This window comes from Streptomyces sp. NPDC027962 (assembly GCF_055566095.1).
This window is the reverse complement of sequence record NZ_JBVHTA010000034.1, coordinates 1-56,656: the sequence shown is the minus strand read 5'-3', so window position 1 is coordinate 56,656 and position 56,656 is coordinate 1. Positions and strand designations below refer to the sequence as shown.

Here is a 56,656-nt window from a genome sequence, read left to right as displayed (position 1 = left end):
ACAGCGACGGGACGCTCCGGCACCAGGAGACATCCCTCTATCGCGCCCCGTCCGGCGCGCTGGTCTTCGCGTCGGGCACGTTCGCCTGGTCCCCGGCCCTCGACCGGCCCGGCCATGTGGACGCCCGCATCCAGCGGGCGACGGCGAATCTCCTGGACCGCATCTGCAAGCGGAACTGAGCTGCACCCGAAGCGGGACCGAGCTCCACCGGGCCCGGGCACCCCTGGCCGGGTGGGCCCCGGCCGGATACGGGACAATCGGAGCTGTTGTTCACAGCCACGGGGAGGAACCGTGTCCGGATTCGTCGAAAAGCCCGAGCCGCTGCAGGTGCCGGGCCTGGTGCATCTGCACACCGGCAAGGTGCGCGAGCTGTACCAGAACGAGGCGGGCGACCTCGTGATGGTCGCCAGCGACCGCATCTCGGCGTTCGACTGGGTGCTGCCCACCGAGATCCCCGACAAGGGCAGGGTCCTGACCCGGCTCTCACTGTGGTGGTTCGAGCGGCTCGAGGACCTGATCGGCAACCATGTCGTCTCCACCGAGCTGCCCGAGGGCGCCCCTGCCGACTGGGAAGGCCGCACCATGGTCTGCAAGTCGCTGCGCATGGTGCCCGTCGAGTGCGTCGCCCGTGGCTACCTCACCGGCTCCGGCCTCGTCGAGTACCGGCGGACCCGCACGGTCTGCGGTCTGGGGCTCCCCGAGGGCCTCGAGGACGGCTCCGAGCTGCCTGCCCCGATCTTCACCCCGGCCACCAAGGCGGCTGTCGGCGACCACGACGAGAACGTCAGCTACGAGGAGGTGGCCCGCCAGGTCGGCGCGGAGACCGCCGCCCATCTGCGCCGGACCACGCTCGCCGTCTACTCCCGGGCCCGCGACATCGCCCGTGAGCGCGGCATCATCCTCGCCGACACCAAGTTCGAGTTCGGCTTCGACGGCGACGAGCTGATTCTGGCCGACGAGGTGCTCACCCCCGACTCGTCCCGCTTCTGGCCGGCCGAGACCTGGGAACCGGGCCGTGCCCAGCCGTCGTACGACAAGCAGTTCGTCCGCGACTGGCTGACCTCCCCGGCCTCGGGCTGGGACCGGCACAGCGAGCAGCCGCCGCCCGCGCTGCCGCGAGAGATCGTCGAGGCGACCCGTGCCAAGTACCTCGAGGCCTACGAGCTGCTGACGGGAACGCCCTGGTCCTGAGCACGAGGAAGCCCCCGGCGAGATCGCCGGGGGCTTCGCACTGAGCGGACGACGAGATTCGAACTCGCGACCCTCACCTTGGCAAGGTGATGCTCTACCAACTGAGCCACGTCCGCATGCGCCGTAGCGCGGAGACCACTATACCCAACCTCGGCGGCGTGCGAGCCGTACCGCCGTGTGTCGGTTCTCGGCGCCCAGCTTGGCGGCGGCCGACGAGAGGCAGTTCCGTACCGCCCCCTGGGACAGTGACGCCCTCTCCGCGATCTCCGCGATGGGCGCCCCGTCCGCCGCGAGCCCGCGCGCTTCGGCCTCCCGCGCGGTCAGCGGCGAATCGCCGGCCGGGATGACGTCGGCCGCCAACTCGGGGTCCACGCAGCGGTTTCCCAGGTGCACGGTACGGATGATCTCCGCGAGCCGCTGGGCGCTGACGGTCTTCGGCACAAAGCCCCGCACCCCCGCGACAAGGCTCGCTTCAGGTGTCCGGGGAGCCCGAGGCCGGTCACGATCACGGTGCGGCAGTCAGGCAGTTCCTCCCTCAGGGCTGTGGTCACCGTCACACCGTCGGCGCCCGGCATCTGCAGATCCAGCACGGCCACGTCCGGCCGGTGCGTCCGCGCCATGGCCAGGGCCTCCGGGCTGGTGGAGGCCTCCGCGACCACGACGAGGTCGTCCTCGAGCGGCGAGCAGCGCGGCGAGCGCGCGCCCCGGATCAGATGCTCGCCGTCGGCGAGCAGCACACGCACGGGCCCGTCCCGGTCCGGTTCGTACGCCGTCAGCGCGGCACCTGTGCCGTCAGCCGGAACATTCCGCCGCCGACCGGGCCGGCGTCCAGGGTGCCGCCGAGGGTCGCCGGCCGCTCACGGAGCCCGGTGATGCCCGATCCGCCGCCGGCGGGAGCTTCGCCGCCCAGGCCGTCGTTCTCGACGACCAGCACCGCCGCGGCCCCGGCGAGACCGACAGCCGCACCGCGCACGTCCGCGGATCTCCGTGCCGCAGGACATAGGTCGCCGCTTCACGGACGACCCGGCCGAGCGCCGACTGCGCCTGTGCCGTCAGCCCGTCCACCGAATGGGCGCCGGACACGGCACAGTTGATCCCGGCGGCTGCCGGCACGCCATGGGCGCCCTCGAGTTCGACGGCGAGGCCGGCCTCCCGGTTTCCGCGCACCACTTCCCTCAGCGCTCTCTGCGACTCCTGCGTGATGCGCTGTACTTCAAGTTTCTGCGCGACCGCCTCCGGCCGCCCCCGCTGGGCCAACTGCACGGCCGGCTCGCTCTTCAGTGCGACCACGGCCAGATTGCGCCCGAGCACGTCGTGCATGTCCCGGCCGAACCGCAGCCGCTCCTCCGCGACCGCCAGCCGAGCCTGCACGTCCCTCGCCTCCTCCGCCTGCCACATGACCCGTAGGCTCAGCGCCGGGCCGTCCCGTCACCAGCGTCATGCCGCAGGTGATCGACGCCTTCAACAGCAGTCCCGCCGGCTCGGTGCCGCGCATCCCCGCGACCGCGAAGAGCGCGAACAGCACGGCCGTGAAGGCCATGTACTGCAGCGGCAGGACCCGGACCGGCACCAGCAGCGCGTAAAACCGCGCCTGGACATCCGCGCCCGGACATGACGAAGGCCCTGGTCTGACGACCAGGGCCTTCGATTTCTGAGCGGACGACGAGATTCGAACTCGCGACCCTCACCTTGGCAAGGTGATGCTCTACCAACTGAGCCACGTCCGCATTGCTGCCACTCGGCTCTCACCGGGTGGTGCGTCACCACTGTACCTGATCCACATCGGTGGATGGCAAAGCGATGCAGAGCGGGTGACAGGAATTGCACACTGCGCCTTCCCCCTGGAAGGGGGATGTTCTACTACTGAACTACACCCGCACGCTGCTCGAGGTGGGCCTTTCGGCTTGCCCCTCGGCGTGCTCCAGACTCTAGCCGATCACCAGGGGTGCAGTGCAACTCCGTTCGGCGCGGTCGCGGCCGGCCGGACTCAACTGGCCTCGCGGAACGCCTCGTAGACGCGCTTGGGGATGCGTCCGCGGGCCGGTACGTCCATCTTGTTGGACTGCGCCCAGGCCCGTACCGCCGCCGGCGCCGGTTCGATCGAGGTGTGCCGGTAGGCGACGGCCTTCGACTTGTCCCGCTTGCTGCCGTTCGCCCGCTTTCGGCCGGCGGCCATGTACGGAGCCAGGGCCTTGCGCAGTTTCTTTGCATTGGAGAGATTGAGGTCGATCTCGTACGACTTCCCGTCGAGGCCGAACGTGACCGTTTCCGTCGCTTCTCCGCCGTCGATGTCGTCGGAGAGTGTGACCACTACTCGCTGAGCCACGGATATCGGTCCTTTCCCTGCGGTATCACCGGTTCCAGGTGGGTTCTGACGTGCGGCGATACCGGCTATTCGGCCGTCGAGGGGCAATGCTGCTTTCCTCTGTATTCCTTTGTACAGCGGAAGGAGGCGCATTGTGAAGCCCCGCCAATTGTCTGCGCGTGTCCGCCGCAATCGGGACCGGGATTCTTTCTCTGGATTTCCCTGTGTGTTGTCTTGATATCTACCCGCGTAGATTTTTGGGGCGGGTACGCTGAGGGAACCGCCCTCGCAACACACCACCGGGAGTGCCCGTGGCTCGCGTCGTAGTCGACGTCATGCTCAAGCCCGAGATCCTCGACCCCCAGGGACAGGCGGTGCAGCGTGCACTGCCTCGACTGGGATTCGCCGGGATCGCGGACGTCCGTCAGGGAAAGCGCTTCGAACTGGAGGTGGACGGGCCGGTCGACGATGCCGCCCTCGCCCGCATCCATGAGATGGCCGAAACGTTCCTCGCCAACACCGTCATCGAGGACTTCGTCGTGAAGGTGGAGTCGTGACCGCTCGTATCGGAGTCGTCACCTTCCCGGGAACCCTCGACGACCGGGACGCCCTGCGCGCCGCCCGCCTCGCCGGTGCGGAGCCCGTTCCGCTCTGGCACCGCGACAAGGACCTCAAGCAGGTCGACGCGGTCGTCCTCGCCGGAGGCTTCTCGTACGGTGACTATCTGCGCGCCGGTGCCATCTCCCGGTTCTCGCCGGTGATGGAGACGATCATCGAGCAGGCGAAGGCCGGTATGCCGGTCCTCGGGATCTGCAACGGCTTCCAGATCCTCACCGAGGCCCATCTGCTGCCGGGCGCGATGCTGCAGAACAACCATCTGCACTTCATCTGCCGCGAACAGAAGCTGCGGGTGGAGAACGCGGACACCGCCTGGACCGCCGACTACCAGGCCGGTCAGGAGATCTCCGTACCGCTGAAGAACATGGACGGCCGGTACGTCGCCGACGAGCGGGTGCTCGACGAGCTGGAGGCCGAGGGCCGGGTCGCCTTCCGCTACCTGGACGTGAATCCCAACGGCTCGCTGCGCGACATCGCCGGCATCACCAACGCCGCGGGCAACGTGGTCGGTCTCATGCCGCACCCCGAGCACGCAGTGGAGCCGCTGATCGGTACCGGCGGTACCGACGGGCTCGGTTTCTTCACCTCGATCCTGAAGAAGTTGGTCGCAGCATGAGCCTCGACACCGTCAAGCACGCGGGCGAGACCCCGGATGCCGAGCAGCCCTGGAAGGAGCTCGGCCTCAAGGAGGACGAGTACGCCCGCATCCGCGAGATCCTGGGCCGCCGTCCCACCGGCGCCGAGCTCGCGATGTACAGCGTCATGTGGTCGGAGCACTGCTCGTACAAGAGCAGCAAGGTCCACCTGAAGCAGTTCGGCGAGAAGGTCCCCGAGAACGACGCCATGCTCGTCGGCATCGGCGAGAACGCGGGCGTCGTGGACGTCGGCCAGGGCTACGCGGTGACCTTCAAGGTCGAGTCGCACAACCACCCGTCGTACATCGAGCCCTACCAGGGCGCGGCGACCGGCGTCGGCGGCATCGTCCGCGACATCCTCGCGATGGGCGCCCGACCTGTCGCGGTCGTGGACCCGCTGCGCTTCGGCGCGGCAGACCACCCCGACACCAAGCGCGTACTGCCCGGCGTCGTCGCCGGCATCGGCGGTTACGGCAACTGTCTGGGACTGCCGAACATCGGCGGCGAGGTCGTCTTCGACGCCTGCTACCAGGGCAACCCGCTGGTCAACGCCGGCTGCATCGGCGTGATGAAGCACGAGGACATCCACCTCGCGAAGGCGTCCGGCCCCGGCAACAAGGTCATCCTGTACGGCGCCCGCACCGGCGGCGACGGCATCGGCGGCGTCTCGGTCCTGGCGTCCGAGACCTTCGACGACACGAAGCCGACCAAGCGCCCCGCCGTCCAGGTCGGCGACCCGTTCCAGGAGAAGCTCCTGATCGAGTGCACCCTTGAGATCTTCAAGGAGAAGCTCGTCGCGGGCATCCAGGACCTCGGTGGCGCCGGTCTGTCCTGCGCCACCTCCGAGCTGGCGTCCGCCGGTTCCGGAGGTATGCGGGTCGAGCTGGACACCGTGCCGCTGCGCGACGCCACGCTCTCGCCGGAGGAGATCCTCATGAGCGAGTCGCAGGAGCGCATGTGCGCGATTGTCGAGCCGCAGCACGTCGACCGTTTCATGGAGATCTGCGAGAAGTGGGACGTCACCGCGACCGTCATCGGTGAGGTGACGGACGGCGACCACCTGGAGATCTTCTGGCACGGCGAGCTGATCGTGGACGTGCCGCCGGGCACCGTCGCGCACGAGGGCCCGACGTACCACCGTCCCTTCGCGCGCCCTTCGTGGCAGGACGCCCTGCAGGCCGACGACGCGAACAAGCTGGCCCGGCCGGCGAACGCCGACGAGCTGCGTGAGCAGATCCTGAAGCTGGTCGCCTCCCCGAACCAGGCATCCAAGGCGTGGATCACGGACCAGTACGACCGCTTCGTGCAGGGCAACACCGTCCTCGCCCAGCCCGAGGACGCCGGCATGGTCCGGATCGACGAGGAGTCGAACCTGGGCGTGGCCATGGCGACCGACGGCAACGGCCGGTACGCCAAACTCGACCCCTACACGGGTGCGCAGCTCGCGCTGGCGGAGGCGTACCGCAACGTCGCCGCGTCCGGTGCGAAGCCGCTCGCGATCTCGGACTGCCTGAACTTCGGCTCGCCGGAGGACCCGGACGTCATGTGGCAGTTCGCCGAGGCCACCCGTGGTCTCGCGGACGGCTGTCTGCAGCTGGGCACGCCGGTCACCGGCGGCAATGTGTCCCTCTACAACCAGACCGGTGAGATCGCGATCCACCCGACGCCGGTCGTGGCCGTGCTCGGTGTGATCGACGACGTCAACCGCCGTACGCCGATCGCGTTCGCCGAGGAGGGGCAGCTGCTCTACCTGCTCGGTGACACCCGCGAGGAGTTCGGCGGCTCGGCCTGGTCCCAGGTCGTTCACGACCACCTGGGCGGCATGCCGCCGCAGGTCGACCTCGACCGGGAGAAGCTGCTGGCCGAGATTCTGATCTCCGCCTCGCGCGACGGCATGATCGACGCGGCGCACGACCTGTCGGACGGCGGTCTGATCCAGGCGGTGACGGAGTCCTGCCTGCGCGGCGGCAAGGGCGCGCGCCTGGTCGTCCCGGACGGTCTGGACGCGTTCACGTTCCTGCTGAGCGAGTCGGCCGGCCGTGCGGTCGTCGCCGTCCCGCGCAGCGAGGAGCTCCGCTTCACCGACATGTGCGGTGCACGCGGTCTGCCGGCCGCCCGCATCGGTGTCGTCGACGGCGACGCGGTCGAGGTGCAGGGCCAGTTCGGCATCCCGCTGAGCGAGCTGCGCACGGCACATGAGGAGACCATCCCGGCTCTGCTCGTCTGATTCCGCTGCACTCGGCAAGCCCCCGTCCGACCGGGCGGGGGCTTCGCCGTTGCGCGCTTGCATGAGATTACGTAATTACGTAATCTCGTCCTATGGCACTGGAGGAGCGCATCGCCGCGCTGGAGAAGCGGATGGCGGCCCTGGAAGGCGCAGAGCCTGCCCCGACGCCCCTCGGCGAGGGTGACTTGGGCGACTTCTGGGCGCTGGAGGGACTGAAGCAGCAGCTCGCCTCGGCGGGGGAGGCTGCTGGGGACGGCGGGGTGCTGTTCACCGGAGCCGTACGGCTGCCGACCCAGGAGCGGTACGAGTGGCAGTACGGGGCGCTCACGTCGGGTCTCCTCGACGAGGAGAGCGACGACTGGTCGCGGACCGCCGAGTCGCTCGCCGCCCTCGGCCATGCCGTCCGCCTGCGCCTGCTGCGCGAGATCCTCGGCGGCCGCCGCACCGCCGCCGAGCTGGCCGAGCTCGAAGGGCTCGGCACGACCGGCCAGATCTACCACCACCTGCGCCAGCTGACCGGGGCGGGCTGGCTCCAGACCACGGGACGTGGTCGCTACGAGGTGCCCGGCGCCCGTGTCGTCCCGCTGCTCGTGGTGCTGACCGCCGCGTGCCCATGACCGTTCAAACGTGGCCATGACCGTTCCAGAGGGAACCACCGCGACCGTTCAAGGGGGATCGACCATGTCCGTCGACAAAGCACTCAGGACCGTCTACCGGCTGGGCTGGGTGACGTTCTTCGCCCTCGTCACCGTCGAGATATTCGTCGAGCTGCCCTTCGCCTGGTACTGGATCTGGGCCCCCGTGGTGCTCTCCCTCGCGACAGCCGTGCGAGCTTCCGTCCGGACCCGGCTGGCCCAGCGGCAGCATCCGCGCGAAGCCGTCGAGGTCGCGGCTCCTGTCAGGGGCCGCTGGTCGGCGCTGAACAGCCCGGCCGACCGGACCCCGAGCCATGGCACGCACGGCTACGGCCAGACGTACGCCGTCGATCTCGTCGCCGAGCCCGAGGACGGCGCGCGCCCGGGCTTCAAGGCGCTGTGGCCGGTCGTCCGCCGCAATGGGGACTTCCCGGCCTTCGGGGAGCCGCTCCTCGCGGTCGCCGACGCCACGGTCGTCCACGCGGAGGACCGGCAGCGCGACCACCTCAGCCGCAACTCCCTGCCCGCGGTGCTCTACATGCTGCTCGTCGAGGCGTCTTTCCGGGACATCGGCGGCGTCCGCAAGGTGTTCGGCAACCATGTCGTGCTCGACCTCGGCGACGGGGTGTTCGCCGTGTACGCCCACGTCAAGCGCGGCTCGCTCGCGGTCCGCGTGGGCGACCGGGTCCAGGAGGGCCGGCTGATCGCGCGCTGCGGCAACTCCGGCAACTCCTCGGAACCGCACCTCCACTTCCATCTGATGGACGGCCCGGACGCGGACACCGCGGTCGGCATCCCGTTCAGCTGGCGCGGCGTCGGCGTCCCGCGGAACGGCGAGGCGTTCACCGTCGAAAAGCCCGAGGAGCCTGGGGAGCCCGAGGAGCCTGGAGAGCCCGGGAGACCTGACAGGTCCGAGAAGCCGGTGCCGGGCGATCTCACCGCGCCGTAAGGTCTGTCCATGCCACCGGCCAGGAAGCGCCCCCGCAGCTACGACCACGCCACCACCCGCGCCGCCGTCCTCGCCCAGTTCGGTCATGTGCGGCAGGCGGTGGGCACGCTCACCGAGGAGCAGTTCGCCCTGCCGACGAGGCTCGGGGACTGGACCGTGCGGGAGCTGGCCGCCCATGTCGCCATGGTCGCCGGGCTCGTCGCGCGGTATCTGACGCAGCCGGAGCCGGACAAGCAGGACCTCGCGCTGCTCGAGTGGCCGTTCGCCACGGTCACGGCGGCCGGGCAGGTGGACGAGGACACGAGAGCCTTCGCGGAGGGCAGCGGGATCGTCGAGCTGTTCGACCGTACGGCCGCTGGTCTCGAGGAGCTGCTGCCGGCCGCCTCCGCGGAGCGGTTGGTGCCCATGCGGTTCGGGGGCATGCGGCTCGGGGACTTCCTCGTGACCCGCACCGTGGAGATGATCGTCCACACCGACGACCTGAACGACGCGACGGGGCTGGACGTCCCGTACGACCGCCGGGCGCTTGCCGCCTGCACCCGGCTGCTCGCCGACGCCCTCGCGGTCAAGGCGCCGGGGGCGTCGACGGAGGTGCGCGTGCCGCCGTTCGCCGTGGTGCAGTGCGTCGAGGGCCCCCGGCACACCCGCGGGACCCCGCCCAATGTCGTCGAGGCCGACCCGCTGACCTGGATCCGTCTCGCCACCGGCCGCACAGCGTGGCGGGACGCGCTCGCGGCGGCGAAGGTCAGCGCGAGCGGTGAGCGCGCCGATCTCGAGGCGCTGCTGCCGATCCTGGGCTGAGCCGTACGGGCCACGGGACGGAACCGACACCGCGCGCCTTCCGTCCCACCGGTATGCGCTACCAGCTGAGCATTTCTGTCACCGCACTGGCCGTCCTCGCGCTCTCTGCCTGCGGCACACAGTCCGGTGCCGGCTCCGGCGACGGAGGCGCGGGGAGCGGTTCCGTACAGCCCGACCTGCCCGTGAGCGGCGTCCACTGGTCCGTCGACAGCGTCACCGTCGACGGCGAGAAGACCGAGGCCCCGGCGGGCGCGCATGTCGAGATCGACGACAAGGGGCAGGCCGGCGGCAACTACGGGTGCAACCATTTCGGTGCCGACGTCAAGATCGAGGGCGACACGATCACCGTGAGGCCCGCCGAGATGACCGAGATGGCCTGCGAGAAAAAGGTCCAGGGCTTCGAGGACGCCCTGCGCGCGGCCTTCACCGGCAAGCTGAAGGCGAAGCTCTCCGACGGCAGGCTCACCCTGACGACGGAGAAGGGCGACTCCATCGCCCTCACCTCGGAGCGCCCCTCCCCGCTGATCGGCACCAAATGGACGGTGAACAGCCTCCTGTCCGACAAGGTCGCGACATCACTGCCCGCCGGCACGGAGAACAAGGCGCATCTGACCTTCGGCAAGGACGGCTCGGTGAGCGGCAGCCTCGGCTGCAACCGCTTCACCAGCACCGCGGAGGTCTCGGGCGACTCGATCACCCTCGGACGTCTCGCCTCCACCAAGAAGCTGTGCCAAGGCCCCGAGATGGACCTGGAGCGCGAACTGGTCAAGGTCCTCGACGAGGGGACGGTGAAGTACGAGCTGAAGCACCGCTCGCTCACCCTGACCGCGTCGAACGGCAAGGGTCTCGCGGCGGTCGCCGCGGAGCCCTCCGACAAGAAGTGAGCATGTGAACTAGCACACGCACCGCCCAGACGCGCGACCGGCCGGCAACCGAGGCACCCCCTGACGCAGCGTGATCAAGCCGATGCAGGCGGCCCGGGGCCTGAGCCCATGGCCCGGGCGGGATCCGGGCCGTCGTCCCGGAGTGTGGACGCTCCGATGGGACGATCCCGGGGCGTCCGGCGAGGTCGCGCACGCCGCGGCCCGCCTGTGGAATCGGGTCCTCGGCGCGCCCCGCACAGCCCGGAAACCCGGTTGCGCGACGTCCCCAATTCGGACCAGTGGTCGATCTCGCCTACACTCGGTGCCGTGCCACGTGGTGACGGACGACTCAACCACGACCTGCTCCCCGGTGAGAAGGGCCCCCAGGACGCTTGCGGCGTCTTCGGTGTCTGGGCTCCGGGTGAAGAGGTCGCGAAGCTCACTTACTTCGGGCTCTACGCCCTCCAGCATCGAGGCCAGGAATCCGCGGGAATCGCGGTGAGCAACGGCTCCCAGATCCTTGTCTTCAAGGACATGGGGCTGGTCTCCCAGGTCTTCGACGAAACCTCCCTCGGCTCCCTTACCGGCCATATCGCGGTCGGTCACGCCCGCTACTCGACCACCGGCGCCTCGGTGTGGGAGAACGCGCAGCCGACCTTCCGGGCGACCGCCCACGGCTCGATCGCGCTCGGCCACAACGGAAACCTGGTCAACACGGCCCAGCTCGCCGAGATGGTCGCCGCCCTCCCCAAGGAGAACGGCCGGGCCACCCAGGTCGCCGCGACCAACGACACCGACCTGATCACCGCGCTGCTCGCCGGCCAGGTCGACGACGACGGCAAGCCGCTGACCGTCGAAGACGCGGCCGCCAAGGTCCTGCCCGACGTCCGGGGTGCGTTCTCCCTCGTCTTCATGGACGAGGGAACCCTCTACGCCGCCCGTGACCCGCAGGGCATCCGCCCCTTGGTCCTCGGCCGTCTCGAGCGCGGCTGGGTCGTCGCGTCCGAGTCCGCCGCGCTCGACATCTGCGGCGCCAGCTTCGTCCGCGAGATCGAGCCGGGCGAGCTCATCGCCATCGACGAGAACGGCATCCGCACCTCCCGCTTCGCAGAAGCGAAGCCCAAGGGCTGTGTCTTCGAGTATGTCTACCTGGCCCGCCCCGACACCGACATCGCCGGCCGGAACGTGTACCTCTCCCGGGTGGAGATGGGCCGGAAACTGGCCAAGGAAGCCCCGGTCGACGCCGACCTGGTCATAGCGACGCCGGAGTCCGGCACGCCCGCCGCGATCGGTTACGCGGAGGCCAGCGGAATCCCGTACGGCTCCGGTCTGGTGAAGAACGCCTACGTCGGCCGCACCTTCATCCAGCCCTCGCAGACCATCCGCCAGCTGGGTATCCGCCTCAAGCTGAACCCGCTGAAGGAAGTCATCCGGGGCAAGCGGCTGGTCGTGGTGGACGACTCCATCGTCCGCGGCAACACCCAGCGTGCTCTGGTCAAGATGCTCCGCGAGGCCGGCGCCGCCGAGGTCCACATCCGGATCTCGTCCCCGCCGGTGAAGTGGCCCTGCTTCTTCGGCATCGACTTCGCGACCCGTGCCGAGCTCATCGCCAACGGCATGACGATCGAGGAGATCGGCACCTCCCTGGGCGCCGACTCCCTGTCGTACATCTCCATCGACGGCATGATCGAGGCGACCACCATCGCCAAGCCGAACCTGTGCCGCGCCTGCTTCGACGGCGAGTACCCGATGGAGCTGCCCGACCCCGAGCTGCTCGGCAAGCAGCTTCTGGAGACCGAGCTGGCGGGCGGCTCCGACGCCGCCGACGCGCTCCGTCGTCCGTGATCCCCCTGCAGTACGACACGAAAGTCCTCCAGCATGTCTGCTGAATCTTCCGAGCGTGCTCCGCACGCGGGCACCGGTGCCAGCTACGCGGCCGCGGGCGTCGACATCGAGGCGGGCGACCGCGCCGTCGAGCTGATGAAGGAATGGGTGAAGAAGACGCAGCGCGCTGAAGTCGCGGGCCTTGGCGGCCTCGGCGGCTTCGCCGGTCTCTTCGACGCCTCCGCCCTCAAGCGCTACGAGCGCCCGCTGCTCGCCTCCGCCACCGACGGCGTCGGCACGAAGGTCGACATCGCCCGCCAGATGGGTGTGTACGACACGATCGGCCACGACCTGGTCGCCATGGTCATGGACGACATCGTCGTCTGCGGCGCGGAGCCGCTGTTCATGACCGACTACATCTGCGTCGGCAAGGTCCACCCCGAGCGGGTGGCCGGAATCGTCAAGGGCATCGCGGAGGGCTGCGTGCTCGCCGGCACCGCTCTCGTCGGCGGCGAGACCGCAGAGCACCCCGGACTGCTGGGCCCGGACGACTTCGACGTCGCGGGCGCTGGTACCGGTGTGGTCGAGGCGGACCGTCTGCTGGGCCCGGATCGCATCCGTAAGGGTGACGTGATCATCGCGATGGCGTCGTCCGGGCTTCACTCGAACGGGTACTCGCTGGTCCGGCACGTACTGTTCGACCGGGCGAAGATGTCGCTGGAGCAGCAGGTCGACGAGCTCGGCCGGACGCTCGGCGAGGAGCTGCTCGAGCCCACCAAGATCTACTCGCTGGACTGCCTGGCGCTCACCCGGACCACCGAGGTGCACGCCTTCAGCCACATCACGGGCGGCGGCCTCGCCAACAACCTGGCGCGGGTCGTCCCGGACGCGCTGCACGCGGTCGTGGACCGTTCGACCTGGACACCGGGCGCCGTGTTCGATCTTGTCGGCAAGGCCGGCCAGGTCGAGCAGCTCGAGCTGGAGAAGACGCTCAACATGGGTGTCGGCATGATGGCCGTCGTCCCGGAGCAGTCCGTCGACGTCGCGCTGACCACGCTGGCCGACCGTGGGGTCGACGCCTGGGTGGCGGGAACGATCACGGACCGCGGCGACCTGGGCACGGGCGCCGCGCTGACCGGAACGTACGCCGACCAGTAGTGGTCCGGGAGCTGTCGGCGTCAGCTGAACAGCACAGAACCCGGTCCGGGGTCACCCCGGACCGGGTCAGTGTCAGTACAGCGTCAAGCGCCGCGGCGCTGCTGGGACGACGGGCCGGACTCTTCGTCCTCGTCCTCATCGTCGTTGTACAGATCCGCGTACTGTGCGTACGGGTCGTCTTCCTCGTCGTCGTCCTCGAACGGCTCGCCGTTCGGAGGCTGACTCGAAGTCGAAGCGCCCAGCTCGTTGGCCAGACGCGACAGGTCAGTCCCGCCGCTGTTGTACTTCAGCTGGCGGGCGACCTTTGTCTGCTTGGCCTTGGCCCGGCCGCGCCCCATGGCTCGACCCCCTCGGTGACGGGGCTCGACGGCCCCAGAGTCTTGACACGCGTTCATGATTCGGAACGGGCTCTCGGCGGAGAGACCGGTCCGTAGGGCTTCAACCGTACCTGCTTCCGCGGCCATACGGTACGCCGCCCGCATCACGCGCCACTTCACAGGGCCTGCGAGGCGCCCCATCCTCGCTGGTCAACAGCGATTTTAACCTCTTCTTGGCGGTCGACCCGCCGACCGGGGTGAGTCTTGTCTCTCCGGGGCCGGCGGGCCGGGACGGTCACGGTCGGCGACGGCGTGCCTCCGCCATGCGCTGCTCGGCGATGCGATCGGCCGCGGCGGCCGGCGGAATGCCGTCTTCCTTTGCGCGTGCGAATATCGCCAGCGTGGTGTCGAAGATCTTGGACGCCTTGGCCTTGCAGCGGTCGAAGTCGAAGCCGTGCAGTTCGTCGGCGACCTGGATCACGCCGCCGGCGTTCACCACGTAGTCGGGGGCGTAGAGGATCCCGCGGTCCGCGAGGTCCTTCTCGACGCCCGGGTGCGCGAGCTGGTTGTTGGCCGCGCCGCAGACCACCTTGGCCGTCAGCACGGGCACGGTCGCGTCGCTCAGGGCACCGCCGAGCGCACAGGGGGCGTAGATGTCCAGGCCCTCGGTGCGGATCAGGGCCGCGGTGTCGGCGACGGCGGTGACCTGCGGGTGCTTGTCGACGATCCGGCGCACGGACTCCTCGCGGACGTCCGTGACGACGACCTCGGCTCCGTCGGAGAGCAGGTGCTCGACCAGGTGATGGCCGACCTTGCCGACGCCGGCGACGCCGACCTTGCGGCCGCGCAGCGTCGGGTCGCCCCAGACGTGCTGGGCCGAGGCGCGCATGCCCTGGAAGACGCCGTAGGCGGTCAGGACGGACGAGTCGCCGGCGCCGCCGTTCTCGGGGGAGCGGCCGGTGACCCAGCGGCTCTCGCGCGCGACGACGTCCATGTCGGCGACGTAGGTGCCGACGTCGCAGGCGGTCACGTAGCGGCCGCCGAGCGAGTCCACGAACCGGCCGTATGCCCGGAGCAGCTCCTCCGACTTGATCTGCTCGGGGTCACCGATGATCACGGCCTTGCCGCCGCCGTGGTCGAGACCGGCCAGGGCGTTCTTGTACGACATGCCCCGGGAGAGGTTCAGCGCGTCGGCGACGGCCTCTTCCTCGGACGCGTACGGGTAGAAACGGGTGCCGCCGAGGGCCGGGCCCAGAGCGGTGGAGTGGATGGCGATGACGGCCTTCAGGCCACTGGCGCGGTCCTGGCACAGCACGACTTGCTCGTGGCCGCCCTGCTCCGATCGGAACAGGGTGTGCAGGACGCCGTCGGTCACATCGGTCACGGTGGTGACTCCCAAGTACGAAGCGGCGGGTGCGGGCCTTCCTGTGGGTGGGGAAGGTCCAGTTGGGCAAGAGAGTAAGTCCTACGCGTGCGTAGATCCGACCCAGTGCCGAGGATCACCCTCTCCCGGAGTACCGGCGTGGAAGGATTCGCGGCATGCCAGCGCTGTCCTCGGTTCTCGTCCCGTACGCCGCCTATCTGCGGATCTACGAGCCGCTGGCGGCGTTTCCCGAGCCCGAGCGCGGCCACTGGGCCCGCTACGCCCGCAGGGACGCCACGCCGACCGCACAGGACGAACTGCGCCGCTCCCTGGCTGACTTGCTGCCCACCCCGCCCGTCCCGGTCCGGGTCCACGAGAGCGCCGATGCCTTCGTCACCGACGTCGACGGCGTGGTGTGTGTCTGCCCGTGGCGGACCCGGCTGCGCGGCTGGCTGGCCCTGGAGGAGCTTGCGCAGCAGCTGCCGGAGCCGCTGCTGGACGCGGTGCTGCCGCCGGTCGTCCGGGAGCAGGCGGCGGCGGACTTCGAGCAGTGGCGGATCCGCAACCCCGACGCGCGTCCGTGGATCAGGACGGCAGTGTGGGGGGTGCCGGTGGGCTGGTTCACGCTCTTCGCCGACGAGGAACGCGAATACGAGGCGGCCGGCCCGGCCGCGCCCGTCCTGCGCTACCGGACACCGATGGTCCAGGCGCGCCGGAGGCTGGCCCGCGCGCTGCGGACACTGAGGGAGACGATCGACGAAGGTCCGCTGACCGAAGGTCTTGTGGACGTGGGGCGCTGGCTGGAGGAGTTCCACCCGCGCTCGCTCGTCGAGCTCGACTACGGCGGCCTCGTGCACGCGCTGCCCGGCGGGCAGCTGGCGGACGACCGGTCGGCGGCCGATGTGACGGAGGGCATCGCGGCGCTGCGGGCAGGCGACGGGGAGGCGGCGGCGGAGGCGTACGGGCGGCTGACCGAGCGGTGGCGGTCCGTCAGGGACCGCCAGTTCGCCAACTGAAGGCCGACTTCGTTGTCGGGGCAGCGCTGCGTACAGGACGTAGGTCCCGATCCGGGCACTTGCCTCAAGCGTGACGGACCGCACTAACCGCGCCCTTGCGCCCATCACCTACCCTCGTGTCAAAATAGGACAAGGAGTCCGGGGAGGGTTCCTTCCGCCCGCTTAAGGGCGGATTACTCAGCATTGCACTCTATGGGGGGTCTGACGACTCCTGATCGCTCTGTGACTGATCGTTACTGTGACGTGACTGTCCGTTATGGCATGGTCCATCGGGCTTCGGCCGCTGATGAACACCTGAGAGGGCAATTCCATCGGTTTGGCCGACGTCGCTGGACAGATGGTGTAGTTGTAGTGCCGAGGACAAGCCGTTCGTCCTATAACCGACTCGGCCCGCGTCTGCCATTTCGGGCAACGCGGGTCAAGGTGCAGAATTTAGAGGAAAGAACCGAGAAGGTTCGGTTCTCCCGAGGAGGCCGCTCATGACCGCTCGCACCCCTGATGCCGAGCCGCTGCTGACCCCGGCTGAGGTTGCCACCATGTTCCGCGTGGACCCGAAGACGGTCACTCGCTGGGCCAAGGCAGGCAAGCTCACGTCCATCCGCACGCTCGGAGGACATCGCCGGTACCGCGAGGCAGAGGTCCGCGCACTGCTTGCGGGTATTCCGCAGCAGCGCAGCGAGGCCTGAAACACCCCGTAACACCGGGCGACACCGGGGCCCCCACCTCGGACAAGCCCGCACATAGCTCCACATGACGGCGTTCTGCCCCAACAGACCCTCGTCATCGATCGCGCTGGACTCCGCCGGGTCCAGCGCGATTTTTTTTGTTTCCTGGGGGCGGGTTGGGGGAACTTGTGGTGGCCTGTGCCGGCGCTCCCGAGGGGAGTGCAATGGCACATATTAAATCCACTGGTTGTAGGGAGGGGTTAAACGAGGACGTTCTGAAAACCCGTTCGGTGACACCCGTCACATGGCGCGCCTCTTGCCAAACTGCAGCGTTTCACGCAAAGAGCCGCGGTGGCAGGGCCGTTGGTCACTCGTTCGTGGGACCTTCGTCCTCGGCCGGCGGAGGCTCGTGCTCGGGACGCTCCAAGGCAAGGCGCAGGAGGCGATGGCAGATGGGGCAGCTTCTCGTGAGATGCCGGTAGCCGGACGCGGCCGACAGATGGGCGCGCAGCAGCGCCCGGGTCTCATACCGTCTCGCTGTGGAAGCCGCCATGCACGTCACCTCCAGGTGTGTGCCGTCCCCTAGTCAGTGGGTACCCCCGGCGGATGCCGCCGTCAAGACGCCCGGACACGACGGAGGCCCGCACCGTCCGGGTCTCCGGCCCCGAGCGCGACGGAGGCCCGCACCGTCCGGGTCTCCGGCCCCGAGCGCGACGGAGGCCCGCACCGTCCGGGTCTCCGGCCCCGGGCGCGACGGAGGCCCGCACCGTCCGGGTCTCCGGCCCCGGGCGCGACGGAGGCCCGCGCTGTCCGGCGCTGTCTTGTGCGGGGAGAGCGGTCCTGACGGGATGTGCCGTAATCCATGCGCGGCCCCGCCGCGGGGCGCGGCCTCCTGGGCCCCCGGGCACGACGAAGGCCCGCGCCGTTCGGCGCGGGCCTTCGTTCACTTCAAGCGGTCCTGACGGGATTTGAACCCGCGGCCTCCACCTTGACAGGGTGGCGAGCACTCCAAACTGCTCCACAGGACCAGGTTTCGCAGCCGGACTTGCTCTCTTGGCTGCGAGAGAGACTGTACAGCAGGTCCGACCATCAGGTCGAACTCACTCCGGGCGACAGCCCTGCTACGGCACCAACGCGTCGATCGCCTTCACGATCCGCTTGTCGGACACGGGGTACGCCGTGCCCAGGGCGTGCGCGAAATAGCTCACCCGAAGCTCCTCGATCATCCAGCGGATGTCCAGGACCTTCTGCGGCACCGGGCGGCCCTGCGGCATCTGCTCGAGCAGCCAGGCGTACTCGTCCTGCATCTCGTGGACCTTCTCCATGCGCGTGGTGTCGCGCTGGACGCTCGTCGGCATCTGCTGCAGGCGGCGGTCCACGGCGATCAGATAGCGCATCAGGTCCGGCAGCCGGCGCAGACCGGTCCGGGTGACGACACCGGCCGGCATGAGGGCCGCCAGCTGCTCGCGCACGTCCCGGACGTTGTCGAGGAGGGTCAGGCTGGTCGTGGCCTTCAGGCGGCGCTCACAGGCCTGCCAGGCCGCGAGGATCTGCTGCACCTGGCCGATCGTGCGCACCGTGAGGTCGACGAGGTCGGTGCGGACCTTGTCGTACAGCTTCCGGAACGCCTCCTCGTCCCACGCCGGGCCGCCGTGCTCCGCGATCAGCCGGTCGGCCGCGGCCGTGGCGCAGTCGTCGAAGAGCGCCTGGATCGAGCCGTGCGGATTGCTCGACAGCGCGAGCTTCTGCTGGTTCGTCAGCTTGTCGGTGGCGAACTTGGCGGGATTCACCGGGATGTTGAGCATGATGAGCCGGCGCGTGCCCTGCCACATCGCCTGCGCCTGCTCCGCCTCGGTGTCGAAGAGCCGTACCGACACGGAGTCGCCCGCGTCGACCAGCGCCGGGTACGCCTTGACCGGCTGGCCCGCGCGCCGGGTCTCGAAGACCTTCGTCAGCGTGCCGATCGTCCAGTCGGTGAGGCCCGTGCGCTCCAGGGACTCGCCCGCCGGGCTGGAGGAGGCGACGGCCTTCGCGAGCGCCTGGCGGGCCTTCGGCTTCAGCGCGAGCCGCAGCGCCTCCAGGTCCTTGTCCTCGGCGAGCTTCCTGTGTCGCTCGTCGACGATCCGGAAGGTGATCTTCAGGTGGTCGGGCACCCGTGACACGTCGAAGTCGTCCGCCGACACCGGTACGCCGACCATGCGCTGCAGTTCACGCGTGAGGGTGACCAGGAGCGGCTCCTGCAGGGGCACGGCCCTCTCCAGGAACGCCTTGGCGTAGTTGGGCGCGGGCACGTAATGGCGACGGACGGGCTTCGGCAGCGAGCGGATCAGCTCGGTGACCACGTCCTCCCGCAGGCCCGGGATCTGCCAGTCGAAGCCCTCGTCCGTGACCTGGTTCAGCACCTGCAGCGGAATGTGGACGGTGACGCCGTCCCTCCCCTCGCTTCGCTGGGGATGCCCCATGTCCGCGCCCGGCTCGAACCGGTACGTCACCCGGAACTTCAGCCGGCCCTGCCGCCAGGAGTCCGGGTAGTCGTCCTTGGTGACCGCGCCGGCTTTCTCGTTGATGAGCATCTCGCGCTCGAAGTCGAGCAGTTCGGGCTGCTCACGGCGCTTGTGCTTCCACCACGAGTCGAAGTGCGCACCGGAGACGACATGCTCCGGCACCCGCTGGTCGTAGAAGTCGAACAGGGTCTCGTCGTCCACGAGGATGTCGCGGCGGCGTGCCCGGTGCTCCAGCTCCTCGACCTCGGTCAGGAGCTTGCGGTTGTCCGCGAAGAACTTGTGGTGCGTGCGCCAGTCGCCCTCGACGAGCGCGTTCCTGATGAACAGGTCGCGCGAGGTCTCCGGGTCGATGCGGCCGTAGTTCACCTTGCGCTGCCCGATGATCGGCACGCCGTACAGCGTCACCTTCTCGTACGCCATCACTGCGGCCGCGTCCTTCTCCCAGTGCGGCTCGCTGTACGTACGCTTCAGCAAATGCTGCGCGAGCGGTTCGATCCACTCCGGCTCGATCTTCGCGTTGACCCGTGCCCACAGGCGCGAGGTCTCCACCAGTTCCGCGGACATGACGAAGCGCGGCGGTTTCTTGAAGAGCGCCGAGCCGGGGAAGACGGCGAACTTGGCGCTACGGGCGCCCAGATACTCGTTCTTCGCGCCGTCCTTCACGTCCTTCATGCCGACGTGCGAGAGCAGCCCGGCGAGGAGCGAGACATGGACGGACTGCTCGGAGGCGGCAGCACCCGCCGAAGGCTCCTCCGGATGGAGGCCCATCTGCTTGGCGACCGTGCGCAGCTGCGCATAGATGTCCTGCCACTCACGGATGCGCAGGAAGTTCAGATACTCCTGCTTGCACATCCGGCGGAAGCTGGAGGAGCCGCGCTCCTTCTGCTGCTCGCGGATGTAGCGCCACAGATTGAGGTAGGCGAGGAAGTCGCTCGTCTCGTCCTTGAAGCGGGCGTGCTGCTGGTCGGCCTGCGTCTGCTTGTCGGCGGGACGCTCACGCGGGTCCTGGATGGACAGGGCGGCCGCGATCACCATGACCTCGCGTACGCAGCCGTTCTTGTCGGCCTCGACGACCATGCGGGCCAGCCGGGGATCGACCGGCAGCTGGGAGAGCTTGCGGCCCATTTCCGTCAGCTTCTTGCGCGGATCCTTCTGGGCCGGGTCGAACGCGCCCAGCTCCTGGAGGAGCTGCACGCCGTCGCGGATGTTGCGATGGTCCGGCGGGTCGATGAAGGGGAACTTCTCGATGTCGCCGAGACCCGCCGCGGTCATCTGCAGGATGACCGACGCCAGATTCGTACGGAGGATCTCCGCGTCCGTGAACTCCGGCCGCGCCTCGAAGTCCTCCTGCGAGTACAGCCGGATGCAGATGCCGTCCGACGTACGGCCGCAGCGGCCCTTGCGCTGGTTGGCGCTGGCCTGGCTGACCGCCTCGATGGGCAGCCGCTGGACCTTGGTGCGATGGCTGTAGCGCGAGATGCGGGCGGTGCCCGGGTCGATCACGTACTTGATGCCAGGGACGGTCAGCGACGTCTCGGCGACGTTCGTGGCGAGAACGATCCGGCGGCCGGTGTGCGGCTGGAAGACCCGGTGCTGCTCCGCGTGCGAAAGGCGCGCGTAGAGGGGGAGCACCTCGGTGAATCTGTACTGCTTCTTGTTGAGCGCGTCCGCCGTGTCGCGGATCTCGCGCTCGCCGGAGAGGAAGACGAGGATGTCGCCCTTCCCCTCGCCCATCAGCTCCTCCACGGCGTCCGTGATCGCGGTGATCTGGTCGCGGTCCGCGTCGTCGCCGTCCTCCTCGAGGAGCGGCCGGTAACGCACCTCCACCGGATACGTACGCCCGCTGACCTCGACGATCGGCGCGTCACCGAAGTGGCGGGAGAAGCGCTCGGGATCGATCGTCGCGGAGGTGATCACGATCTTGAGGTCGGGACGTCTGGGCAGCAGCTGTGCGAGATAACCGAGCAGGAAGTCGATGTTGAGGGACCGCTCGTGCGCCTCGTCGATGATGATCGTGTCGTAGGCGCGCAGCTCGCGGTCCGTCTGGATCTCGGCGAGCAGGATGCCGTCCGTCATGAGCTTCACGAACGTGGAGTCCTGGTTCACCTGGTCGGTGAAGCGGACCTTCCAGCCGACCGCCTCGCCGAGCGGAGTGTTCAGCTCCTCCGCGACCCGCTCCGCGACGGTGCGCGCGGCGATGCGGCGGGGCTGCGTGTGCCCGATCATGCCGCGCACGCCACGGCCGAGCTCCAGGCAGATCTTGGGGATCTGGGTCGTCTTGCCCGACCCGGTCTCGCCCGCGACGATCACGACCTGGTGGTCCCGTATCGCCTCCAGGATCACGTCCTTCTTCTGACTGACCGGAAGCTGCTCGGGATAGATGATCTCGGGCACGCGCTCGGCCCGCCGCGCGGTGCGGGCCGCTGACTTGTCCGCCTCCCCGGCGATCTCGTCCAGCACGGCCTGCCGCGCCTCGGGCTTACGGATGCGGCGGGCGCCTTCCAGACGACGGCCGAGCCGGTGGGCGTCGCGCAGCGACGCCCCGGCCAGCAGGGTCTGAAGGTCGGCGAAGGAAGTAGACATACGGAGTCCAGGATCGCACCCCGGTCAAACCACTGGCGAACCCATTTCGCGCGCAAGCTGGTGCAGTATGGAGCGAATCCGTTCCCACCCGCCCGGCTCGAGCCCCGAAAGGACAGCACGTCCATGCTGATCGGCCGCGACCGCCGGCACCGCCTCGTGGTGACTGCGAGCCTGCTGCTGGGATTGCTCGGCGCTCTTCTCGGGTGTCTCGGCGGGACGGCCGCAGCGGCGGAGGCCGGCGCCGCGTCCGCCACCGATGCCCCCTCGTGGGACACGGCGTCGGTCGTCACGCAGCCGCAGGGGTGCGGCAAGGACACGGACGGGAACGACAGCGGGGCGCACCCCGCGCCGCCGCCGCGGAACGGCTCGTCGTACGAGCTGCCGACGCCCGCCCTGCACCAGGGATACGGCCCGACCGGCGCCGCCGCGGCCTGTGACCAGGCGGCTCCCGACCCGCTGCCCGTACCGCCGCCGCTCGCGCCGCCGTCCGCGGTCGACCTCTCCGTCCTGCGCGTGTAGGCCCGACGACCCACCTCTGCATCGGCAACTCGTCGGACCTTTCGCTCAGGAGCACCCTCCATGTCTTCTTCCGTTCCCCGCAAGCCGCTCGCCATCGGTGCGGGTGTCCTCGCCGCCGCGCTGCTGCTCGGCTACGCCTCCTACACCGCCACCCGGCCGGACGCGCCGTCGTCCGGTTCCTCGTCCGTGGCCGAGGGTTCCGCGGATCCGCAGTCCGGCGCCTACCCCGCGCTCGAGAAGCTCGCGCGCCGCGACGCCAAGGACCCCCTCGCCATGGGGCACGCCGACGCGCCTGTCGTCATGGTCGAGTACGCCGACTTCCAGTGCGGCTACTGCGGGAAGTTCGCCCGCGACACCGAGCCCGAGCTGGTGGAGAAGTACGTCGAGGACGGCATCCTGCGCATCGAGTGGCGCAACTTCCCGATCTTCGGCGAGCCGTCGGAGTCCGCCGCGCGCGCCGCATGGGCGGCAGGGCAGCAGGGCCGCTTCTGGCAGTTCCACTCGGCCGCGTACGCGGAGGGTGCCAAGGAGAAGGGCTTCGGCAAGGACCGGCTGACGGCGCTGGCTCGGGAGGCGGGCGTGGGCGACCTCGACCGGTTCGCCCGCGACCTGGACAGTGACGCGGCGCGCCAGGCCGTGACGAAGGACCAGGAGGAGGCCTACGGGCTGGGCGCGACGTCCACGCCGTCCTTCCTGATCAACGGGCGACCCGTCGCGGGCGCCCAGCCGACGGAGACCTTCACCGAGGCGATCGAGGCGGCGAAGAAGTCCGCGGGCGAGGACGGCCGGTGACCGACATCGGCTATCTGGCGGCCTTCCTCGGCGGCCTGCTCGCCCTGGTCAGCCCGTGCAGTGCGCTGCTGCTGCCCGCCTTCTTCGCGTACTCCGTCGACTCGACGGGCCGGCTGCTGGCCCGCACCGGGATCTTCTACGCCGGCCTGGCGACCACCCTGGTCCCGCTGGGCGCGGCCGGGTCCTTCGCCGGTCGGCTGTTCTACGGCCACCGTGATCTGCTCGTCGCCGTCGGCGGCTGGCTGATCATCGTGCTGGGCGTCGCCCAGATCGTGGGCATGGGCTTCGCGTCGCGCCGGCTCGCGGCGGTCTCCGGCCGCATCCGCCCCACGACCGCGGTCTCCGTATATGCGCTGGGGCTCGTCTACGGCCTGGCCGGCTTCTGCGCGGGCCCGATCCTCGGCAGCGTGCTGACGGTCGCGGCGCTGAGCGGCGGCCCGGTCTACGGCGGCCTGCTCCTCGCGGTCTACGCCCTGGGCATGGCGGTCCCGCTCTTCGTGCTGGCGTTGCTGTGGGAACGCTTCGACCTTGGCCGCCGCCGCTGGCTGCGCGGCCGGGCGCTGCGACGGGGCCGCTTCGAACTGCACACGACGTCGCTGCTGTCGGGCCTGTTCTTCATCGCGCTCGGCACGCTCTTCCTGCTCTTCGACGGGACGACGGCCCTACCGGGCCTGCTCTCGGTCGACGACTCGTTCGCCGTGGAGGAGTGGGCGTCCCGCTTCGGCGCGGCGGTTCCGGACTGGGCGCTGCTGGTTCTGGTGGTGGCGGTGGTGGCCCTGACCCTGGGCGTCCGCGGCTGGCGCCGCGGGGACCGCGAACGCGCCTGACCCTGCCCGTCGCCGGTGGGGCTGCCCAATCAGCCCCACCGGCGAACGAGGACAGCGCACTGTCGGGAACGGCGAAGGCCCCGACTCGCGGAGTCGAGGCCTTCGTATGGTGGCTGGGGCCGGGGTCGAACCGGCGACCTATCGCTTTTCAGGCGATCGCTCGTACCAACTGAGCTACCCAGCCACGAGACTCTTTCGAGCCTCAGCGGTCCTGACGGGATTTGAACCCGCGGCCTCCACCTTGACAGGGTGGCGAGCACTCCAAACTGCTCCACAGGACCAAGCGTGTGCGGGACCAGTCTCGCACATGGTGTTGCGTGCCCCCAACGGGATTCGAACCCGTGCTACCGCCTTGAAAGGGCGGCGTCCTGGGCCACTAGACGATGAGGGCGGATGAAACCGGTACTGCCACTTCTCTGTGCGCCACCCTCAAGGGTTACTGCAAGGAAGACGCGAGAAGCATGTGACTCCGCTTTCCCCCGAAAGGTTCCGCTTCTCCCTGACCCCTGTCGGGGTTCGGGACGGTCAAGCCCTGACCGCTGCCCTTGGGCACGACGAGACTGTACTACGGCATTTAGGCCTTGACCAAACTGGATAAGCGCAGGGTGGTTCAGGGGCCGGGCGTGCCTGTGGACGGCGTGTCGGAGGGGGTGCCCGACGGGGATCCCGAAGGGGACGCGTCCGCCCCCGCGGGCTCCGCGAGATGGCGGCTGACCTCGGCCGTCGTCAGTCCCAGGCCGCCCAGGGTGATCTCGTCCCAGGCCTGCATACGGCGTGTCGTCCGGTCCAGATAGAGGACCGAAGCCTGGACCTGTTCCGGTTTCGCGTTCTGCACCGCCCGCAGACCGCCGCCGCCCGTCGATCCCTCGATCCTCAGAAGCGTGCCGTGCCTGAGGATCTCGGCGTGCCGCCGATGGGTGTGCCCGGCCAGGACGAGGGGGACCGTGCCGTCGGTCTCCCGGGCGGCGACCGGGTTGTGGGCGACGGCGATGTCGACGGGGGTGCCCGCGCGTTCCTGGTCGCGCAGGGCGGAGGCGAGGCGGATGCCCGTCATGCGCTCCGCCGGGTCGCCCTGGGCGACGACGGAGCGGTCGGGAGTGAACTGCGGGTCGCCGCTGCCGGCGATGCGCAGTCCGGCCACGGTCACGGCCTTGCCGTCGTCGAGGACCCGCACGTGCTTGAGACCGGAGAGGTATTCCTGGGTGATGAGCGAGTCGTGGTTGCCGCGCACCCAGACGTAGGGCGCGCCGAGGTCGGAGATCGGGTCGAGGAAACCGTTCTCGGCGGCCGAGCCGTGGTCCATCGTGTCGCCCGAGTCGATGATCACGTCGATGTCGTACTGCTTCACGAGGGACTTGATGATGTGCCAGGCCGCCGGGTTCAGGTGGATGTCCGAGACGTGCAGGACACGCATCGTGTTGGGGTCCGGCTGGTAGGTGGGGAGCGTGGACGTCGCCTCGTACAGCTTGGTGACGTTGGTGACGAGCCGCGCCAACTCGTGCTGGTAGACGTCGAAGTCGGTGACGATGGAGCGCGCGTTGCCCACGACGGACGGTGCCGAGGTCAGCAGGCCGGAGAACTTGGGCTCGAGGACGGACTTCGGGTTCCACGTGGCGTACGCGCTGACGCCGGACGCGGCCAGCAGGACGAGCGCGAGACCGCCGGCCGCGAGGGCGCGGCGCGGTCGGCGGTAGACGGCGAGGCCGAGGGCGGTCGCTCCGGAGACGACGGCGACGCAGGAGCGCACGGCGAGCTCGGTGGCGCCGTCCTGGACGTCGCGGGTGATCTCGCCCTGGAGGCCGGAGATCCGCTCCGGGTGTTCGACGAGGGCCTGGGAGCGGACCGGGTCGAGGCGGTCCACGTCGACGTCGAGACGGACCGGTGCGTTGTGCGAGTCGAGTTCCAGGGCGCCCAGCGGTGAGACGTTGATCTTCGTTCCGCCGTTCAGGGACGGCCGCAGCGTCATGGTCGCGTCCATGGGGCCGACCGGCGTACGCACATTGCCGACGACGAGGAGTCCGAGCCACGCCCCGAACAGGACGACGGCCGTCAGACCGAGCGCCCTGGCCCACGGACGCGCGGCGGGGGCGGCGGCCGGATCGAGGCCTCGGGAGCGGCTGCGCGCCGACGCACCGGATTTCGGCGGCAGGCGCTTTTGCCGGGTGAGTCGGGCGAGTCGGGTGAGTTGGGCGAGTCGGGCGAAGACGGTGCGGTTCGGGGCGGGCGGTTCTTGGGCTTCGCGGGCCATTGGTCCCGTATGCCCACCCCGGCGGGCGGCCATGCCGGTGCGACCACTCGCACGGCGTACGTGACAATGGCCGGGTGCTGGAGATGACGCGCGAGGAGTTCGAGGAACTGGTCGCCGAGGCCCTGGACAGGATCCCGCCCGACCTGATGCGGCTGATGGACAACGTCGCCGTGTTCGTGGAGGACGAGCCCGCCGTGGACGACCCCGATCTGCTCGGCCTCTACGAGGGGACTCCGCTCACCGATCGCGGCGAGTGGTACGCCGGTGTGCTGCCGGACCGCATCACCATCTACCGCGGCCCCACCCTGCGGATGTGCGACACCCGCGAGGACGTCGTCGCCGAGACCGAGATCACCGTGGTGCACGAGATCGCCCACCACTTCGGGATCGACGACGAGCGGCTGCACGAGCTGGGGTACGGGTGAGCACCAGCCGTGACGGGGTTCCGGAGGCGATCGATCCGGATGTCGACCTCCATGTGCCCGCCCAGCGTGCGGAGCTCGACGGCGCCCGCAAGTGGCCGGTGCTCACGGCGATCGCGGTCGGAGGGGCCGTCGGCGCGGCGGGCCGTTACGGGGCGTTGCTGCTGTGGCCTGCCCCCGAAGGCTCGTTCCCGTGGGCGGTCTTCTGCGTCAACGTCTTGGGCTGCGCGCTGATCGGTGTGCTGATGGTGCTCGTCGGCGAGGGCGGCCGGTCGGCCCGTCCGCTGGTGCGGCCCTTCCTCGGGGTGGGCGTCCTCGGCGGGTTCACGACCTTCTCGACGTACGCCCTCGACTTCGCGCAACTGCTGGAACGCGAGGAGGCGGGCATCGCGCTTGCGTACGCGGGCGGCACCGTGGCCGGCGCGTTGGGCGCCGTCTGGCCGGCGGCGTCGGCGACGCGGGCCGCGCTGGGCCGGCTGGCCGCCCGGACCGCGAACCGGACGGCCACGCGGTGAACTGGCTGCTGGTGATCGCCGGGGCCGCGATCGGCGCTCCCTTGCGGTATCTGACGGACCGTGCGGTGCAGGCGCGCCACGACTCGGTGTTCCCGTGGGGGACGTTCGTGGTCAACGCCGCAGGGAGCCTGGTGCTCGGCGCCGTCGCCGGGGCGTCGGTGTCCTCTCCGGCGTACGCGCTGCTCGGCACGGGACTGTGCGGGGCGCTGACGACGTACTCCACGTTCTCCTACGAGACGCTGCGCCTCGCCGAGCGCGGCTGGAGGTTCCTGGCCGTGGCGAACGTGGCCGCCTCGCTGCTGGTGGGGCTCGGATCGGTGTTCCTGGGGCTGGAGTTGGCGCGAGCACTCACGGCGTGAGGCGCGGGCCCTTCGGTGCCGGGCCGGCGTCCCGGGCGTGTCCCTTGTGGGGTGCCGGGAGTTGGTCAGGGAAACCGCGTCCCCTGTCCCGGAGGTGCCCCTGTGCGCCAGTTGTCAGCCCCCGGCCGTACGGCCGTCTGGATCGCCGCCTCGCTGGCGGTCCTGGCCTCGGCAGGCTGTATGAGCGTGAGCGACGAGGAGGGCGGCAAGCCTCCGCCCAGCACGTCCGCGGACCGGCGCGGGGCGGAGGCGGAGGCGGAGCCCGACGGAGGGCAGGTGCTGCCCGGCAAGCACGGACAGCAGGCGGGCGGCGGCGACGGCACCGCGGACGGGCCCGACCGGAAGAACGGCAGCGCTTCGCCCAGCCCGAGCGGCTCGGCCTCCCGCGGCGCGGAGCCCTCGCGCCCGGGACAGCCGCCGTCGACGCCGAAGCCGCCCGTGCCCACGAGGGGCGGGGTGTCGCCGTCCGCGCCGCAGCCGCAGGAGCCCCCGGAGCCGCCGGCGCAGGAGCCCCCCGAGCCGCCGGCGCAGAGTTCGCCGCCGCCACCGTCGCCGTCGGCCGAGCCGACGGATCCGCCCACCGCCTCCTCCGCGCCGGAAGTGCACGCCGGGGCGATGCGGGTGGTGGAACCGTCGGGCGCGGAGCCGGCCGCCTCTGCACAGGTGAGCCCGGAGCGGGCGGACGGCCGCGGCGGAACAGCGGCCCACGGCCAGGACCGCTCGGAGCGGACGGTGGCGTAGGGCGCGGGCGTGGCGCAGTCGTGCGAGTGTGTGCCCGGGGTCACGTCACCGCGGTTTGCCTAGGAGGGGGAGGGGTGCGTATGGTGGTAGATCGTTTGATCCCATTGCCCGGCGCCGAAAAGGAAGAGCGCCGCGTGGCGCGTACTCTCCCTAGCCGTGGCTGACCGCATCGAGGCGGTCGAATTGCGAATTCACGGAGTTTGGGCGCGTGCCGAGACTCCGGAAGGTTTCGCATTTCGCATGTCCACTTTCAGTACTGATCACGCCGTCATGCCCGAGAACGACGAGATTGTCGAGGCGGTCGAGACGGCTGCCGCGGAGGCCGCAGAGGCCCCCCAGGAGCCCCAGATCACCTTCGCCGACCTCGGTCTCCCCGAGGGCGTCGTGCGCAAGCTGGCGCAGAACGGCGTGACGACCCCCTTCCCGATCCAGGCCGCGACCATCCCGGACGCCCTGGCCGGCAAGGACATCCTCGGCCGTGGCCGCACCGGCTCCGGCAAGACCCTCTCGTTCGGTCTGCCGACCCTGGCCACGCTGGCCGGCGGGCGCACCGAGAAGAAGAAGCCCCGCGCGATCATCCTCACCCCGACGCGTGAGCTCGCGATGCAGGTCGCGGACGCCCTCCAGCCGTACGGCGACGTGCTCGGCCTGAAGATGAAGGTCGTCTGCGGCGGTACGTCCATGGGCAACCAGATCTACGCCCTGGAGCGCGGCGTCGACGTCCTCGTCGCCACCCCCGGCCGTCTGCGCGACATCATCAACCGCGGCGCCTGCTCCCTCGAGAACGTCCAGGTCGCCGTCCTCGACGAGGCCGACCAGATGTCCGACCTGGGCTTCCTGCCCGAGGTCACCGAGCTGCTCGACCAGATCCCGGCCGGCGGCCAGCGGATGCTCTTCTCCGCGACCATGGAGAACGAGATCAGCACCCTGGTCAAGCGCTACCTGACCAACCCCGTCACCCACGAGGTGGACAGCGCCCAGGGCAACGTCACGACCATGAGCCACCACGTGCTCGTCGTGAAGCCCAAGGACAAGGCGCCGGTCACGGCCGCCATCGCCGCCCGCAAGGGCCGGACGATCATCTTCGTCCGCACCCAGCTCGGGGCCGACCGCATCGCGGAGCAGCTGCGCGATTCCGGTGTGAAGGCCGACGCGCTGCACGGCGGTATGACGCAGGGCGCCCGTACCCGCACCCTGGCCGACTTCAAGGACGGCTACGTCAACGCGCTCGTCGCGACCGACGTCGCCGCCCGCGGTATCCACGTGGACGGCATCGACCTGGTCCTGAATGTGGACCCGGCCGGTGACCACAAGGACTACCTGCACCGCTCGGGCCGTACGGCTCGCGCCGGCCGCTCCGGTGTCGTCGTGTCGCTCTCGCTGCCGCACCAGCGCCGCCAGATCTTCCGTCTGATGGAGGACGCCGGCGTCGACGCCTCGCGCCACATCGTCGGCGGTGCCGGGGTGTTCGACCCCGAGGTCGCCGAGATCACCGGTGCCCGTTCGCTGACCGAGGTCCAGGCCGACTCCGCGAACAACGCCGCCAAGCAGGCCGAGCGCGAGGCCGTCGAGCTGACCCGTCAGCTCGAGCGTGTCCAGCGCCGTGCGGCCGAACTCCGCGAGGAGGCCGACCGCCTGGTGGCTCGCGCGGCGCGTGAGCGCGGCGAGGACCCGGAGGCCGCCGTGGCCGAGGTGACCGAGGCCGCTGTGGCCGAGATCGCCGCGGTGCCGGAGCAGGCCGAGCCGGTGCGCGAGGCCCGCGACGAGCGCCCCTCGTACGACCGTCGTGACGAGCGGGGCAACTTCGGCCGCGACCGCCGTGACGACCGTGGTGGTTTCAACCGCGACCGCGGTGGTGACCGTGGTGGCCGTTCGTTCGAGCGTCGTGACGACCGTGGCGGCTTCCGCCGCGACGACCGTGGCGGCAGCGCCGACCGCGGTGGCTTCAACCGCGACCGCGGTGGCGACCGTGGCGGCCGTTCCTTCGAGCGTCGTGACGACCGCGGTGGTGACCGTGGTGGCCGTTCGTTCGAGCGTCGTGACGACCGCGGTGGCTTCCGCCGCGACGACCGTGGCGGCAGCGCCGACCGCGGTGGCTTCAACCGTGACCGTGGCTTCGAGCGTCGTGACGACCGTGGCGGCTTCCGCCGCGACGACCGTCCGGCCGGCCCCCGTGGCAGCGACCGCCCCTTCAACCGTGACCGTCGCGACGACCGCCCCTCGGGCGGCTTCCGCTCCGGCGGCGGCGACCGCCCGTACGGCCGCCGTGACGACCACCGCGGTGGCGCCGGCTCGAACTCCGGCTCGTTCGGTGGCGGCCGCCGTGACGACAAGCCGCGCTGGAAGCGCAACGGCTGACTCGCCAGGCTGCTCGACCGCTTGACTGCTTGATCAGGGCCCGTACGACACCTCTGTGTCGTACGGGCCCTGCTGTACGTCGGCGCACGACGAGACGGGTGTTCGACGTCGACGCCGGCCTGCCCCCGTATGACCGGGCCTGGTCGGTCGACCCGACGACGAACAACCCCGCCTGGGCGGACACCAAGGGCGCGATCCGCCTGCTCGGAACCGGCGTCGCCACGTCCGCCCTGGGCGTGGTGGACTCCGCTGCTGCGACGTCGGCGAACGTCAAGACCGGGGTGTGGAAGCCGCGTTGGCGGCTGTCGAAGCCGGCTGCGTCCTGGTCGTTGGCGCTGCGGCACAAGGCGACCGGGGCTGTGGTGCGGACGCTGTCGGGCGCTGAGGAACGGTGACGGCCGCGCGATCTGATCGTCCGCCGGACCGCGACGGGTGACATGTACTTCTGTGCCGGGACGGCCGATCACCGGCTGAGGAGCCGGGTGAAGATCGGTACGAACTGGCAGACGTACACGAAGATCGTCGGTGCGGGGGATCTGAACGGTGACGGTCGGGGTGATCTGCTGGGGGTCGACAAGGCGGGTGCGCTGTGGCGTACTACGGCACCGCGACCGGCGGCGTCACCACGCGCGTGAAGCTCGCCGGAGGTTGGGGCACGTCGTCAACCTCCGTGGTCGGCATGGGCGGCATCTCGGCTGACGGGAAGCCGGACGTCGTTGCGCGTGACACGGCCGGGAAGCTGTTCCGCTCCAGCGGGAGGGGCACCGGCACACTCGGCGGCCGGGCGCAGATCGGCAACAGCGGTTTGGACGGCCTTCAGGGGCACGTACTGACCCGAAGTCTCCGTGCCCGCCCGCGATGTATCCGCGGGCGGGCACGAAGACGCGGCCCGGGATCGGATACCGGATCGGCTCCTGGGATCTCTCCCGCTATGCTCAGGGGTGTTGTGTCGTGGGCCGTTAGCTCAATTGGCAGAGCAGCGGACTTTTAATCCGTTGGTTGTGGGTTCGAGTCCCACACGGCCTACCACCGGCAGGACGGCTTCACCGCTCTGAACTGCCACGGAGCGCCCCGACCCGTTTCGACCGGTCGGGGCGCTTGGTCGTTGTCGTCAGATGTGGCCCGCGGGGCCGAGCAGCGCGGACGCCACCTGGAGCGGGGTATTGGCCGCCGTGGTCGCGGCGACCGGCGGGGCGGAACGGCATGTGAAGCCGAGACGGGTCAGCGCTCGGGTCACTTCACCGGCGGTGAAGTCGCGCCGGTCCTGCCTGGTGATCACTTCCCCCACCTGCTTGACGGGGTAGTGGCGGCGTCCGATGATCACGGACTCGCCCGTGATGGGTTCGGGCTTGATGCCCTTCATCGACTGCTGCACGTCGGCCTTGACGAAGTCGAAAGGGAAGCGGGCGATGACACAGCGCACAGGGCCTCAACAGGTTTCGGAGGAGGGCCGTGCGTGTGTACGCACGGCCCGGGCTGGTTCGGAGAGACGGTGCCCTGGGGGGCGTAAGCCTGGCCGTCGACGCGGACTTGGGGCGCGGACGGCCCCGCTCACTCCCCGTGGCGTCCGGCTCGTCAGGCGGCCCTGCCGAAGGCGGTGGCGGAGGAGGTACGGCGCGCACGTGCGGGGCGGCTGCGCCTGCCGCGCGAGGACGAAGCGGCACTCTTCCTGGGGCGCTCCGCCGCCGGGGCGCTGATGACGACGGGAACGCCGGTGGGAGCCTGGGCGCCGGTGATACGGCTGAGTTCGGCTTCGCCCGAGCGGACACTGGCGATGTGCGGAGTGATGCCTGCGTCCGCCATCAGACGGGTCATCTCGCGGCGCTGGTTGGGCAGTACGAGGGTGACCACGCTGCCGGACTCGCCGGCACGGGCGGTACGGCCCCCGCGGTGCAGATAGTCCTTGTGGTCGCCGGGCGGATCGATGTTGACGACCAGGTCGAGGTCGTCGACGTGGATGCCGCGGGCCGCGACATTGGTGGCGACGAGCACCGTGACATGGCCGGTCTTGAACTGAGTGAGGGCGCGCGTGCGCTGAGGCTGCGACTTGCCGCCGTGCAGGGCCGAGGCGCGTACACCGACGGCCAGGAGGTCCTTGGTCAGCCGGTCGACGGCGTGCTTGGTGTCCAGGAACATGATCACGCGCCCGTCGCGCGCCGCGATCTCGACGGTCGTGGCGTGCTTGTCGGCGCCGTGGACGTGCAGGAGGTGATGTTCCATGGTGGTCACCGCGCCGGCCGACGGGTCGACGGAGTGGACCACCGGGTCGGTCAGGTAGCGCCGGACGAGGCGGTCGACGTTGCGGTCCAGCGTGGCGGAGAACAGCATCCGCTGCCCTTCGGGCCGCACCTGGTCGAGCAGGGCGGTGACCTGGGGCATGAAGCCCATGTCGGTCATCTGGTCCGCCTCGTCCAGGACCGTGATGGCGACCTGGTTCAGCCTGCAGTCGCCGCGGTCGATGAGGTCCTTCAGGCGGCCCGGAGTGGCGATGACGACCTCGGCGCCGGCGCGCAGCGCGCCGGCCTGGCGGCCGATCGACATCCCGCCGACGACGGTGGCCAGCCGCAGCTTCAGCGCCTTCGCGTAGGGCGTGAGCGCGTCGGTGAGCTGCTGGGCCAGTTCGCGGGTGGGGACAAGGACGAGTGCCAGCGGCTGACGGGCCTCGGCGCGCTGCCCGGCGGTGCGGGCCAGCAGCGCCAGCCCAAAAGCGAGGGTCTTCCCGGAGCCGGTACGGCCGCGTCCGAGGACGTCCCGGCCGGCCAGGGAGTTCGGCAGAGTGGCGGCCTGGATCGGGAACGGCGTGGTGACGCCGAGACGCGTGAGCGTGTCCAGGATCTCGGCGGGCATGTCCAGTTCGCCGAAGGTCGCGGCCGCGGGCAGGGCCGGAGAGACGGTCACCGGCAGGGTGAACTCGCCCTGCGGCCCGGACGGCCGGCGCCCGTGGCCGCCCGAGCGGCCGGGAGCGCCGGCACGGCCGTACGGTGCCGAGCGGCCGGAGGCCGGGGCGCCGGTACGGCTGCCCCTTCCGTTGCCGGAGCCGCCCGTACGGGTGCGGGAGTAACGGTCATTCGTGCGAGACGTGCGGTTCATGCAGAACCTTCCTCGGTGCGGCGCGTACGAGGAATTCCCAGCGGAGAAGCCGCATGAAGAATCACAGGAACGAGCCGAAGAAAAGATGAGCGATGCGCGCCGGACCGTTCCAGTGAATACAGGACGTGGGGCGTCTCTTGTCATTACAGGAAAGGCGGGTCGGCGGCTCGTGAGGGCTACGGGGAAACCCGCGCCCAAAAGCCCGTCCGGAGATCCGGTCGGGGATGCCGCTTCCGGATTTCGTTCACGGAAGTCGTTCAAGAAAATCGGGGGGCGAGCGTCCGGAGCCGCGTCGCAGGCTGTGCAGCCGGCAGTGGAACGGCATCCTCGGAGCTCGTGCGCCCGGACGAAACTGCGGAGGTCCGCAAAAAAGCAACGAGCTGGGGCACGCACCCCAAGGTGCGGGCCCCAGCTGCGTGGAACGCCTGGGCGTCAGGCCGACATCAGGCGGGAACGATGTTCTCCGCCTGCGGGCCCTTCTGGCCCTGGGTCAGGTCGAAGGACACCTTCTGACCTTCCTGGAGCTCACGGAAGCCGGAAGAGGCGATGTTCGAGTAGTGGGCGAACACGTCGGCGCCGCCACCGTCCTGCTCGATGAATCCGAAACCCTTTTCCGCGTTGAACCACTTCACGGTGCCAGTAGCCATGTTATTTCTCCTTCGGGGCAGTACCCAAGGGCTCGCACTTTGCGAGCCCCGAGTCGCCGCAATGATTACCCCGCCCGGAGTGCACCGGAAATGCAAAAACGCTCTCGCCGGATCGTGAGAACCGGTAAGGGCACTTGAATTCTTTGGGAACCACAACTGCAACTGAGATCGACAGTAGCACGTCCTGGGCGGTCGTGCGACAGCCCCTTCATCGCTGTCGATAAAAGGATCGTCGAATCCACCGCGCCGCCTTCTGTAATTCTCCAGTTGCCGGATCAGATATTTTTCAGCCGCGTGTCTCCACCGGCCCGGCCCGGCAGATCGGCCCCGGCAGGAAATCTGCGGCGGGGGCGGAAGATATCCCGGCGCGCCGGCGTTAGGATTTCGGTACGGTGCCACGGCCCCACGCCGTGCTCGACGAGAGGTGTAAATGACTTCAGGTGCCCCGCAGAACGCCGACGACAGGTTCGACGACGACGACTACCCGGCCTACACGATGGGCCGGGCGGCGGAGATGATCGGCACCACACCGGCCTTTCTGCGCGCCTTGGGCGACGCCCGGCTCATCACTCCGCTGCGGTCGGAGGGCGGCCACCGCCGCTACTCCCGCTACCAGTTGCGCATCGCCGCCCGCGCCCGCGAGCTCGTCGACCAGGGCACCCCGATCGAGGCCGCCTGCCGCATCATCATCCTCGAGGACCAGCTGGACGAAGCCCTCCGCCTCAACGAACAGCTGCGTCGGGCCGGCTCCCAGTAGGGCCGGGAACCGGGCAGCGGATCGGGGCAGCGGGAGGGTTCGGGAAGCGCGTCATCGGCGGCCCAGCCCCCGGGGCAGCGGGAGGATTCGGGCCTCACCGCATGGGCGTGCGTCAGTCGTCGAGGACCGTCGGGTCCAGGCGGCTGAGGCGTTCGGGGTCGGTGAGGATGTCGATCTCGGCGATCCGTCCGTTCGTGACCGTGAAGGCCATGACGGACATCGGCCGCCCCTCCGCTGTCGCCACGACGCCCGTCCCCGTTGACCAGGCTGCCCTCGGTCGGTGGGGGCCCTCCGCCAGGGGGCCCTCGTAGAACTGACGGACGAAACGCTGCGGATGTGACCGACCCGGCGGGGCGGGATCGGCAAATGGATTGGATCTTGCTCCGGATGGCGTAAGGTTGTGTTCACCGACGCGGGGTGGAGCAGCTCGGTAGCTCGCTGGGCTCATAACCCAGAGGTCGCAGGTTCAAATCCTGTCCCCGCTACTGAAGGCACCGGCCCGGCAGCCGATCGAGAGATCGACTGCCGGGCCGGTGTCGTTTTCCGGCGGTATCCCGGTCGCTCCCGGCGCCCGTTCGCCCGGTTGGACGACCGGGAGTCGCTCCGCGGCGCGTCGGCGCTCAGCCTGGGGAGGGCGGCGGCAGTCGCCGGCGGCCGTCAGCGGACCCGGCAGGAGAGCACCCTTGGGACAGGCGTTGCGAGACCAGGTCGGCTCCCGGAGCGCTCCGTGGCCCGTACGCCTGCTGCCGGCCCTGATGATCGTCAGCGGCGTCGTCTTCGACCTCATGACCCCGGCCCGCTTCACCGCGGTACCGCTCTTCGCGGCGGCCCCGCTCATCGCGGCGCCCGTCGTCAGCTGGGTCACGACGCTGCTGACCGGGATCGCGGCGGTGCTGGCCGTGATCGCCCTTCATCTCGTGAACAAGACCGCCGCACAGATCACGGCGGTCACGGAGACGACCACGCTGCTCACGGTCGCCGCTCTCGCACTCCTCCTCAATCGTGTCGTACGCCGCAGCGGAGAGAAGCTCGCCTCGGCCCGGATCATCGCGGAGACCGCGCAGCGGGCCGTGCTGCCCGAGCCGGTCGAGCGGATCAGCGGCCTGCGTATCGCCGCGCGGTACGAGGCGGCGCAGGCGGACGCGTTCATCGGCGGTGACCTCTTCGCCGTGCAGGACACCCCGCACGGGGTACGGCTCGTCGTCGGCGATGTGCGGGGCAAGGGGATGGGCGCGGTCGGGACGGTGGCTGTGCTCATCGGGGCGTTCCGTGAGGCGGCCGAGCAGGAGAGCTCTCTGGAGGGCGTGGCGCAGCGGCTGGAGCGGGCGCTTCGGCGGGAGGGCGTCCGGCGGGAGGGGCTCGACGTCGTCGAGGGGTTCACCACCGCCGTGCTGGGTGAGATCCCGCGCGGCCGTGCCCTTGTGCGGCTGGTGAACCGAGGGCATCCGGAGCCGCTCGTGCTGCGTGCCGACGGCGGTGTCGACGTGCTCGAGCCGTCTCAGGCGGCGCTGCCGCTGGGTATGGGGGATCTGGGGGCGTGGCCGGACCGGGCGGACGAGTTTCCGCTGCCCGACGGGGCGACGCTGCTGCTCTACACGGACGGGGTGACGGAGGCGCGCGACCAGCGGGGCGTCTTCTACGATCCCGTCGACCGCCTCGGCGGGCATGTCTTCCCCGGGCCGGGTGAGCTTCTGGACACGCTGATCGACGACGTACGCCGGTACACGGGCGGAGGGTCGAACGACGACATGGCGCTGCTGGCGGTCGGCCGGCCCGCGGCGGGCGAGCCGGAGCGGCGCCGGACGATGCCGGTGGTCCCGGCATAGCCGCCGAGGTAGCGGTGCGTAGTCGTAGCGCACCCCTCCGCATAACACGTGACGCACCATCAGAAACATAACCGCGCCTGACGTTTGATCAAGTCGCCCGGATCCGGCCTCTTCTGTCCGGTTAAGTCCCGGCCGAAGTCGCTAACGATCATCGGGAACAGCTTGGTTTCCGGCCCCGGGGTCTATTAACGTTCGATAACGCAGCGCGGTCGTCCCAGCCGTCGTAAGTGGCGGCACCGTGCGCACGCGCCGAATCCCGCCAGGGAACCGGGGAACCACCAATTGGGGTGAATCGGGCACCTTTTGTCGCTCTGTCGAGCGGTCGAGGTACCCGTAGGAGACCTTCCTGCTCCGAACCCGTCAGCTAACCCGGTAGGCGATAAGGAAGGAAAGGAGAGCGCCTTCGTGGCGTCCAACATGCCTGCCCCCGAGGCCCGCTTCGCGTCAGAACGCTTCGGCGACGACGCACCCGAGCGGACCTGGGAGGAGTGGAATCCCACCGAGGACTCCATCCGCCCGGTGCGCGGCCGGCACCGCGTCATCAAGCAGCGCGGCGGGCTCGCCCGCAGCTCCACGGTGCTCGGAGTCGGCGTGATCGCCGCTGTCGGTGCGGGCGGCATAGCCACCGCGCAGGACAAGCCCGCGGTCTCGATATCCCTGCCCGACGCGATCACGGACAAACTCCCCGACGCCAAGTCCCTTCCGGGCGTGGGCTCCCTGATCTCCGACGACTCCGAGGCGGACGTCGCCGCGCAGGCGAACACGGCACCGCTCACCGCCGCGACGACCGTCGCCGACGACGGCACAAGCTCCGCCCAGGGAGCGAGCGCGGGCGAGGCACTGCGCGCCCGCATCCTCCAGCAGGCCGAGCAGCAGCAGGCGGAGGTGGACGCCGAGGCGAAGGCCGCGGCGGAGACGCTCGCAGCCGAGCAGGCCGCGGCCGCTGCCAAGAAGCAGCAGAGCGCGGCGGAGGCCAAGGCCGCCGAGGAGAAGCGCAAGGCCGAGGAGGCCGCGCGGGCCAAGGCGGAGGCCGAGCGTCTCGCCGAGCTCGCCAAGAGCTTCGCCCTCCCCACCTCCTCGTACACCCTCACCTCCACGTACGGCGAGTCCGGCTCGATGTGGTCCTCCGGGCAGCACACCGGCCTCGACTTCGCCGCCCCGACGGGCACCCCGGTCAAGGCCGTGCACGGCGGCACGGTCAAGTCGGCGGGCTGGTCCGGCTCCTACGGCTACCGCATCGTGCTCGAGCTCGACGACGGCACCGAGGTCCTGTACGCGCACCTGTCGTCGATGACGGCGAGTGCCGGCCAGAAGGTGACGACCGGCGAAACCATCGGACGCGTCGGCGCCACCGGCAACGTCACCGGGCCGCACCTGCACCTCGAGGTGCACACCGCGGGCGGCTCCGGCATCGACCCCCTGGCGTGGCTGCGCGGCAAGGGCCTCACGGTCTGACCCCTGCGCGGCAAGGGCCTCACGGTCCGACCCTGCCCGGTACGGGACCCCCGCGGCTCCTCGGACACCACCGAGCGAGGCAGCCGGCGACTCCTGTGCCGGGCATCCCCATGTCTCCGGCAGCCCTGGCGCACACCCCCCGACGTCAGGGCTGCCGGAATACGCCGCACCGGACGGGCTGTTGATCGACGCATGACTTCTCTGCGTACCCTCGGCTCCTCCGGCCTCCGCGTCTTTCCGCTCGCCCTCGGCGGCAACGTCTTCGGCTGGACGGCCGACAAGGCGCAAACCTTCGCCGTGCTCGACGCGTACACCGCCGCGGGCGGCAACTTCGTCGACACCGCCGACAGTTACTCGTCCTGGGTGCCCGGAAACGAGGGGGGTGAGTCCGAGACCTTCATCGGCAAGTGGCTCGCCGCCCGCGGCAACCGCTCCGAGGTCGTCGTCGCCACCAAGGTCGGCGCCCACCCCCGGCACAAGGGCCTGGCCGCCACCACGATCAAGGCCGCGGCGGAGGAGTCGCTGACCCGGCTGGGAACCGACTACATCGACCTCTACTACACCCACTTCGACGATCCGTCCGTCCCCGTCGGGGAGATCATCACCGCCCTCGACCAACTGGTGAAGGAAGGCAAGGTCCGCGCGATCGCCGCCTCCAACCTCAGCGCCGAGCGCCTCCAGGCATCCCTGGACTTCTCCGAACGCGAGGGCCTCACCCGCTACACGGCGCTGCAGCCGCACTACAACCTGGTCTCCCGCCACACCTACGAGGGCGAGCTGCTGGACACCGCCGCCGGCGCCGGACTCGCCGCCGTCCCCTACTACGCGCTCGCGTCCGGCTTCCTCACCGGCAAGTACCGGCCGGGCGCCGCAGTGGAGAGCGCGCGGGCCCAGGGCGCGTCCAAGCACCTGGAGTCGGAGCGGGGCCTGCGGGTCCTCGCCGTGCTCGACGAGGTGGCACTGGCGCGCGGGGCGGAGATCGCGACCGTCGCGCTCGCATGGCTGGCCGCGCAGCCGACCGTCGCCGCGCCGATCGCCTCCGCCCGTACGGTCGAGCAACTGGCGGCCCTCGTCGCCGTCGCGGACCTCGACCTGACCGAGGGCGAGCTGGCCCGGCTGACCGCCGCGTCCGCCTGACGCGCCGGCGGGGCGGTTTCAGTAGCGGGAGCGGTCAGAAGCGGGAGTGGTCAGTGGCGGTACGGGTTGTAGCCGCCGTAGTCGCGGTACGGCGGCGGCATCCGTACCCGGCCGGTCGCCGCGGCCGCGTAGGCGAGCGACGGGCCGGCCACCTCTCTGCGCTGCCACAGATGGTGCAGCAGCTCCTGCTCGCGCTCGACGAAGTCCGGGCCCGCCGCCCCCCGGTGGGCCCGGTGCCGCAGGAACGCCAGCGACGTCGCGAACGCCTCGTACTCCGACACCGCATGCCCCGCCGCCGGTCCGTAGGAGCGCCGGGCGAAGTCGCGAGCCATGGTGCGGGCCCGCATCGACGACAGCGCGGACGGCTCGGCCGCCGACATCCAGCCGGCCGCGGCGTACGCGGGAAGCTCGTCGGATATCGTGCGCAGCTCGCGCTGGCGGGTCCATATCGTCAGCCAGGTCAGCAGACCGAAGACCGGCACCATGAACGCCCCGTACACCGCGTAGAAGCCCCACGGGCCCAGCAGGGACGCCGAACCGTTCCACAGGGCGTGCATGCCCATCGCAAGCGCCAGACCCAGCAACGGCAGGGCGATCCGCCGCAGACGCCGGTGGCGTCGGGCGCCGAGCGCCGCGACGCCGAAGCCGAGGCCCGTCAGCACGGTGAACAGCGGATGGGCGAAAGGCGACATCACGATGCGGACGAAGAACGTCGCAGCGGTCACGGAGGCCAGGCCGGAGGCCCCCATCGCCTGGTCCTCGCCGAAGGCGTTGCCCAGATAGAGGATGTTCTCCGTGAAGGCGAAGCCGGTCGCCGTGAAACCGGCGATCACCACGCCGTCCACGATTCCGGTGAAGTCCCGTCTGCGGAAGACGAAGATCAGCATGATCGCGGCGGCCTTCGCGCTCTCCTCGACGACCGGCGCTATGACCGTCGCACCGAGGGTGTCGGCGGACGCCGGATCGGCGGTCGCGGTGGCTATCCAGCGGGTCGCGAAGGTGTTCGCGATGATCGCGATCAGCGCCGCGGCACACGCGCCCCACGCGAAGGCGAAGAGGAGATTCCGCCACGGGCCCGGCTCCACCCGGTCCAGCCAGCGGAACGCGGCCAGCAGCAACGGGACCGGGAGCGTCGCGAGGCCGAGACCGACCAGGAAGCCGTGGGTGCCGGTCTGTTCCCTGACGAGCACCAGGATCACCAGGCCGCACAGGGCGAGCAGCGTGATCACCACACCGGCACGAAGGGCTCTGCTGCGCCAGAGCTTCGAGGCGCGCGGCTGGTAGCGCCGCCGCGCGGGCGCCGGCAGTTCGGTGAGCAGCGCGTCGACATGCTGCTGCTCGAACGCCGGAAGCACCGGATGCGGTGGCACCTGCGACATCACCTGCACCGACACCGCCGGTGGGTGCGGGCGGTGCGGTGTGTGCCGTCGGTGCTCCGGGGGCGGCTGCGCGGACGAGTCGGACATCCGTCGACCCTAACGAGGCGCACCGACAACCGGCGACGGTGCGGGTAGCTCCAGGCCATGCGCAGGGCTGCGCCTGCCGACGGCACGCTCCGGGTGTTTCGGGCTGCGGCGCCGGCCGGCGTCATGCGCCGGGCTGCGCCCGGCGGAACAGCAGATCGTGCACCTTGTGGCCCTTGTCCAGCCCCTGCCCCTCGAAGCGGGTCAGCGGACGGAAGGCGGGACGCGGCGCGAAACCGCCGCCCTGCTGGGTGTTCTCGAAGTCGGGGTGCGCGGAGAGCACCTCGAGCATCTGCTCGGCGTACGGCTCCCAGTCGGTCGCGCAGTGCAGGACGGCGCCCGGCTTGAGCCGCTGGGCGGCGAGGTCGAGGAAGGCGGGCTGGATCAGCCGGCGCTTGTGATGCCGCTTCTTGGGCCAGGGGTCCGGGAAAAAGACGCGCATCCCGTCGAGCGAGCGCGGCGGGAGCATCTCGCGCAGCAGGATGATCGCGTCGCCGTTGGCCACCCGGATGTTGGAGAGGCCGTTGCGCTCCGCGAGGCCGAGAAGGTTGCCCTGGCCGGGGGTGTGGACGTCGACCGCGAGGATTCCGGTGCCCCGGTCGTCGGCGGCCATCTGCGCGGTGGCCTCGCCCATGCCGAAGCCGATCTCCAGGACGACCGGCAGCGCGCCGAACATCTCCTTGAGGTCGAGCACCCGGTGCCCGTCGATGTCCAGGCCCCACACCGGCCACAGCCGCTGGAGCGCATCGCCCTGCCCGGCGGTGACCCGGCTGCGCCGCGGCTGGAAGCTGCGGATGCGGCGCTCGTGGTGCGACCCGGCGGGATCGGCGGCGGGCCCGCCGGGAAAGCGCGGCTCGCCCTTGGCGCGGATGAAGTGGCGGGGGGCGTCGGGGGTGGGGTCACGGAGCTCAGACACAGTGCTGCCGATTCTACGAGGACACGTCTGCACGTCTCGCCGGGCAGGAGCGCAGGGCCTGAGCGTCCGTTTCGGCTCCGCCCCGGGCACTCTCGGCGAGCGGATCAGCAGCCGGATCAGCGGGCGGGGTGGAGGTGTGCCTCCGAGAGTGAGCCGAGGGCCCGCCGGGCGACCTCGCGGCCGATCGGGAGGGACGCCGTCGCGGCGGGCGAGGGGGCGTTCAGCACGTGCACCGTGCGTGGCGCCTCGCGGATCAGGAAGTCGTCGGCCAGCGTCCCGTCCCGCAGCACTGCCTGTGCCCGCACGCCCGCGGGGGCCGGCCGGAGGTCGTCCTCCGTCACCGCGGGCAGCAGCCGCCGGACGGCCGAAGTGAACGCGCGCTTGGACAGTGAACGGTGCAGCTCACCCGCCCCGTACCGCCAGTGCCGTCGGGCGACGTGCCACGAGCCGGGCCAGCCGAGGGTGCCCGCCAGCTCCCGGGGGTGGACCGCCGACCAGCTGTAGCCCTCGCGGGCCAGTGCCGGGACGGCGTTCGGGCCGACGTGGACGCCGCCGTCGGTGCCGCGGGTGAGATGGACGCCGAGGAACGGGAAGGCCGGGTCGGGCACCGGATAGACCAGGCCGCGCACAAGCCCGGGGCGGGCCAGGTCGTAGTACTCCCCGCGGAAGGGGACGATCCGCATCCCCGGGTCGTCGCCCGCCAGCCGCGCCACCCGGTCGCAGTGCAGCCCAGCGCAGTTGACCAGCACCCTCGCCCGGACGACCGTGCCCGAGCGGGTCCGCACCGCGACGCCCCACGGCCGGCGGTCGACGGCGGTGACCTCCTCGCCGTACCGCACGTCGGCGCCGGACGCCGTCGCGAGCTGCGCCGCCACCGCCGCGTAGTCGCAGATGCCGGTCGTCGCCACGTGGATCGCCGCGAGCCCGCGCACCTCGGGCTCGTACTCCGTGATCTGCGCCGGGCCGAGCTCCCGCACGGGGATGCCGTTCTCCCGGCCGCGCTGGACCAGCGCGTGCAGCCGCGGCAACTCGTCCCTGTCGGTCGCGACGATCAGCTTGCCGGTGACCTCGTGGTCGATGCCGTACTCCGCGCAGAACTTGACCATCTCGGCCGCGCCCCGCACCGCGTACCGCGCCTTCAGCGAACCGGGGCGGTAGTAGACCCCGCTGTGGATCACTCCGCTGTTGCGCCCCGTCTGATGCCTCGCAGGGCCCTGTTCCTTCTCCAGGACCGTCACCCGGGTGCCCGGAGCCGTGCGGGCAAGCGCGTACGCCGTGGAGAGGCCGACGATCCCGCCGCCCACCACCAGCACATCGCTGTCGAACTCCTGACCGGACGCCCTCACCGCGTCACCTCCCACCCCGATAGTGCACTGGCCCGCTGACAACGCGCTTAAACCAGCCGACACACGGGAGACACGTGGTCCGCTTCTCGGCCTTCGGGCCCCGCCCGGCGCCTGCCGGAGGCCCGCCTGAGCGGCGTGCCTCACGCGGGTGCCATCGGCGTGCCTCACGCAGGTGTCACAAGGAGCGGGCGGGCTCTCTCCCGCAGCTCCATCACCCTCGGCTCGTCGCCGTACGGCTCGAGGCGGTGCAGCAGGTCGCGGACGTACTCGGTGGTCCGCGCCGAGGAGATCCGGCCCGCCACCTCCACCGCGCGCGTGCCCGCCGCGCACGCCGCGTCCAGGTTGCCCGACTCCAGCTCGGCCACCGCGGAGACCACCAGCCGCAGCCCGTGCGAGCGCACGTACTCCTCCGTGGGCCGGGACAGTGCCTGCTCGGTGAAGCGCCGCACCTGCCGAGGGGCCTTCAGATCGCGGTAGCACTCCGCGGCGTCCGCCGCGAACCTGTCGTACGAGTAGAAGCCCAGCCACGAGGGGTCGGCGTCGCCCTCCCGCGAACGCTCCAGCCAGCCCTCCGCCGCCCTGAGCGCCGCGCCCGCCGCCACCGCGTCGCTCGCCTTGGCGTGTGCGCGCGCCTCGACCAGCCGGAAGAAGCTCATGGTGCGGGCGGTGGCCAGGCCGCGGTTGCGCTCGAGCGCGGCCTGCGCGAGGTCGACGCCCTCGTCGGCGAAGCCCCGGTACGTCGCCTGCAGTGACATCGACGCCAGCACATATCCGCCGAGCGGCACGTCCGCGGCGGCGCGGGCCAGGCGCAGGGCCTGGATGTAGTAGCGCTGTGCGGCCTCCTGCTGGCCGGTGTCGAAGGCCATCCACCCGGCGAGCCTGGTCAGTTCGGCTGTGGCGCCGAACAGCGCCCGGCCCACCTCGTCCGAGTACGACCCGAGGAGCAGCGGGGCCGCGTCCACCCGCAGGCACTCCGGGACCATCGACGAACGCCAGTCGCCGCCGCCGTACTTGGAGTCCCAGCGGCGGGCGTCCTCCGCTGCCTCCCGTAGTTTCGCGACGTCGCTGTGGCCCACGCGTGCGGGCGTGTCGCCCATGTCCGAGGCGTCGGCGGCGTCAGCGCTGCCGACGGCGCCCGGATCGTCGGCGAAAGAGCCGGTCAAGGAGCCGCCCGAGGTGTCGAGCAGCCGCTCGACCGACGGGTCGGCCGGGGTTATCAGCCAGCGGGAGGCAGGTGTCGCGTAAGCGCTCACTGCGAACGATCCGGCCAGCGACTGCCAGATGCCCCCACCGCCGGCCCGCCGCCCGGCAAGATCCAACCGGTACAGCTCGGTGGCCGATTTCACCGCCTCACCGATGTCCCGGGGGAAGGCCAGACCCACCTCGGGAGCCGGGTCGGCGTCCGCCAGCCCGATCTCGTGGAGCGGCACAGGACGCCCCAGCTTCGCGCCGATGGCGGCGGCGATGAGATGGGGCGCCGCCCCCTGCGGCACCATGCCCTTCGACACCCACCGGGCCACCGACGTCTTGTCGTAGCGGAGGGTCAGACCACGCTGCGCGCCGAGGTCGTTGACCCGACGCGCGAGGCCCGCGTTGCTGATTCCCGCGAGGGCGAGAACCGTGCCGAGCTTTTCGTTCGGCCCGCGTTGCTCCCTGGACATGCGCCACCCCTCGACACGCAGACGGCTGCCGCGCACTGCCCGCGCACGGCATTCGTGCTGGGTTCTCCCGGTCCGCATGCCCCCATCCCGACCGGTCCCGGCTGCAAAAGCGTGTGGCCGAGCCCTGCGGAATATGCGCGCCTGCGGAGAACATCAGTAAACACAGCGTAGTTCGCCGCATCCCGACCGTTAAGGGGTCAAGTTCCCTATGGCGAGATTGTTGTCCGTACGGGTGGTTGCCGACGCGGCCTCGTGCTCCCGCCGTGTGGCCGTGCGCCTGCGCGTGCGCTCTGGCCGGTCCGGGACGGGAGCGCTTCCATGAGTGCTGCGTGGGTCGGCCCGCTGCGTACTGGAACCAGCGGGCTGGGGGACGCCACCGCCTCAATCCCCGCGGGCGGTGGACAGGGTCCGGGAGGTGAACTCCGCCTCCCGGTCCGTGTGTTGGACTCAAACGACCGCTCCGGCGCTCTTCGAAAAATGGCCGAATAACGCCTGTCTGCGGGTCATCCCCCGGGCCCTCCAGGGGCCTGCGCCGGGCTCGGGAGGACCTTCGGGGCGGTCGGCAAATCGCCAATGCCAGGGGCGCGTTCACTTTTTGCGCGCGCTACCGGGACCCCTCGCGCGCGCCTCCTTCGTGGCAGCATGTTCCCGAACGGCTTCGGGGACACGTGGAGGCGGCGATGCGGTGGCTGGTGGGGTGGAGCAGTATCGCCGCGAACTTCGGCACGGTCGGTGCCGTCGGAGCGTCCGACGAAGGCCTCACCGTGCACCCCGTCGGAGCCCAACTCCTCTGGGGCGACCCCGATCCGCTGTGGGCGGTCGGGGACTGGCGCCCCGACGAGGTGCGCGTCGTCACCGCCGAACCGCACCAGCGGCCGGCCGTCCCCGGCGGCACCCACGCCCCCACGGTGACCCGTCTTGCCGTCCTCGGCTGCTGCGCGGCCAGTGACGAGCAGCTGCGCGTGGGCCTGTTCGCGGCGCGCGGCGGTGCACTGAGGCATCTGACCGCGTGGGCGGGCAGCTACACCGCCGTCGTCCAGGTCGGCCGCCGTATCACCGTCGTCGGGGACCTCGCGGGCGCACGGCCCGTCTTCTACACCCCGTGGGCCAACGGTACGGCGTATGCGACCTCCGCCCTCCCGCTCGCCGACCTCATCGAGGCCCAGCTCGACATCGGCCACCTCGCCGCGCTGCTCGCATGCCCGGAGACACCGGAGGCGCTGCGCGACTCGACCCCGTACGCAGGAGTGAAGCGCATCCCGCCTGGCCATGCGCTGATCCTGCGGGAGGGCTCCCGGGAGATCACCGGATACGAGCCCGTCGCCTCCCTGGCGGTCGCCGCACCGCAGGTCGAGGCCTCCCGCGCCATCGACGGCGTACGGGACGCACTGGTCGAGGCCGTGCGCGCCAGGCTCACCGCGCCCCGGCATGCCCCGGAGACCCTGCCACCCGACCCCGGCCCGGTCCCCGGGATGGGCCCCGCGGAACGCCGCGCCGCACGCGGCGCGCCCGCGCCCGGCATCGGCGCGGACCTGTCCGGAGGCAGCGCCTCCAGCACGCTCGCGCTGCTGGCGGCCGGCCTGCCCGGGGTGCCCGGCACGGTCCTCGGGCACGGCACGGGCGCCGGCGAACGGCTGCTCGCCGTCACCTTCAACGACCTCGCCACCAGCGGCCACGAACTGCGCGAACCGGAACTGGAACGCGCCCGGACCCTCGCCGCCAATCCCCGGCTGCACCATGTGGTCGTCGCCGCCGGGGAGGAGGGACTGCCCTACGCGGGCCTCGACTCCGGGCCGCTGACGGACGAGCCCGCGCCGTCCCTCGTCACTGCGGAACGGCACCGGGGGCGGCTGTCCGCAGGCAGTGCCGACCACTTCACGGGCACGGGCGCCCGGCAGGTCCTCGACGCGCATCCGGCGCGGCTCGCGGATCTGCTGCTGGACCGGCGCAGACGCCATCTGCTGAGGCCTGTCACCGCCCTGGCCCGGTCCGAACGGCCGTCGCCGCAGTCGCTGTTCGTGCCGCTGACGGTGTACCGCGCAGCGCGGCGGCTGGCCCGCACGCCCTACCGCACCGGCCTCGAGACGGCCGCCGCCCTGCTCCTGACCGCCAACCGCCCCGGGCCCGCCCTGCGCAACGGCGCGGTGGGTGCGTCGCTTGCCGCCCTGGCCTGGTCACGGCCGGGGCCCGCGGCGCGTTGGCTGACCGGAGAGGCGCTCGCTGAGGTATCGGTTCGTCTGACGGAGGCGGCGACCCGCCCGACCTCGGTCCAACGCCCGGGCGAGGCCCGCGCCCGGGCGGCACTCACCCGCCACGCGTCGGACCACCGGATCCTGGAACAGGCCGCGGAGATCCGCAGCCAGCGCCTGCACGCGCCTTTCCTGGACAACCAGGTCGTACGGGCCTGCCGCGACCTGCCCGAGTCGCTGCGGGTACAGCCGGGCGCGCGATCGGCGGTGCTGCGCACGGTCCTCGTCGGCACAGGCATCCACGACCTGCCCCCGGGCTGGGGCTCGCCGACCCACGCCTCCTCGGCAGCAGCGGCGCGGGCGGGGCTACGGGCGGCGCTGCCGCACCTGATGGCCCTCTTCGAGGCACCGCTGCTCGCGGACGCGGGCCTGGTGGAGGCCCGCGTCGTCCGCAAGGCGCTGCGTGCGGCATCGGAGGGGGAGGCGGTTCCGCTGGACGGCCTGGCGGACCTGGTCTCGACGGAGCTGTGGCTGCGGAGGCTGCTGTCGCGCCGGGGCACGTGCTGGACGGGGACGGCGGCGCCACGCCAACGCGCGGTGGCGGGCGGCGTGCCACGGAGACCGACGCTTCAGCCGTAGAGGGAGAGCGGGGGCGCCCTCACCCGCACGTGATCCGTGACTGTGCCCAACCCGCGAGCGCCGCATTGCTCAGGGACTTCTCCGGTTCTGCGACCAGGCGGACGGTGCTGCGGCCGGTGAGCGGCACGTGGACCGGCACGGCCGCGTCGCCGCCGCGGACCACGGGCGAGCGCCACAACCGCGTCCCGTCCCCGTACACAGAGAAGCGCACCGCGCCCAAGCCGCGCAGGATGGCCAGGTCGTCGATACCGACCAGGGCGTCGTAGGAGTTGCACCGGCGGTTGAGGTCGATCGTGACGGACGACTTGGCGTGGACGGTCACCCCGTGCCCGTACTGCCTGCCGCCGATCGACATGCCCGAACGCCGCCGGAGCCAGCTGCTTTCGCTCATGCGGACCTCCGGGCCCGTGTGGTCGCCGAACGCCCCGTACTCCAGCCGGTTCACCTGGTAGATCACGGGCGGCGGAGGCGGCGGTGGCGGTGTGGGTTTGGACGTGGGGGACGTGGGGGACGGCGTGGGCCTCGGCTGGGGTGGAGCCGGCGGTCCGGCTGTCGGTGTCAGTATCGGTGTCGGCTTCGGCGGCGTGGGCTTCGGAGTCGGCGTAGGTGTGGGTTCGGGCGTCGGCTTCGGCGCCGGTTGCGCCTGGGGCGGCATCGGACCGGGCGGCGTGGGCTTCGGCGCGGCGGGCGCGGCGGGCTCGGTGGCGGGCGGCTTGGCCACCGGCTCCGGAGCGGGCTTGGGGTCGCCGGACAGGGCCCAGACCAGACCCGCGGTCGCGGCGACGGCGGCGGCGACACCAACCTTCGCCGGTGCGCCCAGCCCCTCCGCGGCGGCGCCCCCTCCGGCGCCCCCACCACCAGCGGCGACGGCCGCTGCTCCGGCTCCTGCGGACCCCGCCGCCGCCCCGCCCGCGACGATCCCGGCCGACTTGAGGGAGTACCCCGCGGCGAACCAGCCGATGACCGCGACCGGAAGCAGCGCCGGAATGCCGGCGTTGACATGTGCCAGCTCGCCGGCGGCCAGCCGGCACTTGACGCATTCGTCCAAGTGCTTGCGCAGACCGCGCTCGGCACGCATCCGCAGACCACCGCGGGCGTAGGCGCCCAGCCGGTCCGCGTACCGCGCGCAGTCGCCCCCCGCGGTGAGGGCAGTGCTCACATGGGCCTGGAGGTAAGCCTGCTTGAGCCCTTCACGCGCCCGGCCGGCGAGCACGGCCGTCGCGTTGGCGGTCAGCCCGAAGAGCGGTGCGACCTCGCTCGGCGACTCCTCCTCGACCGTGGTGTGCCACAGCACCGCCTGCCAGCGCTCCGGCAGCGACCGGAACGCCTGCATGGCCAGCGACTGCTCCGCCTCGTGCATCGCCCGCACGTCCGCGCCGCGGTCGAGGGCGTCCTCGTTCGACGCATCCGCGCTGCGGATCGCCATCGCGGCGAACACCGCGAAGTCATCGACCAGTTGCTCCCGCTTCGCCGTTTTCATCCAGGTCGCGGCGACACGACGGACCGTGGTCAGGAGGTATGCGCGCACGGCCTGCTCCGGACCGGCGCCCCGGCGGACCGCCTGCAGGGTCCGCACGAACACCTCCGCCGTCAGGTCGTCGGCCGTGTCGGTGTCCCGGCAGCACGTACGGGCGTACCGGCGGACGGCGCCCGAGTGGCGGCGGAACAACTCCTCGTAGGCGCCGTCGTTGCCGTCCCGCATGCGCTGTACCAACTCGGCGTCGGAGGGCAGGAGTTCCCTCGGAGGTGGCAGCGCGGAGCCGGAGCTGCCGGCCTCGCGCTGCTGTGGCACCGCGTACTCGTCATCGGCGGGTGCCGCAGACGACGAGTACGCCGCCGCCCCGCCTGTCGCCGATCCGCCCGATGCCGGACCGCCGGCTCCCGCCGTACCGCCCCGCCCGGTCGCGCCGGGGACTCCGCCGCGACCGCCCTGGCTCGGCACCTGGGAGGAGGGGAGGGCGTCGGCCTCCGGCCCGCCCGCACCGCCGAGCGACGCGTCCCGCCCGTCACCGCTCATCGCGGAAGCCCCCGTAAGCACCTACAGACCCGAACACCGGGCCAGCGTGCCACAGGAAGGCCCTACGCCGAACCCTCCTGTACGGCAACCACCCATCCGAGGAGACTTCCGCCGATCCGAGCACTGCGCATCACTCGTACGGGAAGGCTGAACCTCCCTGCGGACACGGTGTGTTACGCCGAAACGAGCGAACGTGCCGAGGGCGCGAAGTCACGCCGACCGCGGACGCAAACCCTCCAGCAGAATGTCCAGCAGCCGTGCCGAGGCCGCTTCCTGCTGCGCGGCATCCGGCAGCGAGGGCGCGGCCGTGGCTATTACCAGCAGTACGTCCGCCACGGTCACGTCACCCCGCAGTTCGCCGGCGGCGCGGGCCCGGTCGACGAGCCGGCCGACGACCTCCAGCAGATCCGCCGCACCCCCATCGTCCTGCTCGTCCGCCGGGACCGGCCGCGGAGCCACGACGCGCAGTCCGGGCTGTGCTCCCGCCCGCTGCTGCGGTACGCGCATGTCACCGCCGGCCGCCTCGTGCGCCTCCGCCACCTCGGCGCGCGCCTCGTCCAGCGCCTTTGCGCTGCCCGCGACCACGGTCGACTCCTCGCCGTCCACACTCACCCGCAGCACCTGGGGCGGCAACAGCCGCCCCGCACCCGATGCCACCGATGTGCGCAGGAAGCGGGAGAGCGCGGACCATGGCTCCTCCTCCTGTCCGAGAGCCGTACGCGCCTGCTCGGTCAGCCGGGAGGTCTCTTCCTCGGCTATCCGGCGCACCAGCACGTCCTTGCTCGGGAAACGGCGGTACACCGTCCCGACGCCGACCCTGGCCCGGCGCGCCACGTCCTCCATCGGCGCCCCGTAACCCAGCTCGCCGAACACCTCGCGAGCCGCCCGCAGAACGTGCTCGAGATTGCGCTGTGCGTCGACCCGCAGCGGGGCTGAGCGGCTGGCCCCGCCCGATCCCGCGTGCCCGTTCCCATTGCCGTCCGTCGCCGAAGCCTGCGCGACAGCGGTCTGCCAATGCGAATCCTGAATATGCATGAGCGTTCCCCCGGTCATGTCGTCTCCCCCCGGAGACCTCCCCGCCTGTCCGCCGGGCATGTCGTGACGTGACACCCCGACCGGGTACGAACATAGTTGAGCCCGAGTCAATTCAGAAGGGGGTACTTCCGCACGGAGCGCCCCCCGATCGGAGCAAGGGCCGGAAGGCTCCCTATTGCGCCCCCGGACCCTGTCCCCTCCGTCACCTCTGACCTGCGTGGCTTCCCATTTGCCCGAGCTGCGTGACTGCCCGGCGGCAGCCTTTTTCCGGTCACACAATTTGCCGAGCCTGTGGACAAACTCCCGAGGCCGTTGCCTCATGGGATGGTGAAGGCTGCAAACACCCGGGGCACGACCCCCGGCACCCCGCCGCGCACGCGCATTCTTGTCGTGGGGGGCGGCTATGTCGGGATGTACACCGCGCTGCGCCTCCAGCGGAAGCTGAAACCGGAGCTCGCGCGCGGCGAGGTGGAGATCGTCGTCGTCACCCCCGAGCCCTATATGACGTATCAGCCATTCCTCCCGGAGGCCGCGGCCGGCTCCATCTCCCCACGCCATGTCGTGGTCCCCCTCCGCCGCGTCCTCGGCGGATGCACGATCGTCATCGGCGAGGCCAAGGCCGTCGACCACGCCAAGCGCACCGCCACCGTCACCACCCTCGCGACCGAGGAGGAGGGCGCCGGGGCGATCGAAATCGCCTACGACGAACTCGTCATCGCGCCCGGCTCCATCTCCCGCACCCTGCCCGTCCCGGGACTCGCCGACTTCGGCATCGGTTTCAAGACGGTCGAGGAGGCCATCGGCCTGCGCAACCACGTCATCGAGCAGATGGACATCGCCTCGTCCACCCGCGACCCCGCCATCCGCGACGCCGCGCTCACCTTCGTCTTCGTCGGCGGCGGCTATGCGGGCGTCGAGGCTCTCGCCGAACTCGAGGACATGGCCCGCTACACCGCGCGGTACTACCACAACCTCAAGCCGGAGGATCTGAAATGGATCCTCGTCGAGGCTCAGGGCCGCATCCTTCCCGAGGTCGGCGAGGTGATGGGCAAGTACGCGGTACGCGAGCTGCGTGCCCGCAACATCGACGTACGCCTCGAGACACGGCTCGACTCCTGCGAGGACCGGGTTGCCGTGCTGAGCGACGGTTCCCGCTTCCCCACCCGGACCCTTGTGTGGACGGCAGGCGTCAAACCCGCACCGGTCCTGTCCGCAACCGACCTGCCGCTGAACGAGCACGGCCGGGTCAAGTGCACGGCCCGGCTGTCGGTCGAGGGGGTCGACCACGCCTGGGCGGCCGGTGACGCGGCGGCCGTCCCGGACGTGACGTCCGACAAGCCGGGCGCCGAGTGCGCGCCCAACGCGCAGCACGCCGTGCGCCAGACCAAGGTCCTCGCGGAGAACATCGTGGCCTCCCTGCGCGGCGCGCCGACGCAGGAGTACGCGCACAAGTACGCCGGGTCCGTCGCCTCCCTCGGCCTGCACAAGGGCGTCGCCCACATCTACGGCCGCAAGCTCAAGGGTTACCCGGCTTGGTTGATGCACCGCACCTACCACCTCAGCCGCGTACCCACGTTCAACCGCAAAGCCCGTGTGTTGGCCGAATGGACCCTCTCCGGTCTCTTCAAGCGTGAGATCGTCTCCCTCGGCTCGCTGGAACACCCGCGCGCCGAGTTCGAACTCGCGGCGGGAGGCAGACGACCGGCGAACGGCTCGAAGGACCAGTCGGCCGGCGGCCCGGAAGAAGGGCCGAAGGAGCAGTCGGCCGACGGATCGCCCGGTGGCCCCCGGGGGACCTGACGGCGGTTCGGCGACTTGCGGAAAGACGACTGTCAGTCCGGTCGGACACACTGGACGTGTGACCATAGGTGGGCTCACACCTGCACAGAGTGACCCTTCGCGACAACCCATTGAGGCTAGAAAGTCAGTGAACTTCACGCGTTGGAGCGCCAGGCTCCCCGGTACGCAGCGTCGCGCCGCAGCGCGGGGAACCGGCCAAGGGCTCTCCCCGGCGCAGCGGTCCGAGGGCTCGGTGCCCGCGGCACGCGGCGAGTACGGACATCCGGAGCCCCCGCCCGACGTCCCGGCCCTGGAGGACTTCTCCGTACCGGAGATCCTCGGCCGTCTGCCCGCCCTTGTCGCACTCGTACACGGTCCCGAGCACCGCGTCGTGTACGTCAATGACGCCTATGCCGCCGCTTTCGGTCACCGTCCGGTCGGCGCCACCGCCGTGGACGTATGCCCGGAGCTCGCGGAGCTCGGTCTGCTTCCGCTGATGGACCAGGTGCTGCGCAGCGGCAAGCCTCGTACGGTCAAGTCCCGCAGGATCCAGGGCGGCGGGGAGTCCAAGGCCCCCCGCGGGGAGGGTTCGTACACGGTCACCTGCCTGCCGGCGGAGCGGGCCGACGGGAGCAAGGAGACCGAGGGCGTCCTCGTCTTCGCCGCCGATGTCACCGACCACGCGGAGGCTGCCGAGCGGCTGCGCGCCAGCGAGCGCCGCCACCAGGAGACGGCCGTCACGCTCCAGCGTTCCCTGCTCCCCCAGGAGTTGGAGCAGCCCGACGATCTGCGCTTCGCCGCCACCTACCAGCCCGGAGGAACCGACGCCGCGGTCGGCGGCGACTGGTACGACGTGATCACGCTCGGCGCGGGTCGTACGGCGCTGGTCATCGGTGACGTGATGGGCCGGGGTGTGCGGGCTGCGGCCGTCATGGGGCAGCTGCGCACCGCCGTCCGTGCCTACGCCCGCCTGGACCTCCCCCCGCACGAGGTACTCCAGCTGCTCGACGGTCTCGCCGCCGAGATCGACGCCAGCCAGATCGCCACCTGCGTCTACGCGGTCCACGACCCGAACGAGGGCCGGCTCGTCTACGCCTCCGCCGGGCACCTGCCGATTCTGGTGCGCGACGAGGACGGCAGGGTGGAACGTGCAGCGGAACCGACCGGTCCGCCGCTCGGCACCGGCGGCTGGCTGCACACGTCAGGAGCCATCGACCTGCCCCCCGGCTCCACCGCGGTCCTCTACACGGACGGCCTGGTGGAGCGCCGCGGTGAGGACATCGACGAAGGGGTGGCCGCGCTGGAGCGTGCGCTGGCCGGGGCGACCGGCGGGCCGCAGGTGGTGTGCGACCGGCTGATCCGCTCCCTGGGCGTCACAGCGGAGCATGACGACGATGTCGCCGTGCTCGTCCTGCAGCATCCGACGCGCCTGGGCGCGGACGCCGAGCTGTTCCACAACGCGGCCCTCGACCTGCTCGGCGGCATCGAGGCGGCCCCGCGGGCCCGGGCCTTCGCAACGGGGGTGCTGGCCTCGTGGCGCTTCCCTCCGGAGCTGCACGACCTCGGCGTCCTGGCCGTCAGCGAACTGGTCGCCAATTCGCTGCAGCACGGCACCCCGCCCATGCGCCTCAGGCTCCGCCGCACCGACCGCCGGCTGATCGTCGAGGTGACCGACGGGGACGACCACCTGCCGCGCCGCCGCCGCGCGGAAACGGAGGACGAGGCGGGTCGCGGGATCTCCATCATCGCGACGATCGCCTCGTCCTGGGGAAGCCGCCGTACGCCGGGAGGCGGCAAAGCGGTCTGGTGCGAGTTCGCCCTGCCGCAGTGAGACTCGGCCTCAGTGGGCCGCGGCGACGGCTTCTTCGGGCTTGTGCACGGCCACCACTCGGGTCTTCGCCGCGAGCGACGGCTGGTCCTGCACGGGCGTGAGCCGCTTGCCCAGTCGCAGCGCCAGCACGGTGATGGCGAGCGAGAACAGCACGAACGTCACGATGTACGGCGCGTGCAGTGCGGCGCCCATCGGCCCGCCGACGGCCGGGCCGACCGCCAGCGCCAGCTGTTTGACCAGGGCGAAGGCGGAGTTGTACTGCCCGACCATGGCCTCCGGCGCGAGATCTGCGACCAGGGGCGCCACGGTCGGCGACAGCATCGCCTCGCCGAGGCCGAACAGCGCGTACGTGGAGATGAAGGCGGCGGTCGCCATGGCCTGGCTGCCGTGCCCGAGTCCCGCGTATCCCGCTGCCAGCCACGCCAGGGCCCAGATCAGCCCGACCGACGCGATGACCCGGCTGCGCCTGCGGCGCTCCACGAACCTCAGCACCAGGAACTGCGCGAGAACGATGACGGCGGTGTTGGCGGCCAGGGCCGTGCCAAGGGTCGCGGGCTCGATGCCGGCGGCCTCGGTGCCGTAGGCCGCGAGGCCCGACTCGAACTGGCCGTAGCAGGCGAAGAAGAGGACGAAGCCCAGCACGAGCAGCTGCACCATGGCCCGGTGCCCGAGCAGCGCACGCAGTCCGCCCTTGGCGCCGACTTCCTTGTCCGTGGGCCGGGCGGCGTGGAGCGACGGGGAGTGGGGGAGTCGCACGGTCAGGGCGATCCCGGCGAGCACCAGGAACATCACCGCCTCGATGCCGAACAGCAGCAGGAAGCTCTCCGGGTGGCTCTCGTCGACGATGTGTCCGCCGATCAGCCCCCCGATGCCCAGCCCCAGGTTCTGCAGGAAGAACTGTGTGGCGAAGGCACGCGTGCGGGTGGCGGTCTCGGAGCACCAGACGATCATGGTCGCGAGCGCCGGCTGCATCACTGCCGTACCGGCACCGAGCAGTGCCGCGGACAGGACGACCGTCGGCAGGCTCTCCGACAGGCCCATGCCGATGGCGCCCAGGGACGCCAGCACCGCGGAGGCGACGAGCACGGGCAGGGGCCCGCGACGGTCGATGACCCGGCCGGTGAACGGCAGAGCCACCAGCGCGGCCATCGCGAAGACCGCGAGCACGACACCCGCGGAGCTCGCGCCCAGGTCCCTCACCTGCGCCACATAGACGTAGAGGTACGGAACGGTGAAACCGAGTCCGAACGCGCTCAGCGCGTTCCCCGCCTGGATCCGGCGCATCGCTGCACCCTTCGCCTTGGTCACACTCACCTGCTTCAAGATCTGGGAAGTCCGTAGAGACCTGGAGTACTGAGCTCTGAAGACTTCAACTCTAAAATTCGATGCTTAAGAGTACACAGTGAAGGACTTCAAGGCCAACGCGTGCCGTGCCATACTTCGCCACATGCCTACCGAGACCCCCGAGGCCTCCGTGACGCCCGGCCCGCACGAGCCGAGCCTCGACGAGCAGATCGCGGCCTACCAGCGCGAGTTCGGCGATCTTGACCCCCAGGTCGAGAAGGTGGTCTCCGCGCTCGGCCGGCTCAACCGCCGCATGAACGTCGCGTACGGCCGCCAGGTCGCCGACCTCGGCATCAGCAACGCCGAATGGGAAGTCCTCAAGACGCTGGTGCTCTCGGGCTCCCCCTACCGGATGGGTCCGGGCGAACTCGCGAAGCGCCTCGGCCTGACCCCTGCCGCCATGACCCACCGCATCGACCGCATGGCCGGCGAAGGCCTGGTCACCCGGGACCGGGACGAGAACAACCGGGTGCGCGTGATCGTGGAGCTGACGGACGAGGGCCGCGCGAAGTGGCTCGAGGCGATGCGCATGGCGACGAACTTCGAGGAGGACCTGCTCCAGGACCTCTCGGGGGAAGAACGGGCGCTCCTGGGGGAGCTGTTGATCCGTGTGCTGCGCCGCGTGGAGCACGATCAGCCGGACGCCGGCGGACGTCTCACCGACCTGGACTGACCCGACCTGAGCGCGGTCTTGGCGAGGCTTGACACAGCCCACCGCGATCCGTAGGGTTCTTCGAGTTGTCACGGAGCCGGAACGGTTCTTCGACAGCCATCCCGCCGCGAACGCGGCAACCAAACTCAGCACGATCTCCCAGCCGGGACGAATTTCGGCATGCCGAAATTCATTTCGAAAGCTCGATTATGAGTCGCCGGGGAAATCCGCTAGAGTTTGAGCGTCGGAACGGCCCAACAGCCGGGAAGGCAACCCCCCTCTGACTGGGAATCAGGCCCGAAAGGATCTGATAGAGTCGGAACCGCCGGAAAGCCGAAAGGTCGGAAAGCACACCGAGGAAATCGGATCGGAAAGATCTGATAGAGTCGGAAACGCAAGACCGGAGGGAAGCGCCCGGAGGAAAGCCCGCAGGGGTG

48 protein-coding genes, 9 tRNA genes, 2 pseudogenes and 1 riboswitch (1 of these 60 cut by a window edge) are annotated in these 56,656 nt (G+C 70.7%); of the genes and pseudogenes, 34 read left to right on the top strand and 25 right to left on the bottom strand.

Translation table 11 applies throughout. From position 1 onward, the window contains the following. On the top strand, nt 1-179 hold the 3' portion of the coding sequence (locus tag ACZ4SA_RS27035) for a N,N-dimethylformamidase beta subunit family domain-containing protein (protein ID WP_468279387.1). The gene continues 1,282 nt to the left of window position 1, outside the view; the window shows 179 of its 1,461 coding nt (coding positions 1,283-1,461); the start codon falls outside the window, past its left edge; its stop codon occupies nt 177-179. A 112-nt stretch (nt 180-291) separates the two neighbouring features. After that, the gene (locus ACZ4SA_RS27030) at nt 292-1,191 is read left to right on the top strand and encodes a phosphoribosylaminoimidazolesuccinocarboxamide synthase (protein WP_468279385.1); all 900 of its coding nucleotides are present in this window, start codon (nt 292-294) and stop codon (nt 1,189-1,191) included. Nucleotides 1,192-1,234: 43 nt separating this feature from the next. Here ACZ4SA_RS27030 and ACZ4SA_RS27025 read toward each other — a convergent pair. The 3 genes and pseudogenes from ACZ4SA_RS27025 to ACZ4SA_RS27015 form a co-directional block, all read right to left on the bottom strand. Beyond that, nucleotides 1,235-1,307: transfer RNA gene (locus ACZ4SA_RS27025), tRNA-Gly, on the bottom strand. Nucleotides 1,308-1,329: 22 nt separating this feature from the next. Beyond that, nucleotides 1,330-1,967: pseudogene (locus ACZ4SA_RS27020) on the bottom strand (response regulator). Further along, nucleotides 1,964-2,577 (bottom strand): annotated as a pseudogene (locus ACZ4SA_RS27015) (sensor histidine kinase); the annotation flags it as partial. The pseudogenes ACZ4SA_RS27020 and ACZ4SA_RS27015, both read right to left, overlap by 4 nt. Nucleotides 2,578-2,630: 53 nt before the next feature. Here ACZ4SA_RS27015 and ACZ4SA_RS27010 point away from each other — a divergent pair. Beyond that, nucleotides 2,631-2,774 (top strand): hypothetical protein, encoded by a 144-nt coding sequence (locus tag ACZ4SA_RS27010; protein WP_468279383.1) that lies wholly within the window; start codon nt 2,631-2,633, stop codon nt 2,772-2,774. A 71-nt stretch (nt 2,775-2,845) separates the two neighbouring features. On the opposite strand, the gene ACZ4SA_RS27005 is transcribed toward ACZ4SA_RS27010, so the two are convergent. The 3 genes from ACZ4SA_RS27005 to ACZ4SA_RS26995 form a co-directional block, all read right to left on the bottom strand. Continuing rightward, a tRNA-Gly gene (locus tag ACZ4SA_RS27005) sits at nt 2,846-2,918 on the bottom strand. A 79-nt stretch (nt 2,919-2,997) separates the two neighbouring features. Beyond that, a tRNA-Gly gene (locus tag ACZ4SA_RS27000) sits at nt 2,998-3,069 on the bottom strand. A gap of 109 nt (nt 3,070-3,178) precedes the next feature. Continuing rightward, nucleotides 3,179-3,517: a histone-like nucleoid-structuring protein Lsr2 gene (locus ACZ4SA_RS26995; protein WP_468279380.1), complete on the bottom strand. Its 339-nt coding sequence runs from the start codon at nt 3,515-3,517 to the stop codon at nt 3,179-3,181. Nucleotides 3,518-3,807: 290 nt separating this feature from the next. Between ACZ4SA_RS26995 and purS the strand changes: the two genes are divergently transcribed. From purS to purM, 9 genes are all read left to right on the top strand, one after another. Then, on the top strand, nt 3,808-4,053 hold the full coding sequence (gene purS, locus ACZ4SA_RS26990) for a phosphoribosylformylglycinamidine synthase subunit PurS (protein ID WP_189887244.1): 246 nt from the start codon (nt 3,808-3,810) through the stop codon (nt 4,051-4,053). Then, nucleotides 4,050-4,730, top strand: coding sequence for a phosphoribosylformylglycinamidine synthase subunit PurQ (purQ, locus tag ACZ4SA_RS26985; protein ID WP_468279376.1), 681 nt, complete (start codon nt 4,050-4,052; stop codon nt 4,728-4,730). Before purS ends, purQ begins: the two co-directional genes overlap by 4 nt. Further along, nucleotides 4,727-6,976, top strand: coding sequence for a phosphoribosylformylglycinamidine synthase subunit PurL (purL, locus tag ACZ4SA_RS26980; protein WP_468279373.1), 2,250 nt, complete (start codon nt 4,727-4,729; stop codon nt 6,974-6,976). Before purQ ends, purL begins: the two co-directional genes overlap by 4 nt. Nucleotides 6,977-7,068: 92 nt before the next feature. Then, on the top strand, nt 7,069-7,593 hold the full coding sequence (locus ACZ4SA_RS26975; protein ID WP_468279370.1) for an ArsR/SmtB family transcription factor: 525 nt from the start codon (nt 7,069-7,071) through the stop codon (nt 7,591-7,593). 64 nt (nt 7,594-7,657) lie between these two features. Beyond that, complete coding sequence (locus tag ACZ4SA_RS26970) at nt 7,658-8,560, top strand: M23 family metallopeptidase (protein WP_468279366.1); 903 nt, start codon at nt 7,658-7,660, stop codon at nt 8,558-8,560. 9 nt (nt 8,561-8,569) lie between these two features. Continuing rightward, a complete protein-coding gene (locus ACZ4SA_RS26965) occupies nt 8,570-9,361 on the top strand; it encodes a maleylpyruvate isomerase family mycothiol-dependent enzyme (protein ID WP_468279364.1) in 792 nt (263 codons plus the stop codon). A gap of 53 nt (nt 9,362-9,414) precedes the next feature. Then, complete coding sequence (locus ACZ4SA_RS26960) at nt 9,415-10,245, top strand: META domain-containing protein (RefSeq protein ID WP_468279361.1); 831 nt, start codon at nt 9,415-9,417, stop codon at nt 10,243-10,245. Between the two features lie 306 nt (nt 10,246-10,551). Beyond that, complete coding sequence (gene purF / locus ACZ4SA_RS26955) at nt 10,552-12,069, top strand: amidophosphoribosyltransferase (RefSeq protein ID WP_468279358.1); 1,518 nt, start codon at nt 10,552-10,554, stop codon at nt 12,067-12,069. 33 nt (nt 12,070-12,102) lie between these two features. Then, a complete protein-coding gene (gene purM, locus ACZ4SA_RS26950) occupies nt 12,103-13,206 on the top strand; it encodes a phosphoribosylformylglycinamidine cyclo-ligase (protein WP_468279355.1) in 1,104 nt (367 codons plus the stop codon). 83 nt (nt 13,207-13,289) lie between these two features. Here purM and ACZ4SA_RS26945 read toward each other — a convergent pair whose 3' ends face one another. Both ACZ4SA_RS26945 and ACZ4SA_RS26940 read right to left on the bottom strand, forming a co-directional pair. Further along, the gene (locus tag ACZ4SA_RS26945; RefSeq protein WP_159690167.1) at nt 13,290-13,544 is read right to left on the bottom strand and encodes a DUF3073 domain-containing protein; all 255 of its coding nucleotides are present in this window, start codon (nt 13,542-13,544) and stop codon (nt 13,290-13,292) included. A 274-nt stretch (nt 13,545-13,818) separates the two neighbouring features. Continuing rightward, the gene (locus ACZ4SA_RS26940; protein WP_468279352.1) at nt 13,819-14,907 is read right to left on the bottom strand and encodes a Leu/Phe/Val dehydrogenase; all 1,089 of its coding nucleotides are present in this window, start codon (nt 14,905-14,907) and stop codon (nt 13,819-13,821) included. A gap of 155 nt (nt 14,908-15,062) precedes the next feature. Here ACZ4SA_RS26940 and ACZ4SA_RS26935 point away from each other — a divergent pair, with 155 nt between their 5' ends. Then, the gene (locus tag ACZ4SA_RS26935; protein WP_468279349.1) at nt 15,063-15,902 is read left to right on the top strand and encodes a DUF8083 family protein; all 840 of its coding nucleotides are present in this window, start codon (nt 15,063-15,065) and stop codon (nt 15,900-15,902) included. 479 nt (nt 15,903-16,381) lie between these two features. Then, nucleotides 16,382-16,588 (top strand): developmental transcriptional regulator BldC, encoded by a 207-nt coding sequence (gene bldC / locus ACZ4SA_RS26930; protein ID WP_003949541.1) that lies wholly within the window; start codon nt 16,382-16,384, stop codon nt 16,586-16,588. Nucleotides 16,589-16,934: 346 nt separating this feature from the next. On the opposite strand, the gene ACZ4SA_RS26925 is transcribed toward bldC, so the two are convergent. From ACZ4SA_RS26925 to hrpA, 3 genes are all read right to left on the bottom strand, one after another. Further along, complete coding sequence (locus tag ACZ4SA_RS26925) at nt 16,935-17,120, bottom strand: DUF6274 family protein (RefSeq protein WP_468279347.1); 186 nt, start codon at nt 17,118-17,120, stop codon at nt 16,935-16,937. A gap of 400 nt (nt 17,121-17,520) precedes the next feature. Then, nucleotides 17,521-17,595 (bottom strand) — tRNA-Asp (locus ACZ4SA_RS26920). 93 nt (nt 17,596-17,688) lie between these two features. Next, nucleotides 17,689-21,654, bottom strand: a complete 3,966-nt coding sequence (hrpA, locus tag ACZ4SA_RS26915) for an ATP-dependent RNA helicase HrpA (RefSeq protein WP_468279344.1) — start codon at nt 21,652-21,654, stop codon at nt 17,689-17,691. Nucleotides 21,655-21,777: 123 nt separating this feature from the next. Between hrpA and ACZ4SA_RS26910 the strand changes: the two genes are divergently transcribed. From ACZ4SA_RS26910 to ACZ4SA_RS26900, 3 genes are read left to right on the top strand one after another with little or no spacing between them, the layout of a single operon-like run. Further along, a complete protein-coding gene (locus ACZ4SA_RS26910) occupies nt 21,778-22,173 on the top strand; it encodes a hypothetical protein (RefSeq protein ID WP_468279341.1) in 396 nt (131 codons plus the stop codon). A 60-nt stretch (nt 22,174-22,233) separates the two neighbouring features. Next, the gene (locus tag ACZ4SA_RS26905) at nt 22,234-22,965 is read left to right on the top strand and encodes a DsbA family protein (RefSeq protein WP_468279338.1); all 732 of its coding nucleotides are present in this window, start codon (nt 22,234-22,236) and stop codon (nt 22,963-22,965) included. Continuing rightward, nucleotides 22,962-23,792, top strand: coding sequence for a cytochrome c biogenesis CcdA family protein (locus ACZ4SA_RS26900; protein ID WP_468279335.1), 831 nt, complete (start codon nt 22,962-22,964; stop codon nt 23,790-23,792). Before ACZ4SA_RS26905 ends, ACZ4SA_RS26900 begins: the two co-directional genes overlap by 4 nt. A gap of 107 nt (nt 23,793-23,899) precedes the next feature. Here the strand turns inward: ACZ4SA_RS26900 and ACZ4SA_RS26895 are convergent. The 4 genes from ACZ4SA_RS26895 to ACZ4SA_RS26880 form a co-directional block, all read right to left on the bottom strand. After that, nucleotides 23,900-23,976, bottom strand: a tRNA-Phe gene (locus ACZ4SA_RS26895). A gap of 22 nt (nt 23,977-23,998) precedes the next feature. Beyond that, nucleotides 23,999-24,073, bottom strand: a tRNA-Asp gene (locus tag ACZ4SA_RS26890). Between the two features lie 37 nt (nt 24,074-24,110). Beyond that, a tRNA-Glu gene (locus tag ACZ4SA_RS26885) sits at nt 24,111-24,183 on the bottom strand. A 219-nt stretch (nt 24,184-24,402) separates the two neighbouring features. Next, on the bottom strand, nt 24,403-26,040 hold the full coding sequence (locus ACZ4SA_RS26880) for a metallophosphoesterase family protein (RefSeq protein WP_468279332.1): 1,638 nt from the start codon (nt 26,038-26,040) through the stop codon (nt 24,403-24,405). Nucleotides 26,041-26,114: 74 nt separating this feature from the next. Between ACZ4SA_RS26880 and ACZ4SA_RS26875 the strand changes: the two genes are divergently transcribed. The 8 genes from ACZ4SA_RS26875 to ACZ4SA_RS26840 all read left to right on the top strand — a co-directional run bounded on the left by ACZ4SA_RS26875 (nt 26,115) and on the right by ACZ4SA_RS26840 (nt 31,464). Next, nucleotides 26,115-26,465, top strand: coding sequence for a metallopeptidase family protein (locus ACZ4SA_RS26875; protein ID WP_468279329.1), 351 nt, complete (start codon nt 26,115-26,117; stop codon nt 26,463-26,465). Beyond that, entirely contained in the window at nt 26,462-26,977 is a 516-nt protein-coding gene (locus ACZ4SA_RS26870; RefSeq protein WP_468279326.1) for a FluC/FEX family fluoride channel, read from the top strand. The genes ACZ4SA_RS26875 and ACZ4SA_RS26870 overlap by 4 nt, the downstream gene beginning before the upstream one ends. Then, nucleotides 26,974-27,336 carry a fluoride efflux transporter FluC gene (locus ACZ4SA_RS26865; RefSeq protein WP_468279323.1) on the top strand — a complete coding sequence of 121 codons (363 nt, stop codon included), beginning with the start codon at nt 26,974-26,976 and terminating at the stop codon, nt 27,334-27,336. The genes ACZ4SA_RS26870 and ACZ4SA_RS26865 overlap by 4 nt, the downstream gene beginning before the upstream one ends. 102 nt (nt 27,337-27,438) lie before the next feature. Further along, nucleotides 27,439-28,077, top strand: a complete 639-nt coding sequence (locus tag ACZ4SA_RS26860; protein WP_468279321.1) for a hypothetical protein — start codon at nt 27,439-27,441, stop codon at nt 28,075-28,077. A gap of 240 nt (nt 28,078-28,317) precedes the next feature. Then, nucleotides 28,318-30,435, top strand: a complete 2,118-nt coding sequence (locus ACZ4SA_RS26855; protein ID WP_468279319.1) for a DEAD/DEAH box helicase — start codon at nt 28,318-28,320, stop codon at nt 30,433-30,435. Nucleotides 30,436-30,533: 98 nt separating this feature from the next. After that, on the top strand, nt 30,534-30,830 hold the full coding sequence (locus ACZ4SA_RS26850) for a hypothetical protein (protein WP_468279316.1): 297 nt from the start codon (nt 30,534-30,536) through the stop codon (nt 30,828-30,830). A gap of 87 nt (nt 30,831-30,917) precedes the next feature. Further along, nucleotides 30,918-31,070 carry a hypothetical protein gene (locus ACZ4SA_RS26845; protein ID WP_468279313.1) on the top strand — a complete coding sequence of 51 codons (153 nt, stop codon included), beginning with the start codon at nt 30,918-30,920 and terminating at the stop codon, nt 31,068-31,070. A 318-nt stretch (nt 31,071-31,388) separates the two neighbouring features. Further along, a tRNA-Lys gene (locus ACZ4SA_RS26840) sits at nt 31,389-31,464 on the top strand. Nucleotides 31,465-31,546: 82 nt separating this feature from the next. Here the strand turns inward: ACZ4SA_RS26840 and ACZ4SA_RS26835 are convergent. From ACZ4SA_RS26835 to ACZ4SA_RS26825, 3 genes are all read right to left on the bottom strand, one after another. Further along, nucleotides 31,547-31,858: an SCO5918 family protein gene (locus ACZ4SA_RS26835; protein WP_468279310.1), complete on the bottom strand. Its 312-nt coding sequence runs from the start codon at nt 31,856-31,858 to the stop codon at nt 31,547-31,549. Between the two features lie 152 nt (nt 31,859-32,010). After that, nucleotides 32,011-33,525: a DEAD/DEAH box helicase gene (locus ACZ4SA_RS26830; protein ID WP_468279307.1), complete on the bottom strand. Its 1,515-nt coding sequence runs from the start codon at nt 33,523-33,525 to the stop codon at nt 32,011-32,013. A 443-nt stretch (nt 33,526-33,968) separates the two neighbouring features. Continuing rightward, nucleotides 33,969-34,172 (bottom strand): cold-shock protein, encoded by a 204-nt coding sequence (locus tag ACZ4SA_RS26825; protein ID WP_403871315.1) that lies wholly within the window; start codon nt 34,170-34,172, stop codon nt 33,969-33,971. A 430-nt stretch (nt 34,173-34,602) separates the two neighbouring features. Here ACZ4SA_RS26825 and ACZ4SA_RS26820 point away from each other — a divergent pair, with 430 nt between their 5' ends. The 5 genes from ACZ4SA_RS26820 (at nt 34,603) to ACZ4SA_RS26800 (ending at nt 39,347) form a co-directional block, all read left to right on the top strand. Then, nucleotides 34,603-34,929: a MerR family transcriptional regulator gene (locus ACZ4SA_RS26820; protein WP_468279303.1), complete on the top strand. Its 327-nt coding sequence runs from the start codon at nt 34,603-34,605 to the stop codon at nt 34,927-34,929. A gap of 411 nt (nt 34,930-35,340) precedes the next feature. Then, a tRNA-Met gene (locus tag ACZ4SA_RS26815) sits at nt 35,341-35,414 on the top strand. 198 nt (nt 35,415-35,612) lie between these two features. Then, nucleotides 35,613-36,755 carry a PP2C family protein-serine/threonine phosphatase gene (locus ACZ4SA_RS26810; protein ID WP_468279301.1) on the top strand — a complete coding sequence of 381 codons (1,143 nt, stop codon included), beginning with the start codon at nt 35,613-35,615 and terminating at the stop codon, nt 36,753-36,755. Nucleotides 36,756-36,992: 237 nt separating this feature from the next. Further along, nucleotides 36,993-37,149, top strand: a riboswitch (cyclic di-AMP (ydaO/yuaA leader). Between the two features lie 11 nt (nt 37,150-37,160). Further along, nucleotides 37,161-38,210 (top strand): M23 family metallopeptidase, encoded by a 1,050-nt coding sequence (locus ACZ4SA_RS26805; RefSeq protein WP_468279298.1) that lies wholly within the window; start codon nt 37,161-37,163, stop codon nt 38,208-38,210. Between the two features lie 192 nt (nt 38,211-38,402). Beyond that, nucleotides 38,403-39,347 (top strand): aldo/keto reductase, encoded by a 945-nt coding sequence (locus ACZ4SA_RS26800; RefSeq protein WP_468279295.1) that lies wholly within the window; start codon nt 38,403-38,405, stop codon nt 39,345-39,347. 50 nt (nt 39,348-39,397) lie between these two features. Here ACZ4SA_RS26800 and ACZ4SA_RS26795 read toward each other — a convergent pair whose 3' ends face one another. The 4 genes from ACZ4SA_RS26795 to ACZ4SA_RS26780 all read right to left on the bottom strand — a co-directional run bounded on the left by ACZ4SA_RS26795 (nt 39,398) and on the right by ACZ4SA_RS26780 (nt 44,733). Then, nucleotides 39,398-40,726 (bottom strand): PrsW family intramembrane metalloprotease, encoded by a 1,329-nt coding sequence (locus ACZ4SA_RS26795; RefSeq protein ID WP_468279454.1) that lies wholly within the window; start codon nt 40,724-40,726, stop codon nt 39,398-39,400. Nucleotides 40,727-40,934: 208 nt separating this feature from the next. Continuing rightward, nucleotides 40,935-41,726, bottom strand: a complete 792-nt coding sequence (gene trmB / locus ACZ4SA_RS26790) for a tRNA (guanosine(46)-N7)-methyltransferase TrmB (protein ID WP_468279292.1) — start codon at nt 41,724-41,726, stop codon at nt 40,935-40,937. A gap of 116 nt (nt 41,727-41,842) precedes the next feature. Further along, the gene (lhgO, locus tag ACZ4SA_RS26785; protein ID WP_468279289.1) at nt 41,843-43,072 is read right to left on the bottom strand and encodes an L-2-hydroxyglutarate oxidase; all 1,230 of its coding nucleotides are present in this window, start codon (nt 43,070-43,072) and stop codon (nt 41,843-41,845) included. Between the two features lie 164 nt (nt 43,073-43,236). Then, on the bottom strand, nt 43,237-44,733 hold the full coding sequence (locus ACZ4SA_RS26780; RefSeq protein WP_468279286.1) for an MFS transporter: 1,497 nt from the start codon (nt 44,731-44,733) through the stop codon (nt 43,237-43,239). Between the two features lie 680 nt (nt 44,734-45,413). Between ACZ4SA_RS26780 and ACZ4SA_RS26775 the strand changes: the two genes are divergently transcribed. Further along, nucleotides 45,414-47,561: an asparagine synthase-related protein gene (locus ACZ4SA_RS26775; RefSeq protein WP_468279281.1), complete on the top strand. Its 2,148-nt coding sequence runs from the start codon at nt 45,414-45,416 to the stop codon at nt 47,559-47,561. A gap of 19 nt (nt 47,562-47,580) precedes the next feature. Here ACZ4SA_RS26775 and ACZ4SA_RS26770 read toward each other — a convergent pair whose 3' ends face one another. Continuing rightward, nucleotides 47,581-49,578: a sigma-70 family RNA polymerase sigma factor gene (locus ACZ4SA_RS26770; RefSeq protein ID WP_468279278.1), complete on the bottom strand. Its 1,998-nt coding sequence runs from the start codon at nt 49,576-49,578 to the stop codon at nt 47,581-47,583. 210 nt (nt 49,579-49,788) lie between these two features. Next, nucleotides 49,789-50,613, bottom strand: a complete 825-nt coding sequence (locus ACZ4SA_RS26765) for a TetR/AcrR family transcriptional regulator (protein ID WP_468279275.1) — start codon at nt 50,611-50,613, stop codon at nt 49,789-49,791. Nucleotides 50,614-50,937: 324 nt separating this feature from the next. On the opposite strand from ACZ4SA_RS26765, the gene ACZ4SA_RS26760 reads away from it, so the two are divergent. Beyond that, nucleotides 50,938-52,413, top strand: coding sequence for an NAD(P)/FAD-dependent oxidoreductase (locus tag ACZ4SA_RS26760; RefSeq protein ID WP_468279272.1), 1,476 nt, complete (start codon nt 50,938-50,940; stop codon nt 52,411-52,413). Nucleotides 52,414-52,540: 127 nt separating this feature from the next. After that, complete coding sequence (locus tag ACZ4SA_RS26755; RefSeq protein ID WP_468279269.1) at nt 52,541-54,223, top strand: ATP-binding SpoIIE family protein phosphatase; 1,683 nt, start codon at nt 52,541-52,543, stop codon at nt 54,221-54,223. Nucleotides 54,224-54,232: 9 nt separating this feature from the next. Here the strand turns inward: ACZ4SA_RS26755 and ACZ4SA_RS26750 are convergent, their stop codons facing one another. Next, complete coding sequence (locus ACZ4SA_RS26750; protein ID WP_468279452.1) at nt 54,233-55,531, bottom strand: MFS transporter; 1,299 nt, start codon at nt 55,529-55,531, stop codon at nt 54,233-54,235. Between the two features lie 139 nt (nt 55,532-55,670). Between ACZ4SA_RS26750 and ACZ4SA_RS26745 the strand changes: the two genes are divergently transcribed. Beyond that, nucleotides 55,671-56,240 (top strand): MarR family winged helix-turn-helix transcriptional regulator, encoded by a 570-nt coding sequence (locus tag ACZ4SA_RS26745; RefSeq protein ID WP_468279266.1) that lies wholly within the window; start codon nt 55,671-55,673, stop codon nt 56,238-56,240. Nucleotides 56,241-56,656 lie beyond the last annotated feature (416 nt).

Coding starts and splice junctions, on each gene's coding strand:
- ACZ4SA_RS26975 (WP_468279370.1), top strand. CDS start 7,069: ATGGCACTGGAGGAGCGCATCGCCGCGCTGGAGAAGCGGATGGCGGCC.
- ACZ4SA_RS26825 (WP_403871315.1), bottom strand. CDS start 34,172: ATGGCTACTGGCACCGTGAAGTGGTTCAACGCGGAAAAGGGTTTCGGA.
- ACZ4SA_RS26965 (WP_468279364.1), top strand. CDS start 8,570: ATGCCACCGGCCAGGAAGCGCCCCCGCAGCTACGACCACGCCACCACC.
- ACZ4SA_RS26820 (WP_468279303.1), top strand. CDS start 34,603: ATGACTTCAGGTGCCCCGCAGAACGCCGACGACAGGTTCGACGACGAC.
- ACZ4SA_RS26905 (WP_468279338.1), top strand. CDS start 22,234: ATGTCTTCTTCCGTTCCCCGCAAGCCGCTCGCCATCGGTGCGGGTGTC.
- ACZ4SA_RS26910 (WP_468279341.1), top strand. CDS start 21,778: ATGCTGATCGGCCGCGACCGCCGGCACCGCCTCGTGGTGACTGCGAGC.
- ACZ4SA_RS26880 (WP_468279332.1), bottom strand. CDS start 26,040: ATGGCCCGCGAAGCCCAAGAACCGCCCGCCCCGAACCGCACCGTCTTC.
- ACZ4SA_RS26745 (WP_468279266.1), top strand. CDS start 55,671: ATGCCTACCGAGACCCCCGAGGCCTCCGTGACGCCCGGCCCGCACGAG.
- ACZ4SA_RS26935 (WP_468279349.1), top strand. CDS start 15,063: ATGCCAGCGCTGTCCTCGGTTCTCGTCCCGTACGCCGCCTATCTGCGG.
- ACZ4SA_RS26770 (WP_468279278.1), bottom strand. CDS start 49,578: ATGAGCGGTGACGGGCGGGACGCGTCGCTCGGCGGTGCGGGCGGGCCG.
- ACZ4SA_RS26960 (WP_468279361.1), top strand. CDS start 9,415: ATGCGCTACCAGCTGAGCATTTCTGTCACCGCACTGGCCGTCCTCGCG.
- ACZ4SA_RS26775 (WP_468279281.1), top strand. CDS start 45,414: ATGCGGTGGCTGGTGGGGTGGAGCAGTATCGCCGCGAACTTCGGCACG.
- purL (WP_468279373.1), top strand. CDS start 4,727: ATGAGCCTCGACACCGTCAAGCACGCGGGCGAGACCCCGGATGCCGAG.
- ACZ4SA_RS26800 (WP_468279295.1), top strand. CDS start 38,403: ATGACTTCTCTGCGTACCCTCGGCTCCTCCGGCCTCCGCGTCTTTCCG.
- hrpA (WP_468279344.1), bottom strand. CDS start 21,654: ATGTCTACTTCCTTCGCCGACCTTCAGACCCTGCTGGCCGGGGCGTCG.
- ACZ4SA_RS26795 (WP_468279454.1), bottom strand. CDS start 40,726: ATGTCGCAGGTGCCACCGCATCCGGTGCTTCCGGCGTTCGAGCAGCAG.
- bldC (WP_003949541.1), top strand. CDS start 16,382: ATGACCGCTCGCACCCCTGATGCCGAGCCGCTGCTGACCCCGGCTGAG.
- ACZ4SA_RS26945 (WP_159690167.1), bottom strand. CDS start 13,544: ATGGGGCGCGGCCGGGCCAAGGCCAAGCAGACAAAGGTCGCCCGCCAG.
- ACZ4SA_RS26760 (WP_468279272.1), top strand. CDS start 50,938: ATGGTGAAGGCTGCAAACACCCGGGGCACGACCCCCGGCACCCCGCCG.
- purM (WP_468279355.1), top strand. CDS start 12,103: ATGTCTGCTGAATCTTCCGAGCGTGCTCCGCACGCGGGCACCGGTGCC.
- ACZ4SA_RS26765 (WP_468279275.1), bottom strand. CDS start 50,613: ATGCATATTCAGGATTCGCATTGGCAGACCGCTGTCGCGCAGGCTTCG.
- ACZ4SA_RS26855 (WP_468279319.1), top strand. CDS start 28,318: ATGTCCACTTTCAGTACTGATCACGCCGTCATGCCCGAGAACGACGAG.
- ACZ4SA_RS26780 (WP_468279286.1), bottom strand. CDS start 44,733: ATGTCCAGGGAGCAACGCGGGCCGAACGAAAAGCTCGGCACGGTTCTC.
- ACZ4SA_RS26970 (WP_468279366.1), top strand. CDS start 7,658: ATGTCCGTCGACAAAGCACTCAGGACCGTCTACCGGCTGGGCTGGGTG.
- ACZ4SA_RS27010 (WP_468279383.1), top strand. CDS start 2,631: ATGCCGCAGGTGATCGACGCCTTCAACAGCAGTCCCGCCGGCTCGGTG.
- ACZ4SA_RS26925 (WP_468279347.1), bottom strand. CDS start 17,120: ATGGCGGCTTCCACAGCGAGACGGTATGAGACCCGGGCGCTGCTGCGC.
- ACZ4SA_RS26830 (WP_468279307.1), bottom strand. CDS start 33,525: ATGAACCGCACGTCTCGCACGAATGACCGTTACTCCCGCACCCGTACG.